This is a genomic window from Streptomyces sp. NRRL B-24484 (assembly GCF_000717715.1).
Classification (GTDB): domain Bacteria; phylum Actinomycetota; class Actinomycetes; order Streptomycetales; family Streptomycetaceae; genus Kitasatospora.
The window spans coordinates 109,499-165,848 of record NZ_JOAI01000037.1 but is presented as its reverse complement, the minus strand read 5'-3'; the positions used below and the strand labels follow the sequence as shown (position 1 = coordinate 165,848).

At 73.5% G+C, this 56,350-nt stretch carries 52 protein-coding genes and 2 pseudogenes (2 of these 54 cut by a window edge); 27 read left to right on the top strand and 27 right to left on the bottom strand.

Features of this window, described 5'->3' with window-relative positions; translation table 11 throughout:
• The 4 genes and pseudogenes from thpR to IE98_RS45185 form a co-directional block, all read left to right on the top strand.
• Window positions 1-515: the 3' portion of an RNA 2',3'-cyclic phosphodiesterase gene (thpR, locus tag IE98_RS0128945; protein WP_052391099.1), read on the top strand. 103 nt of this gene lie to the left of the window's left edge; the window shows 515 of its 618 coding nt (coding positions 104-618); its start codon lies beyond the left edge, outside the window; the stop codon is at window positions 513-515.
• Window positions 516-731: 216 nt separating this feature from the next.
• Window positions 732-1,463, top strand: coding sequence for a hypothetical protein (locus tag IE98_RS0128940; protein ID WP_030273964.1), 732 nt, complete (start codon window positions 732-734; stop codon window positions 1,461-1,463).
• A gap of 99 nt (window positions 1,464-1,562) precedes the next feature.
• Window positions 1,563-2,446, top strand: a pseudogene (locus IE98_RS46905) (IS5 family transposase).
• Between the two features lie 93 nt (window positions 2,447-2,539).
• Window positions 2,540-3,217: an IS110 family transposase gene (locus tag IE98_RS45185; protein WP_234443714.1), complete on the top strand. Its 678-nt coding sequence runs from the start codon at window positions 2,540-2,542 to the stop codon at window positions 3,215-3,217.
• A gap of 15 nt (window positions 3,218-3,232) precedes the next feature.
• Here IE98_RS45185 and IE98_RS0128925 read toward each other — a convergent pair whose 3' ends face one another.
• A complete protein-coding gene (locus IE98_RS0128925; RefSeq protein WP_052391098.1) occupies window positions 3,233-3,913 on the bottom strand; it encodes a TetR/AcrR family transcriptional regulator in 681 nt (226 codons plus the stop codon).
• Window positions 3,914-4,078: 165 nt separating this feature from the next.
• Between IE98_RS0128925 and IE98_RS0128920 the strand changes: the two genes are divergently transcribed.
• Complete coding sequence (locus tag IE98_RS0128920; RefSeq protein ID WP_052391097.1) at window positions 4,079-5,602, top strand: MFS transporter; 1,524 nt, start codon at window positions 4,079-4,081, stop codon at window positions 5,600-5,602.
• 169 nt (window positions 5,603-5,771) lie between these two features.
• Here IE98_RS0128920 and IE98_RS0128915 read toward each other — a convergent pair whose 3' ends face one another.
• On the bottom strand, window positions 5,772-6,158 hold the full coding sequence (locus tag IE98_RS0128915) for an excalibur calcium-binding domain-containing protein (RefSeq protein WP_043175394.1): 387 nt from the start codon (window positions 6,156-6,158) through the stop codon (window positions 5,772-5,774).
• Between the two features lie 269 nt (window positions 6,159-6,427).
• Between IE98_RS0128915 and IE98_RS0128910 the strand changes: the two genes are divergently transcribed.
• From IE98_RS0128910 to IE98_RS0128875, 8 genes and pseudogenes are all read left to right on the top strand, one after another.
• On the top strand, window positions 6,428-6,613 hold the full coding sequence (locus IE98_RS0128910; protein ID WP_030273956.1) for a hypothetical protein: 186 nt from the start codon (window positions 6,428-6,430) through the stop codon (window positions 6,611-6,613).
• A gap of 91 nt (window positions 6,614-6,704) precedes the next feature.
• Window positions 6,705-6,914 (top strand): hypothetical protein, encoded by a 210-nt coding sequence (locus IE98_RS0128905; RefSeq protein WP_030273954.1) that lies wholly within the window; start codon window positions 6,705-6,707, stop codon window positions 6,912-6,914.
• 236 nt (window positions 6,915-7,150) lie between these two features.
• A complete protein-coding gene (locus IE98_RS49520) occupies window positions 7,151-7,555 on the top strand; it encodes a thiol-disulfide oxidoreductase DCC family protein (protein ID WP_030273952.1) in 405 nt (134 codons plus the stop codon).
• Window positions 7,556-8,033: 478 nt separating this feature from the next.
• Window positions 8,034-8,465, top strand: a complete 432-nt coding sequence (locus IE98_RS0128895; RefSeq protein WP_030273950.1) for a gas vesicle structural protein GvpA — start codon at window positions 8,034-8,036, stop codon at window positions 8,463-8,465.
• A 112-nt stretch (window positions 8,466-8,577) separates the two neighbouring features.
• A pseudogene (locus tag IE98_RS52660) lies at window positions 8,578-8,880 on the top strand (GvpL/GvpF family gas vesicle protein); the annotation flags it as partial.
• Entirely contained in the window at window positions 8,831-9,226 is a 396-nt protein-coding gene (locus IE98_RS52330; RefSeq protein ID WP_324605810.1) for a GvpL/GvpF family gas vesicle protein, read from the top strand. The pseudogene IE98_RS52660 and the gene IE98_RS52330, both read left to right, overlap by 50 nt.
• Window positions 9,227-9,437: 211 nt before the next feature.
• On the top strand, window positions 9,438-9,596 hold the full coding sequence (locus IE98_RS49515; RefSeq protein ID WP_159401106.1) for a hypothetical protein: 159 nt from the start codon (window positions 9,438-9,440) through the stop codon (window positions 9,594-9,596).
• A 238-nt stretch (window positions 9,597-9,834) separates the two neighbouring features.
• Entirely contained in the window at window positions 9,835-10,134 is a 300-nt protein-coding gene (locus IE98_RS0128875; protein WP_030273946.1) for a DUF4193 domain-containing protein, read from the top strand.
• Between the two features lie 223 nt (window positions 10,135-10,357).
• On the opposite strand, the gene IE98_RS0128870 is transcribed toward IE98_RS0128875, so the two are convergent.
• The 3 genes from IE98_RS0128870 to IE98_RS51235 all read right to left on the bottom strand — a co-directional run bounded on the left by IE98_RS0128870 (window position 10,358) and on the right by IE98_RS51235 (window position 14,170).
• A complete protein-coding gene (locus IE98_RS0128870; RefSeq protein WP_030273945.1) occupies window positions 10,358-11,152 on the bottom strand; it encodes an SGNH/GDSL hydrolase family protein in 795 nt (264 codons plus the stop codon).
• Between the two features lie 204 nt (window positions 11,153-11,356).
• Window positions 11,357-12,709 (bottom strand): acyltransferase family protein, encoded by a 1,353-nt coding sequence (locus IE98_RS0128865; RefSeq protein WP_234443713.1) that lies wholly within the window; start codon window positions 12,707-12,709, stop codon window positions 11,357-11,359.
• Between the two features lie 417 nt (window positions 12,710-13,126).
• Window positions 13,127-14,170 carry a WGR domain-containing protein gene (locus IE98_RS51235; protein WP_324605809.1) on the bottom strand — a complete coding sequence of 348 codons (1,044 nt, stop codon included), beginning with the start codon at window positions 14,168-14,170 and terminating at the stop codon, window positions 13,127-13,129.
• 1,138 nt (window positions 14,171-15,308) lie between these two features.
• Between IE98_RS51235 and IE98_RS0128855 the strand changes: the two genes are divergently transcribed.
• Window positions 15,309-20,567, top strand: coding sequence for a DUF6531 domain-containing protein (locus IE98_RS0128855; RefSeq protein ID WP_159401105.1), 5,259 nt, complete (start codon window positions 15,309-15,311; stop codon window positions 20,565-20,567).
• 14 nt (window positions 20,568-20,581) lie between these two features.
• Entirely contained in the window at window positions 20,582-20,881 is a 300-nt protein-coding gene (locus IE98_RS0128850) for a hypothetical protein (RefSeq protein WP_030273937.1), read from the top strand.
• A gap of 367 nt (window positions 20,882-21,248) precedes the next feature.
• Here the strand turns inward: IE98_RS0128850 and IE98_RS0128845 are convergent, their stop codons facing one another.
• From IE98_RS0128845 to IE98_RS0128815, 6 genes are all read right to left on the bottom strand, one after another.
• Complete coding sequence (locus IE98_RS0128845; RefSeq protein ID WP_030273936.1) at window positions 21,249-22,388, bottom strand: alpha/beta fold hydrolase; 1,140 nt, start codon at window positions 22,386-22,388, stop codon at window positions 21,249-21,251.
• A gap of 578 nt (window positions 22,389-22,966) precedes the next feature.
• A complete protein-coding gene (locus tag IE98_RS0128840) occupies window positions 22,967-24,040 on the bottom strand; it encodes a restriction endonuclease (protein ID WP_052391093.1) in 1,074 nt (357 codons plus the stop codon).
• A 234-nt stretch (window positions 24,041-24,274) separates the two neighbouring features.
• Complete coding sequence (locus IE98_RS0128835) at window positions 24,275-24,994, bottom strand: helix-turn-helix transcriptional regulator (protein WP_030273932.1); 720 nt, start codon at window positions 24,992-24,994, stop codon at window positions 24,275-24,277.
• 16 nt (window positions 24,995-25,010) lie between these two features.
• Window positions 25,011-25,961: an alpha/beta hydrolase gene (locus IE98_RS0128830; protein ID WP_030273930.1), complete on the bottom strand. Its 951-nt coding sequence runs from the start codon at window positions 25,959-25,961 to the stop codon at window positions 25,011-25,013.
• Window positions 25,962-26,546: 585 nt separating this feature from the next.
• A complete protein-coding gene (locus tag IE98_RS0128820) occupies window positions 26,547-28,826 on the bottom strand; it encodes an ATP-dependent RecD-like DNA helicase (protein ID WP_052391092.1) in 2,280 nt (759 codons plus the stop codon).
• A 169-nt stretch (window positions 28,827-28,995) separates the two neighbouring features.
• Window positions 28,996-29,550 (bottom strand): TetR/AcrR family transcriptional regulator, encoded by a 555-nt coding sequence (locus IE98_RS0128815; RefSeq protein WP_199922982.1) that lies wholly within the window; start codon window positions 29,548-29,550, stop codon window positions 28,996-28,998.
• Window positions 29,551-29,731: 181 nt separating this feature from the next.
• Between IE98_RS0128815 and IE98_RS0128810 the strand changes: the two genes are divergently transcribed.
• Complete coding sequence (locus IE98_RS0128810; RefSeq protein ID WP_030273922.1) at window positions 29,732-30,493, top strand: SDR family NAD(P)-dependent oxidoreductase; 762 nt, start codon at window positions 29,732-29,734, stop codon at window positions 30,491-30,493.
• A gap of 69 nt (window positions 30,494-30,562) precedes the next feature.
• On the opposite strand, the gene IE98_RS0128805 is transcribed toward IE98_RS0128810, so the two are convergent.
• Complete coding sequence (locus IE98_RS0128805) at window positions 30,563-31,198, bottom strand: DUF1345 domain-containing protein (RefSeq protein WP_030273920.1); 636 nt, start codon at window positions 31,196-31,198, stop codon at window positions 30,563-30,565.
• Window positions 31,199-31,578: 380 nt separating this feature from the next.
• Here IE98_RS0128805 and IE98_RS0128800 point away from each other — a divergent pair, with 380 nt between their 5' ends.
• The gene (locus IE98_RS0128800; protein ID WP_052391091.1) at window positions 31,579-32,406 is read left to right on the top strand and encodes a DUF4232 domain-containing protein; all 828 of its coding nucleotides are present in this window, start codon (window positions 31,579-31,581) and stop codon (window positions 32,404-32,406) included.
• A gap of 83 nt (window positions 32,407-32,489) precedes the next feature.
• Here the strand turns inward: IE98_RS0128800 and IE98_RS0128795 are convergent, their stop codons facing one another.
• The gene (locus IE98_RS0128795) at window positions 32,490-33,518 is read right to left on the bottom strand and encodes a hypothetical protein (RefSeq protein WP_052391090.1); all 1,029 of its coding nucleotides are present in this window, start codon (window positions 33,516-33,518) and stop codon (window positions 32,490-32,492) included.
• A gap of 234 nt (window positions 33,519-33,752) precedes the next feature.
• Here IE98_RS0128795 and IE98_RS0128790 point away from each other — a divergent pair, with 234 nt between their 5' ends.
• A complete protein-coding gene (locus IE98_RS0128790) occupies window positions 33,753-34,280 on the top strand; it encodes a hypothetical protein (RefSeq protein WP_030273915.1) in 528 nt (175 codons plus the stop codon).
• Between the two features lie 87 nt (window positions 34,281-34,367).
• Here IE98_RS0128790 and IE98_RS0128785 read toward each other — a convergent pair whose 3' ends face one another.
• Entirely contained in the window at window positions 34,368-34,733 is a 366-nt protein-coding gene (locus tag IE98_RS0128785; RefSeq protein WP_030273913.1) for a darcynin family protein, read from the bottom strand.
• 73 nt (window positions 34,734-34,806) lie between these two features.
• Entirely contained in the window at window positions 34,807-35,700 is an 894-nt protein-coding gene (locus IE98_RS0128780) for an NAD(P)H-binding protein (protein ID WP_030273911.1), read from the bottom strand.
• Window positions 35,701-35,804: 104 nt separating this feature from the next.
• Between IE98_RS0128780 and IE98_RS0128775 the strand changes: the two genes are divergently transcribed.
• Complete coding sequence (locus IE98_RS0128775) at window positions 35,805-36,776, top strand: LysR family transcriptional regulator (RefSeq protein ID WP_030273910.1); 972 nt, start codon at window positions 35,805-35,807, stop codon at window positions 36,774-36,776.
• Between the two features lie 32 nt (window positions 36,777-36,808).
• Here IE98_RS0128775 and IE98_RS0128770 read toward each other — a convergent pair whose 3' ends face one another.
• On the bottom strand, window positions 36,809-37,816 hold the full coding sequence (locus tag IE98_RS0128770; RefSeq protein WP_030273908.1) for a terpene synthase family protein: 1,008 nt from the start codon (window positions 37,814-37,816) through the stop codon (window positions 36,809-36,811).
• A 208-nt stretch (window positions 37,817-38,024) separates the two neighbouring features.
• A complete protein-coding gene (locus tag IE98_RS0128765; RefSeq protein WP_030273906.1) occupies window positions 38,025-38,468 on the bottom strand; it encodes a DUF6234 family protein in 444 nt (147 codons plus the stop codon).
• A gap of 120 nt (window positions 38,469-38,588) precedes the next feature.
• Here IE98_RS0128765 and IE98_RS0128760 point away from each other — a divergent pair, with 120 nt between their 5' ends.
• Window positions 38,589-39,047, top strand: coding sequence for a hypothetical protein (locus IE98_RS0128760; protein WP_159401104.1), 459 nt, complete (start codon window positions 38,589-38,591; stop codon window positions 39,045-39,047).
• Window positions 39,048-39,092: 45 nt separating this feature from the next.
• Here the strand turns inward: IE98_RS0128760 and IE98_RS52325 are convergent, their stop codons facing one another.
• Together IE98_RS52325 and IE98_RS45180 are read right to left on the bottom strand one after the other, a co-directional pair.
• Window positions 39,093-39,788, bottom strand: a complete 696-nt coding sequence (locus IE98_RS52325; protein WP_052391089.1) for a transglycosylase family protein — start codon at window positions 39,786-39,788, stop codon at window positions 39,093-39,095.
• Window positions 39,789-40,276: 488 nt separating this feature from the next.
• Entirely contained in the window at window positions 40,277-41,842 is a 1,566-nt protein-coding gene (locus IE98_RS45180) for a protein kinase domain-containing protein (protein ID WP_052391088.1), read from the bottom strand.
• Between the two features lie 210 nt (window positions 41,843-42,052).
• Between IE98_RS45180 and IE98_RS0128745 the strand changes: the two genes are divergently transcribed.
• Window positions 42,053-42,304 (top strand): hypothetical protein, encoded by a 252-nt coding sequence (locus IE98_RS0128745; protein ID WP_030273901.1) that lies wholly within the window; start codon window positions 42,053-42,055, stop codon window positions 42,302-42,304.
• Window positions 42,305-42,342: 38 nt separating this feature from the next.
• Here the strand turns inward: IE98_RS0128745 and IE98_RS0128740 are convergent, their stop codons facing one another.
• A complete protein-coding gene (locus tag IE98_RS0128740; protein ID WP_030273899.1) occupies window positions 42,343-42,978 on the bottom strand; it encodes a hypothetical protein in 636 nt (211 codons plus the stop codon).
• Between the two features lie 574 nt (window positions 42,979-43,552).
• Between IE98_RS0128740 and IE98_RS0128735 the strand changes: the two genes are divergently transcribed.
• Entirely contained in the window at window positions 43,553-44,257 is a 705-nt protein-coding gene (locus IE98_RS0128735) for a YrhB domain-containing protein (protein WP_052391087.1), read from the top strand.
• On the opposite strand, the gene IE98_RS0128730 is transcribed toward IE98_RS0128735, so the two are convergent.
• Window positions 44,221-45,957, bottom strand: a complete 1,737-nt coding sequence (locus tag IE98_RS0128730) for an RICIN domain-containing protein (RefSeq protein WP_030273896.1) — start codon at window positions 45,955-45,957, stop codon at window positions 44,221-44,223. The genes IE98_RS0128735 and IE98_RS0128730 overlap by 37 nt on opposite strands.
• A gap of 358 nt (window positions 45,958-46,315) precedes the next feature.
• Here IE98_RS0128730 and IE98_RS45175 point away from each other — a divergent pair, with 358 nt between their 5' ends.
• From IE98_RS45175 to IE98_RS49510, 3 genes are all read left to right on the top strand, one after another.
• Window positions 46,316-47,878 carry an RICIN domain-containing protein gene (locus tag IE98_RS45175; protein ID WP_052391086.1) on the top strand — a complete coding sequence of 521 codons (1,563 nt, stop codon included), beginning with the start codon at window positions 46,316-46,318 and terminating at the stop codon, window positions 47,876-47,878.
• A gap of 157 nt (window positions 47,879-48,035) precedes the next feature.
• Window positions 48,036-48,164, top strand: a complete 129-nt coding sequence (locus IE98_RS52055; RefSeq protein WP_267882369.1) for a hypothetical protein — start codon at window positions 48,036-48,038, stop codon at window positions 48,162-48,164.
• A 42-nt stretch (window positions 48,165-48,206) separates the two neighbouring features.
• The gene (locus IE98_RS49510) at window positions 48,207-48,347 is read left to right on the top strand and encodes a hypothetical protein (protein ID WP_159401103.1); all 141 of its coding nucleotides are present in this window, start codon (window positions 48,207-48,209) and stop codon (window positions 48,345-48,347) included.
• Window positions 48,348-48,935: 588 nt separating this feature from the next.
• On the opposite strand, the gene IE98_RS0128705 is transcribed toward IE98_RS49510, so the two are convergent.
• The 3 genes from IE98_RS0128705 to IE98_RS0128695 form a co-directional block, all read right to left on the bottom strand.
• The gene (locus IE98_RS0128705) at window positions 48,936-50,837 is read right to left on the bottom strand and encodes a hypothetical protein (protein WP_052391085.1); all 1,902 of its coding nucleotides are present in this window, start codon (window positions 50,835-50,837) and stop codon (window positions 48,936-48,938) included.
• A 163-nt stretch (window positions 50,838-51,000) separates the two neighbouring features.
• Window positions 51,001-51,648 (bottom strand): hypothetical protein, encoded by a 648-nt coding sequence (locus tag IE98_RS0128700; protein ID WP_420706227.1) that lies wholly within the window; start codon window positions 51,646-51,648, stop codon window positions 51,001-51,003.
• A 53-nt stretch (window positions 51,649-51,701) separates the two neighbouring features.
• Window positions 51,702-52,718 (bottom strand): YihY/virulence factor BrkB family protein, encoded by a 1,017-nt coding sequence (locus IE98_RS0128695; protein ID WP_078661379.1) that lies wholly within the window; start codon window positions 52,716-52,718, stop codon window positions 51,702-51,704.
• A 143-nt stretch (window positions 52,719-52,861) separates the two neighbouring features.
• On the opposite strand from IE98_RS0128695, the gene IE98_RS0128690 reads away from it, so the two are divergent.
• Window positions 52,862-53,350, top strand: a complete 489-nt coding sequence (locus tag IE98_RS0128690) for a hypothetical protein (RefSeq protein ID WP_030273888.1) — start codon at window positions 52,862-52,864, stop codon at window positions 53,348-53,350.
• 77 nt (window positions 53,351-53,427) lie between these two features.
• On the opposite strand, the gene IE98_RS0128685 is transcribed toward IE98_RS0128690, so the two are convergent.
• Window positions 53,428-54,126 (bottom strand): SDR family oxidoreductase, encoded by a 699-nt coding sequence (locus IE98_RS0128685; protein WP_078661378.1) that lies wholly within the window; start codon window positions 54,124-54,126, stop codon window positions 53,428-53,430.
• A gap of 286 nt (window positions 54,127-54,412) precedes the next feature.
• On the opposite strand from IE98_RS0128685, the gene IE98_RS43245 reads away from it, so the two are divergent.
• Window positions 54,413-55,141, top strand: a complete 729-nt coding sequence (locus tag IE98_RS43245; protein ID WP_052391084.1) for a DUF6215 domain-containing protein — start codon at window positions 54,413-54,415, stop codon at window positions 55,139-55,141.
• An 85-nt stretch (window positions 55,142-55,226) separates the two neighbouring features.
• Here the strand turns inward: IE98_RS43245 and IE98_RS0128675 are convergent, their stop codons facing one another.
• Together IE98_RS0128675 and IE98_RS45170 are read right to left on the bottom strand one after the other, a co-directional pair.
• Window positions 55,227-55,511, bottom strand: a complete 285-nt coding sequence (locus IE98_RS0128675; RefSeq protein WP_030273881.1) for a hypothetical protein — start codon at window positions 55,509-55,511, stop codon at window positions 55,227-55,229.
• Window positions 55,508-56,350, bottom strand: partial view of an Hsp70 family protein gene (locus tag IE98_RS45170; protein WP_052391083.1) — the final stretch only. Its footprint extends 1,701 nt past the window's final position; only the last 843 of its 2,544 coding nucleotides appear in the window; its start codon lies off the right edge, out of view — the gene reads right to left on this strand; it ends in the stop codon at window positions 55,508-55,510. Before IE98_RS45170 ends, IE98_RS0128675 begins: the two co-directional genes overlap by 4 nt.

The following is a 56,350-nucleotide window of genomic DNA, read 5'->3' as shown; positions in this document are numbered from 1 at the left end:
CCGGGTACCCGCGGCTGCGGTGGAACCGGATCGAGGACTGGCACATCACCCTGGCCTTCCTCGGCGAACTGCCCACCACGGCAGTGCCGTTGCTGCAGTCGGTGCTGGCCGGGCGGGCCGTGTCGCATCCCGCCCCGGAGCTGGGCCTGCGCGGTGGCGGCCACTTCGACGAGCGACTGCTGTGGAGCGGGATCGACGGGGACCTGGACGGGCTCCACCTGCTGGCCGCCGACGTCCGGGCCCTGGTCAGGTCCTGCGGGATCGAGTTCAGGGAGCGCCCGCTGCGCCCCCATCTGACGCTGGCGCGGGCTCGTCGCGACGATCCGACGAGCGTGCCGCAGGCCGCGGCCGGGCTCGCCGGTTTCGTCGGCCGACCCTGGCGGGCCGAGCGCCTCCACCTGGTCGGCAGCAACATCGGCCGCGGCCCCGGGCCGATCCGCTACCGGGACATCGAGGCGTGGCCGTTCGGTGCCGCGGTCGGGGCCGGGGGCGCGGGCACACCCGCCGAGCCGTAGCCGACGGCCGTCCGGCCGCATCCGGCCGCGGAGCCCCCGCAGAACCCGTTTGCGGACCGCGGCGGCCGCTGCTACTTTTCCCGAGGCCGTGCGAGAGAACGAGGAGGTGGTACCCGTGAACGCAGTGACGACATGGGTGCTCCCCTCCGGGGTCACGGTCGGGCGATAGGTGTCGTCCGGGAGCGCCGTTCACGAGCTCTCCCGAAAGGCACGACCGTGCGATTCACCTCCGAACAGCGCTTCGACGACGGCGTCCTCGAACGCGAATTCACCCTCGGCGAGATCCCCGGCATCCTGTGGACGCCCGGATCCGCACCGGCCCCGCTGATCCTGATCGGCCACCCCCCGCTCGGACTGCGCCGGATGTACCCCCGGCTGGCGGGGCGGGCCCGGTACTACGCGGCGCAGTACGGCTTCGCCGCAGCCACCATCGAACTCCCCGGGAGCGGCGACCGGCCCCGCTGGGCCGCCGCCGAACAGGCCCGCGCCGACCTCCGCCGGGCCGTCGAGGCCGGCGGACCGGTCGGCGGCGACATCGTCGACGCCCTCGTCCTCCCGCTGGTCGAGAAGGCGGTCCCGGAGTGGCGGACCGCCCTGGACGCCCTCCAGTCGCTGCCCGAGATCGGCGGCCCGGTCGGGTACGAGGGCGGAGTGATCTCCATCGGCATCCGGCTCGCGGTCGTCGAGCCGCGCATCGTGGCCGCCGGCCTCTTCGCGGGCAGCCTCGTGCCCGCCGCCATGGTCGAGGAGGCCCGCCGGGTCACGATCCCCCTGCACGTCCTGCTGCAGTGGGACGACGAGGGGAACGACCGGCAGGCGGCCCTGAACCTGTTCGACGCCTTCGGCTCCAAGGAGAAGACCCTGCACGCGAACATGGGCGGGCACACCGGCGTCCCGCAGTTCGAACTCGAACCCGGCGCCAGGTTCTTCGAACGGCACCTGAGGTGAGCCCGGGCCACCGGCCCGGCGCCGAGCACTAGGCCGTTTCCTTCGGATCATCCGATCGTTGGTTCATGTGTGTCGTTGACCGACGCGCAGTGGGCGCGGATGGAGCCGTTGCTCCCGAACCGGGCGCCGAAGCGGTGTGGAAGGTGGCGTGACCATCGACAGGTGATCGATGCGATCGCGTTCAGGTACCGCACCGGAACGCCGTGGACGGACCTGCCCGAGCACTTCGGATCGTGGAAGGGCGCCCACGACCGGCTGCGGATGCGGGCGGCCGACGGCACCTGGGAGATGGTCTTCACCGCGCTGCTGGCCCAGGCCGACGCGGACGGCGACCTCGACCGGGTGGTCGCGGTCGACTCCACGATCGTCCGGGCGCATCAGCACGCCGCCGGGGCCCGTCAAAAGGGGCCCCGGTCGGCGAGCCGCCCGACCACGCCCTCGGACGGTCCCGCGGCGGACTGACCGCCAAGATCCATCTGGCCGCCGACGGGTGCTGCAGACCGCTCGCGTTCGTCCTCACACCCGGCCAGGCCGGTGACGCGCCCGCGTTCGAGCGGGTCATGGCGCGGATCCGGGTGCCCCGGTCGATCGGCCGACCGCGGACGACGCCGGACGTCGTCCTTGCGGACAAGGCCTACTCCTCCCGCGCCATCCGCTCCCACCTGCGACGTCGGCAGATCCGTGCGGTGATCCCGCAACCCGCCGACCAGGCCGCCAACCGCAAACGGCCCGGCAGCCGGGGCGGCCGCCCACCAGGGTTCGACCGCGACGCCTACAAGCACCGCAACACCGTCGAACGCTGCATCGACAAGCTCAAGCAGTGGCGCGGCCTCGCCACCCGCTACGACTGTGAGGATGTTGGTGTCGCTTCGGGCGGTGATCTGACCCGCGATACGACTGGCCATGGTGCCTTGGTCTTGATCTGTCGGCCACCGTTCGGAGCGGCATCCGTTGCCGTCGGACCGGCGGGCGTGTCCCGATAGGGGCCTTCGCGACAGGCACCGTCACAGTCCTGACCGCCCTGGCCGATCCGGCAGCGGCCACTCCAGTCCCATCGCTGCAGGAGATAGGTGACCATGACCAGGATGGCCCAGCCCGTTGCACTTCACCAGGACGCGCTCGAGATCGTGCTGGGCGTCGACACCCACAAGGACGCCCACGTCGCTGCCGTGGTGACGGCCGCAGGAGCGTTCGTCGACAGCCGGAGCTTCCCCGCCACGGCGGACGGCTACAGATCTCTGCTGGACTGGGCGCGCACGTCGGGTCGCCTCGACCGGGCAGGAGTGGAGTGCACCGGCTCCTATGGTGCCGCCCTCAGCAGACACCTCCGCGCGCAGGGCGTCACCGTCGTCGAGGTCAACCAGCCCGACAAGGCCACACGGCGGCGCAGGGGCAAGAACGACACCATCGATGCCGAGGCCGCGGCCCGCGCGGTGATCACCGGCCGGGCGACCGCAGACGCGAAGGCCGGCGACGGCCAACTCCGCTCTCTACACCATCGTGCTGGCCCGCCTCCGATGGGACGCCCGCACCCGCGCCTACATCGACCGGCGCATCTCCGAAGGCAAGACCCGACGCGAAGCACTCCGCTGCCTCAAACGCTACGTCGCACGAGAGATCCACCAACTCATCACCCGCTTCAACGGAGGCCCCCACCACCGGACAGCTTGAAAATCCATAGGGGCATCAAGACCGCCACCATCTACCTCGCCGGGCTCCACATCGCCGCCATCTTCATGTGGTCAGCGCGATGATCCGAAGGGAACGGCCTAGGCGGGGGAGCCGGTGTCCGGGTCGGGGTGGTGGTCGGTGAGGTGGCGGAGGCCGGTCAGGGTGAGGTCGAGGGCGGCGAGGAACTGCTGCTTGTCGTCGTGGCCGTCGAACTCGTCGACGATGTCGTGGAGGAACGGGTACTCCGCGGCGTCGAGCGTTCGCCAGGTGTCGGCGAACCGGCCGAGGAACTCGTCCCGCTCGACCATGCCGTCGAGCACGGCCTCGGGGGGCTCACCCTGGCCGAGGCCGACGGCGCTGCTGACGAGGACCCCGGCGATGGCTGTGACGGCGTGGAAGCGCTGCAGCGGGGTGAGCGGGAGCCGCAGGAGCTGCTGCCCGAGCACCTCGTAGATCCGCAGCGAGTTGCCCGGGGTGTCGATGTTGCGCATGAAGCGCGAGCCCAGCCAGGGGCGGTCCGCGACCGCGTCGAACAGGGTGACGGCCATCGTGCGCAGGTTGTCGACCGGGTCGCCGTCGCCGGTGCGCCGCTCGATCTCGGTCAGCACCCCGCCGAGCACGTGGTCGACGGCGCGGTCGAGCAGGTCGTCCCGGCTCGACACGTACCAGTAGATGCTGCCGACGCCGGTGCCGAGCCGGCTCGCGAGGGCCCGCAGGGTGAGGGCCGGTTCGCCCGACTCGTCCAGCAGGGCCACGGCGGCGGTGAGGACGGTCTCCATGGAGTGCGAGGCGCGCAGGCGTTCCCGGGACGGACGGTCTGCGGGGCGCGAACGCGGACGTGTCATGGCCAACATCCAATCACATTTGCAGAATTATCGAACCTGGTTCTAGTGTAGAACGCAGTTCGATAATCCGCTGTGCTCCCGTCCCGAGAGGAGGCCGCCATGACCGGAACCGTCACCGCGACCGCCGCCGCACCCGCGGCACCGCGCACCTACCCGTCGCTCCGCGCGGCATGGATCCCGCTGGCCGCGCTCTGCCTGGCCTTCTTCGTCGAGATGGTCGACAACACGCTGCTGTCGATCGCGCTCCCCACCATCGGCCGGGACCTCGGCAGCGGCACGACCGCCCTGCAGTGGGTCACCGGCGCGTACTCGCTGACCTTCGGCGGCCTGCTGCTGACCGCAGGCTCGATCGCCGACCGCTTCGGCCGCCGACGCGTGCTGCTGGTCGGCCTCGCCGTGTTCGGCCTGCTCAGCCTGTGCGTCGTCGCGGTCACCGGCGCGGGGCAGCTCATCGCCCTGCGGGCCGGCCTCGGCATCGCCGCCGCGGCGATGGCGCCGATCACCAACTCGCTGGTCTTCCGGCTCTTCGACGACCAGGCGCTGCGGATGCGGGCGATGACCGTGATGATCGTCGTCGGCATGTCCGGCTTCGTCCTCGGCCCGCTGCTCGGCGGCACCGCCCTGGCCCACGTGAGCTGGCAGTGGCTGCTGCTGGTCAACGCCCCGGTCGCGCTGATCGCGGCGATCGGGGTACGCCTCGGCGTGTCCGCCGACCGGCCCGAGGACCTCACCCGCGACCGGCTCGACCTGCCGGGCGCCGTGCTGAGCGTCGCTGCCATCGGCCTCGCCTGCTACTCGCTCACCAGCGGCGTGGACCACGGCTGGCTCTCCGTCCCCACGGTCGCCTCGGTGCTCGGCGCCGTCGCCGCGGGCACCGTCTTCGTGTGGCACGAGCGGCGCACCGCCTCGCCCATGCTGGACCTGAAGTTCTTCACCAACGGCACCGTCCGGGGCGCCGTGATCGCGCAGATCGGCACGGCCATCGCGATGGCCGCCGTGATGTTCGGGCTGATCCTGCACTTCCAGTACGCCTACGGCTGGAGCCCGGTCCGGGCGGGCCTGGCGAACCTCCCGATCATCGTGACCATGCTCGCCGCGACGCCGCTGTCCGAGTGGCTCGCGAAGCGGTTCGGCCACCGGGCGGCCTGCCTGGTCGGCGCGGCCTTCCTGTCCGGCGCGCTGGCCGGCCTCGCCTGGGGCGTCTCCCACGGGTACGTCGCGATCGCGCTCTGCATGGTCGTGATGACCATCGGCCTGCGCACCGTGATGACGATCTGCGCGATCGCCCTGGTCGAGGCGATGCCGAGCAACCGCACCTCGATCGGCACCGCCCTGAACGACACCGCGCAGGAGGTCGGCAGCAGCGTCGGCACCGCCGTGGTCGGCACCCTGATCGCCGCCCTGGTCACCACCCAGCTGCCCGCCGGCACCTGGGACGGCGGCCTGGTGACCTCGTTCTTCCAGGGCGAGCGGATCACCTACGCCGTGCTCGCGGTGATCGTCGGACTGGTCACGGCCGGCGGCGCGCTCACCCTGACCGACTCCCGCAGCACCGACGAGCACCCGCAGGAGCCGTCGGAGGAGCCGTCCGAGCACTCCGAGCCGGCCGGGCAGACGGCCTAGGCGGCGCACCTCGACGACGGTGGCCGACCGGTCCACCGACCGCCCCGGCCGCAGCGTCACCGCTGCGGTCGGGGCGGCACTCGACAGTCCGGCCGCGGGACACGGCCGTTTCGGCGACGGACGACGGGGCCCGGAGGCCGGAATCCGGCCGACCCGCTGCGGCGGGCGGTCAGCCCGTCTCGCAAGCCACCCCGTCACCGTCGCGGTCCAGATGGGGTGCATAGCCCGGATCGCCCCGGTGGAGGGGGGCGACACCTGCTGCGCGGGCCTCGGAGCAGTTCTTGTAGTACACCGCGGGGCCGTTCGACTCCGGCACGGGCGTGCTCGCCTGCGCCCCGCCATCGGAGGGCTCGGATTGTCCGGCCGCGGCTGGAGCACCGGTGACGGTCACGGTCGCCGTGACGGTCGCGACGGCCGTCGCGGGTAAGGCGGAGGGCGTGGTCGTCACGGTGGCGGTCACCGGGGACGAGGAGGGAACGGCAGGACTCGCCGACCCGCTCTCCTTGCCCGCGAGGCCGATGGCCGTGCCGATCAGCAGGACGGCAGTGCCACCCACGACCTCGGCCACCGCCCGGCGCCGGTTCCTGCCCCCACCGGGTCGCGGACCGGCCGGTGACTGCCACACCGGCCTCGGGTTCCGAGCCATGACGCCTCCCGGGAGACACGTACCACCCACGGGCTGGGACTTCCGTCCAGGATGCTTCTCCCGGTGCCGCCCCGCTCGGCCCGCGCCGGGACGGCCGGGCGTACGGCCCGGGTGGCGCACTCCCGCCGGGGTCGGTCCGCCCGCTCGCGGTGGCGGCGGGCCGGGCGTAGACCGGGGGTATGGACGAGGAGAAGACGTCGTGGCACCCCGGTGAGATCGTCCCTGCGAGCGGGATCTACGCGTGCGACTGCGGCGCGGGGCACCACTGGAGCACGGACGTGAAGGGGCACCGGTTCCCGCCGCTTCCGGCCGGCTGCGGGGGCGGCTCCTGGTCGCTGAAGACCGAGGCGCACCCGGACGCCTGACCCCGCACGTCCGAGCCCGGCGGCCGGCGGCCGGGGCGTGGCCGGTCGCCGTGCGGTGGTGGCCGACCGGCCGGGGCCGGAGGCTGGTGACATGGGAAGCCGGAAGAAGAAGTGGGCCTCGGCGGTGGTGCACTGCCGCCCGGGGGCGGTGGCGGGGATCGAGACCGCGGCGGCGCACGTGGGCGGCCGGGTGCGGGTGACGGGGCGGTGGGTCCGGGTGCGGCCCCACGACGGGGGAGAGATGTGGATCTCGGCGGGAGCCGTCCAGCGGATCGTCTGGGGCACACCGCCCGACGGATGACGTCCGTGCCGGCGGCCCCCGGCCTCTGCGTGCGGACAGCTGGCCAGGCGTCAGGCGGTGGTGCCCGGCCGCTGCGCGGCGCGACGGTGGCCGAGCGGCGGAGAGCAGCTCGTCGAGGTCGGACGGCGGACCGGGGATCGGGCCCCGGGCCCCGGCCGATCGCCAGGCGGTGGCCGTGTCGGACGGGCCGTCGAGGACGCGGGTCCGTCGTGCCGGTTCGGAGGAGAATCGGAGGTATGGCGGAGATTCTCCGGGTTCCCGTGCTGCTCTTCGACGGGGACTGCGCGATGTGCACCGGCTGGGTGGCGTGGGCGGAACGGTACCCGGGGGCGGTCCGGTCGTCCGGCGAGTGGGAGGCGGTCGCCTACCAGTTCGTCGATCTGGCCGCGCTGGACGCCTGTGCGGGCGGGCAGGGGCTGGTGACGGCGGAGCGCGTCCAGCACGGGCCGCTGTGGCTCACCCCCTCGGGCAGGCTCCACGTCGGCCCGGAGGCCGCGGCCCGCGTGCTGATGCGCTCGGGCGGTGCCTGGCCCTACGTCGGCGGCCTGCTGGCCCTGCCGCCGGTCCGCATGCTGGCACGGATCCTCTGCCTGCCCGCGATGAGGCGGTGGCACCCCACCCGCACCGGCGGATCACCCTGACCCGTCGCCCCTTCGGCATCCCGCACCACCTGCACGGCCGACCCGTGCTGCCCGGTCGCGCCCGACGGCCCCGAGGAGGCGGCGCGGACCCGGTACGGCCGCGTCCTGGGTACGGCGTGCCGGCCGCCGCTGTTTGACCGGACCGGCCCGGGTATACGCCGACAGAACGGGAGCCGGCGCCGCAGGCATCGGCGCGCGGGCCGACCGGTGACGGACGGAGCCGAAGCCACGTCTCCGGCCCGTCGGCCGGGCGGCGAGTGTGCCCGTCCTGCGGGTGCCGTCCGGAGATGCGCCGGACGCGGTCACCCGGCGCGGTGCCCCGCGGACCGGAGCGCCGACGGCGGCCCGCACGGCCCGCACGGTCGGTGCGGAAGCCGACCGCCTGTGCGGCGCCGCCCGACCGCGGGCGGGCCGGTGAACGACGAGAGGACACCCCCGGTGTGACAGCCCGGGCGGGGACGTCCGGTGAGGAGACGCCATGACCGTGGTACCGCAGAGCAGCGGGGGCGTTCCCGCAGCCGGAGGCGCGAGCACCGGCACGCTGTACGACGTCGTCGAGCTGATCCTGGACCGGGGCCTGGTCATCGACGTCTTCGTGCGGGTGTCCCTGGTGGGGATCGAGATCCTCAAGATCGACGTGCGGATCGTGGTGGCCAGCGTGGACACGTACCTCCGGTTCGCCGAGGCGTGCAACCGGCTCGACCTGGAATCGGGGCGCAAGGCCCCGTCCCGGCTGACCGACCTGCCCGGCGAGATGGGCCGCAGCGGCGCCCACGGGAAGACCAAGGGCGCGCTCACCGGCGCCGTCGAGGCCGTCACCGACACGATCCGCCAGTACACGCAGGACCGCGACGAAGAACCCGCCGCCAAGCCGCGTCCGGCACGCCGGACCAGGCCACGGGAGGAGTGAGCATGGCCCTCTACGTCTACGCGATCACGTCACGGAGCCATCCCGCACGGGTGGACGGGGTGACGGGGTCGGCGATCCGCCCGAGGAACTCTCCACCGTCAGCACCGCGGACCTGACCGCCGTCGTCAGCGCCGCCCCCGACGGGCTGCGCGCCCGCCGCCGCGACGTCTCGGCCCACCAGGACGTGCTGCGCCACCTGATGGCGGACGGCACCGTCCTGCCGCTCCGCTTCGGCGCCACCGCCACCGGCGAACAGCAGGTGCGGGACGCCCTGGAGGAGGACGCCGACTCCTACCGGGAGCGCCTGCAGGCCCTCGCGGGCTGCGCGGAGTACCTGCTCAAGGGGGCAGTACGAGGAGGAGTCCCTGCTCCGGCAGATCCCGGAGAGCTCCCCCGAGGCCCGGAACCTGAACGAGGAGACCAGGCGCAGCGGCGACGCCAACGTCAAGCTGCGGCTCGGCGAACTCGTTCTCCGCGAGGTCCGGACGCGCAAGGCCGGTGCCGCGGAGGACGCCGTCGAGGCGCTGCGTCCGCTCGCGCGGGCGGTCCACGAGAACGAGGCCCGCGGCGAGGACTTCGTCAGCGCCTCCTTCCTGGTGCAGGACGACCGCAGGGACGCGTTCACCGCCGCCGAGCGGCGCCTCGCCGAGCAGTGGGGCGAGGAGCGCCGGCTCCGGCTGCACGGTCCGCTGCCGCCCTGCACCTTCGTCCAGGCGCCCCGGGAGGCCCACGGCGCTGCGACGGACACCGTCGCTCGATAAGGTCGAAGACGCAGGCGGTGTATCCGTCGCATCCGGCCGGCCCGGCCGCCGTCCCCCGTGGACCGCGGCCGGGCCCGCTGCGTCCCCCGGGCGGCCCGGGGCGGCCCCGGGAGCGGCCCGGCGGCGTCCGGATGAGGCATTCGGGTGACATGGACCCGCACCGGCGGGGCAGGCGAGGGCCACGAACGTCGACCCGAGCCCGGAGGTGTTCATGAGCACGGCCATGGTGCTGCTGTTGATCCCGCTCGCGCTGGCGGCGGTCCTGACCGCGACCGCCCCCTCTCCCGCCCGCCGCCACCGCGGCCCGCGCGCCGCCGCCGTTCGTACGGACAGGGCGCCCGGGCCCCGCCACGCCCGGTCCTCGCGTTGACGCCCCCGCTCCGCGGACCGGGTCGCCGCGGGCCGGCCCCTGCGTTCGCGCGGCCCCGCCGGGCGGCCGTCCGTCCTGCGGCGTGTGATCCTGCGGCGGGCGGCCCGCGGGTGGGATGGTGGTGCGCCGTGGGAGGGAGTGATCGCAGACCCGCGGCCGCCCGGTACTCCGCCGGCCCGTGGGCGACACCGCTCACCCACCCACGCGAAACGATCCCTGACGACGAGAAGGCAACGCCTTGGCAACCGACTACGACGCCCCCCGCGACACCGGCGACGGCGACAGCGACGCCAGCATCGAGGCACTGAAGAGCCAGCGCGACGACAAACAGAGTTCGGCGGTCGACGTCGACCCGGAGGCCGTCGAAGGGCTGGAACTGCCCGGAGCCGACCTGTCGGGCGAGGAACTCGCCGTCCAGGTCGTGCCCCTCCAGGAGGACGAGTTCACCTGCATGACGTGCTTCCTGGTCCACCACCGCACCCAACTCGCCGGCCAGGACAAGAACGGCAATCCCATCTGCCGCGACTGCGCTCCCTGATCCCCGCCGGGGCGACGGCGCGGCCGCCCTCGGTGCGGGCGCGCCCGGCAGCCGGTGCGCAGGGTTCCCGCGGTGCCGAGAGCGCGGGCGGAATTCCCCGGGGCCGGGGCACCGCATTGTCGGCGGTGTGCAGCCAGCGGCCGGCGCGTCGTTTCCGGGATGAAAACACGTGATGGGGGGACCGTGCCCCGCGGTCCTGTGCGGGCGGGGCACGGGCGGTGCGTCAGGCCCTGGCGCTGAACGTGGGCAGGTAGCCGTTGGCGTGGCCGGTCGCGTTCGGGTGGTAGCTCTCGTGGACGACGATGCGGGTGCTGTTGAGCCACCAGTCGGACGAACAGATCTCGTGGTTGGTGAAGACCTGGCGTACGTCGCCGAAGGCGAACCCGGCCGCGCCGGCTCTGCCCGAGATGACGGAGTCGATGGTGTCGGCGGCGCCGTTGATCGCGTTGCGGCTGGTGTCGCTGATGCCGAAGGTGCAGCTTCCGCCGATCTTGTAGAGGTGCGGGTAGCCGAGGACGACGACGCGGGCCGAGGGCGCGCGATTGCGGATGCCCGCGTAGACCTGGTCGAGCAGGGCCGGGAGCTTGCTGGTGGCGAAGCTCTTGGCGTTGTTGACGGCGGTCAGGCAGGCATCGGTGCCGCTGAGCACGCAGGTCTGCATGGCACTGGCGAAACCGGCGTCGTTGCCGCCGACGCTGATGCTGACCAGCGTGGTGCCACTGTTGACGGCGGACAGCTGCTTGTCGATCACATCGGCGGTGGTGGCACCGGAGCAGGCGACGAAGGCGAACGAGGAGGGGGAGTGGGCGGAGGCCCAGAGCGCCGGGTAGGCGTGCAGGCTCCGGTTGCACGATCCCGCGGAGCCGATGTAGTCGCCGGTCCCCTCGCCGGAGGAGTAGGAGTCGCCGAGGGCGACGTAGTTCCCCCCTGCTGCCGCGGCCGGCGGTGCGGCCAGGAAGAGGCTCGACAGGAGCATGAGGGCGGTGCCGGACAAGGACAGGGCGAAGCGCGGCCGCATGGGACCTCCACCGGTCTACCCGCGTCACCTTGACGCGGCGGTAACTTTTTAGCGGCGCCGCGCCCGGGCTGAAAGATTCGTCACAGGGGCAATTCGGTGAAGCGGATTCACCTGCTCCTCACCGCACGACAGTTGTCAGAACCGTCCGGCCTGCCGTATTCGCGGGCGCGGTGTTGGAGGCGTACTCGGCAATCTGATGAATCATCAGATGAGAGGTGGGGGATCGGGCGTCCGAGAATGCCCACCGGTCAAGAGGAGATCTCGATACCCGGGTGGGGGGAAGTCGCCGTGCGGCCCGGCGGAAGCAGCACCAGGGCCGTTCCCGCGGCGAAGCCCGCCACCGTCCAGGCTGCCGGAGTGCCCGCCCGCGGCCAGCCCCTCGCCGGCCCGGACCGTCAGGGTCCCGATCGCGCACACCAGGCCGGCCAGTCCGGCCAGGACGGCGAGCGGCCCGCGCACCTCCGCCTGCGGGCGCACCGCGCGGCCCACCCGCAGCAGGCCGCGTTCCACCGGCCGCAGCGCCAGGAGGAGGCCGAGCAGGAAGAGCGTCAGCACGGCGATCCACACCGGTCGCCACGCCCACCAGACGCCGGAACCGACCGGCGGCTCCGGCGCGACGTCCGTCAGGTAGAAGGCGGCCGCGGCCGCCAGCACCGGCACCATGTGCCACAGGTACAGCGTCATCGACACCCGGCCGAGCGGACGGACCAGCCGCCACAGCCACTCCGCCCGCAGCGCCCGTTCCATCGCGGGCGCGGCGAGCAGGCACAGCGCGCACTGCGCGAGCACCCAGGCGAGCATCGCCACCGACGGCGGGTCGGTGTTGCCGACCTCCTCGGTGCTCACCCGGATCAGGGCGACCGGGAACGGCCCGTACGCCACCAGCCCCGCGAACGCCGCCGCCCCGCACCCGGCCACCGTCCACAACAGCGGTCGCCGCCCCGGCAACCGGCCGTCCTCCCAACCGAATCCCAGCTGGTAGGCCACCGCCCACACCAGCACGTGGTTCGCCGCACCGACCGGACTCCCGTGCCCCGCCAGGTCGACCACGTCCACGACCACGGCGAGCGCGGCCAGCGCGGCCGTCGACGCGAGCCCCCACCGCCGTGACGCCGCGTACAGCCACGGCGTCAGCGCACTGACGACCAGGTAGACCGGCAGGAACCAGAACTGCATCGCCAGCGCCCAGCCGACCGTCCCCAGTAGTCCGGGATCCGCCCCGGCCGCCCGCGCGGCCGCCAGACACGCCACCGCGATCCCCACGTACGCGGTCGTCGGCAGCAGCAGCCGCACCGCCCGCCCGCGCACCCACCCGGCCGCCCCGCCACCGCCCTCCCGGTGCCGCCGCCAGGACCCGGCGGCCGCGTGACCGCCCGCGAGGAAGAACACCGGCATGATCTGGAAGACCAGCGTCAGCCACTGCGCCCACTCGACGGTGGCGAGCAGCTCGGGCGCCGAGATCGTGCCGTCCGGATGCCGCACCAGCGCGGTGATCACCCAGTGCCCGAGCACCACCACCACGATCGCCGCTCCCCGCAGGAAATCGACGTACCTCACCCGGTCCACGCCGCCCACCGCCCCCGTCCCGAACCGACCGGTCCGCTGTGGTCGTACCGCAACGGCCCGGTCCAGCACCCGCACGGTTGCGATTCGATCACCCCTCCCGGGCGGCGAAATCCACCGGGGCACCGCCGCCGCGGCCGCGGCCGTACTGACCGTCATGTGCTCCCGCGGCGGCACCCCGGATCGGCACCATGGGTGCCTGCCGTGCTGCGCCTACGTCATCGGCCGCTCATCTTTCGGCGTTGCCCGGCGCGACGTCCCCACCGAGGCCGTGGACTGATCCTGCATCACTGCCCGGCGCCGGCTGCGGGACCGGACCGGCGCGGGTGCCGGCCGCCGCTGCCCTCCGCCCTGCCGGCCGAACCGCGCCGGGCGAACTCGCCGGAGCCGAAGGACCGCGCTCGTCGGTGTTCACCCGGCCGTCACCTCCTCCAGGTCGGCGAGCAGCCCGGACGCGGCCACCGCGTCCAAGGCCCCGAAGCGCAGCGGGTACCGGCGACCATGGCCGCCTCCAGCCCGTCGGACCTGGTCGGAGCCGATGGTGCGCACGTCCTTCTTCAGGGCCGTGAAACGCTTCCGCTCGGCAGGGGCGAGCTCGGGGTCGTCCTGGACGCCGGGAGCGGGAAGGTCCCTGCGGCGCTGGCCCTCGGAGTCCAGGACGAAGGGGCGCAGCTGCTCGTCGAAGCCCACGGTGAAGTGGCGCGGGCCGTAGCGGACCACCGTCGTGCCGTCCGCGTCGAGGCCGAGGTCCGGGACGAGGCGGTCGGACAGTTGCTCGCCCGTGAGACCCAGGCCCTTCGCCACCTCGGCGCGAGCGGCGAACACGAGCCCGTGCTCCGCCACCCACGCGTCGACGACGAGCGACTCCTCCCACCCGACCGCCTCCCACCCGTCCGGCAGCATGCTCGCCACCGCGGCTGCGCCGAGCGGGCCGGGCTCTCCGGCCAGATAGGCACGGGCAGCGAGTGCCAGCGAGGAGCCACTGTCCGGGGAGGCCAACACCTCCTCGATCCAGGCGCGCCTGCCCGCGATCCGCTCCTCGCACCTGCCCGCCGCGTCCGGCCGGACCTCCGCCACCGCCCGCACCGCACCCCCGCGGTGCGGCAGGACCAGCGCCCGCCATGCCTCGGGCAGGAAGAAGGCGTCCTCCTCCGGCAGCCCGACCGGCCCGGCCGACGCCTCCTCCTGCTGTGCGGCGTCCCCGGCCGCGATCTCGACGTAGCCCTCGCGCTCCTTCTCCGCCACCATGCCCACGACGTCGGCTCGTGCTGCGTCGGCGAAAGCCGGCTCCTTCACCGGGACGAGACCCTCGGAACCGATCCGGCCACGGCGCAGTCGTGCTGACGCACCCTCGACCGAGACCTCCCAGAACGTCGCAGAACCGCCACCGACGAGCTCCCAGGGCCGCACAGCCGTCTCCTCATGCCCGTGGTCGGTCACCGGCGCAGCTGCCATCCGGTGATCAGTGGCGAAACCCTGGCGACCACATCCGACACCGCACGGACCGGGACCGGCTCCCACCAGGCACGACGTATCGGAGCCGGCTCGGCAACCTCCTCCACAGGGGCAAGCGGGGTGACCGACGCGCCGGGTAGCCGTTTGCCTCCGGCTGCGCCATCGACGGCAGTCGGTGCTGTCGTCGCGTCACTTGCGGAAGTAGTGCTTCACCGATGGTCGCTGACCGAGGGGTGCTCGGCCTTCAATCCGGTGGTCACTCGCTCGATCGATCAGCTCCGCGCTTGCCGGGCAAGTCGCCCTTGCATGGCCCGCGTTCGCTCACCCGGCCACCAAACTACGGACAGGCGCGTCGACCGCCCAGAACCTCGCACAGTCACACGACCGAGCGAAACCGAAACGGACGTCAGCTCACGTACCAACCTGCCGGCTGACTGGGTCCGTTCCGTCGTTCTGTCACGGTTTGCAGACAGAGTAAGACATCGAAGGTTGGTTTTCGGACTCCTCGAGACGTTCAGGCCTCTCAAAATCCCTCCCTGGACGAACATCACTCGGGTCCACCCCTGGACGATCACAGAATATTTGGTTACGGATCGAGGTTGATGGCGGGATGAGGATTCATAGTCGCCGATTAGTGGTGTCTGTCCTGATGGCAGCACTCTTGGCAGGTGGAGGGACACCAGTCGCTTCGGCCCTGCCGGTACTGGCGTCGGCCGGCCCACAGGCAAGCGGCGGGAAGCCTCCGAGTGCGGCGCCTATGCCGAAGGTGTTGTCCATGGCACAGAAGCAGCGCCAAGCCGAGAAGTTGGGCGATTCGCCCAGGACCGGTCGGCGTAGCAGCCCCGCGGCCGCTCGGGTTGCCGGTCCCGGAACCCCGGGGTATCGGCAGATGACAGAGGCCGAGGTCCTGTCCCGCCGCAAGGCCACACCTCAGAAGGCGGCGGGCCAGCCATCACCCCCGGCAGTGGCGGCGACCACCGGGGCATGGGCCCCCGGCCACCCATACATCGCGAATCTGCGTTCCTATGCGGACACTCTGCAGAGCGGCAATACGGGACTCTCGTGGTGCGCCACTTGGGACTTCAACCCCGACACGCCATCCGGAATTCTCGGTGCCGGTCGCGGTGCCGTGTCGGTGGTGTTCTACCGCACCTCGGACAACGCGCAGATCGATGCCGCACAGTGGTCGGTGTACGAGGCGACCGGCTGGTGTTCACTTGCGGCGCAGATTCAGCGGGGTGTCGGGTACTACGCCGTGGTGACGTACGCCTACCGCGACGGGACCTCTGATCAGCTCGTGTCGCCGTCGGCTCCGCCGGTTCCTATCTATGGGGTTCCGGCGAACGTGTCGCTGGCGTGCCCGGGCTCGCCGTCGAGCACCGGCATCGTGCTGGAGCTGGTGAAGTACTGCGGCGACCCGGTGAACACCTCCACCGGGGCGTTCGGCGAGGTCTTCACCGACGCGCAGGTGCCCGGGCCCGGTCAGACGATCCAGCTGACCAGGAGCTATTCGTCCGCGCTGACCTCCACAGGTGTGTTCGGCAAGGGCTGGGCGTTCCCGTACTCGGCGTCGCTGATCGTCGGCCAGTCGGTGGTCACCTTCCGGTCGGAGGACGGCTCGCAGACCGACTACGCCGTGCAGACGGACGGCTCACTCGTCCCGACCCGGCCGTACGTCCACTCGAAACTGACGAAGACCGCCGGCGGGTACCAGCTGACGACACCCGACCAGCACCAGGTGCTCTTCGACGCCACCGGGCGGCTGACAGCGATGCGTGATCCCGCCGGGGTCGGGCTGACCCTCGGCTACACCGGCAGCCAGCTGACCTCCGTCACGGACGCCGGCGGACACATCGTCACCTTCGCCTACACCGGCTCGCTGCTCACCACCGCGACCCTCCCGGGCGCCCGAACGATCACCTACGTGTATACGGGAGATCGGCTGACGAGCGTGAAGGACCTGCGCGGGAAGACCACCACCTTCGGCTACGACGCCGGCAGCGGACTGCTGACCACCGTCACCGACCCGCTCGGCAAGGCGCGGATCACCAACGTCTACGACGGCAGCGGCCGAGTGACGAGCCAGACCGACGCCCTGGGTGCGAAGACCACGTTCACGTACGACGCCGCGAACCCCGGCACCACCTACGTGACCCACCCCGACGGCGGGATCTGGACCCAGAAGTACACCGATGGGGTCATCAGCTGGCAGTCCGACCCGTACGGGAAGACCACCACCTACGGCTACGACAGCTCCCTCAACCGGACCTCTCTGACCGACGCCAACGGCAAGAAGGCCACGTTCACCTACGACGCGGCCGGCAACGTCCTGACCAGCACCTCCCCCGCACCGGCGACCGCCGTGAACACCTGGACCTACGACGCGACCAACCACGTCACCTCGCACAAGGACGCCCGCGGCAACACCACCACCTACACCTACAACACCGGAAACCAGCTCACCTCAACCACCGATCCGGCAGGCGGGAAAACCACCTACACCTACGGCTCGCTCGGCCTGCTCGCCACGCTCACCAGCCCGCGCGGCGGCACCACGACCTACGGCTACGACGCCGCGGGCAACCGCACCTCGGTGACCACTCCGCTCGGCGAGAAGACCACCTTCGCCTATGACTCCGGAGGGCGGGTCACCGGGAAGACCGACCCGCGCGGAAACCTCAGCGACGCGACCCCCGCCGCCTACACCACGACCTACACCTACGAGCCCGGCGGCCAACTCGCCACGGCGAAGGACCCGCTCGGCAACACCACCATCTACACCTACGACGCCGACGGCCAACTCGCCACGGCGAAGGACCCGCTCGGCAACACCACCACGTACGGCTACGACGCGGCCGGCAACCGCACCAGCGTGAAGGACACCGCGGGCAACACCACCACCAGCACCTTCGACTGGACCGGCAGCCCGACCTCCGTCACCGACCCGCTCGGCAACAAGACCACCTCCACGTACGACAAGAACGGCCGGCCAGCCACGCTCGTCACCGCGCGCGGCAACGCGTCCGGGGCCACCGCGGCCACGTACACGACCACCTTCGGCTACGACGCCGCGGGCAACCGCACCTCGGTCACCGACCCCACCGGAGCGGTCACCGCCACCACCTACGACGAGATCAACCGGCCCGTCACCGTCACCGACCCGCTCGGCAACACCACCACCACGACCTACAGCCCCACCGGCCAGGTCCTCACCGTCACCGACCCGACCTCGGCCAAGACCACCTACACCTACGACGCCCTCGGCCGGCCGACAACCGTCACCAACCCGCTCGGCAAGATCACGAGCTACGGCTACGACACCGGCAGCAACCGGACCTCGGCGACCACCTCCCTGGGCAACAAGACCACCTGGTCCTTCGACACCGACGAACGCCTCACGAACGTCGTCGACCCGCGCGGCAACGTCTCCGGAGCCACCCCCGCCACCTACACCACCACCTTCGGCTACGACGCCGCAGGCAACCGCACCACCGTCAAGGACCCGCTCGGCAACACCACCACCACGGCCTACGACGCCCTCAACCGCCCGACCTCCGTCACCGACCCGCTGGGCCGCAAGACCAGCACCGGCTACGACGCCGCCGGGCGCGTGACCACCGTGACCGACCCGACCGGAGCGGTCACCACCAACGCGTGGAACACCGTCAACGACCGTACCTCCCGCACCGACGCCAACAACCACGTCACCACCTACACCTACGACGCGCTCCACCGGCCGACCTCCGTCACCGACCCGCTCGGCAACAAGGTCACCTACGGCTACGACCCCGAAGGGCACGCCACCACCTTCACCAACGCCCGCGGCCTCACCACGACCAACAGCTACGACCCGCGCGGCCTCCCCACTGGCACCACCTACTCCGACACCACCCCGGCGATCAGCCGCACCTACGACAACGCCGGCCGGACCAAGACCATCACCGACGCCACCGGCACCCGCACCCTCACCTACGACAACGCGAACCGGCTGCTGACCACCACCGCACCCGGTGGCGGCACCGGTTTCACCTACACCTACGACAACCGCGGCAGCATCCTCAGCCGCCAGTACCCCGACGGCGAAAAGCTCACCTACACCTACGACAACGACGGCCGCCAGGCCCAGCTCACCGCCGACGGCGCCAGCACCACCTACGGATACGATCCGGCAGGAAACCTCACCACCACGACCCTGCCCGGCACCAACGGCTACACCGAGACCCGCAGCTACGACGCCGCAGAACGCCTGGCTGGCATCGGCAGCACCAAGGGCACCACCACGCTGGCCTCCTGGCGGCTCACCCGCGACGCCGCCGGCCAGCCCACCAAGGTCGACATCAACCGCCTCGGCCTGGGCACCGGAGTCCAGAACTACACCTACGACCAGGCCGGCCGCCTGACCTCCGGCTGCCCCGTCTCCCCGACCACCGTCGGCTGCGCCGCCGGCGCGCTGACCTACACCTACGACAAGGTCGGCAACCGCCTCACCCAGACCGACGGCTACGAGACCACCACCTACACCTACGACTCGGCCGACCAGCTCACCAAGAGCACGATCGGCACGGCTGCCACCACCTACGCCTACGACCCGGACGGCAACACCACCAGCGTCACCGCCCCCAACCGCGACCAGAACATCGCCAGCGGCGCGACCCTCGCACCCGGCACGGTCATCTCCTCCGACAACGCCCGGCTGATCATGCAGGCCGACGGCAACCTCGTCCTCTACCAGAGCGACACCGGCCTCGCCGCCTGGTCCTCCGGCACCGCCGGCCACCCCGGCGCCCACGCCACCATGCAGACCGACGGCAACTTCGTCGTCGCCGACGCCGCAGGCACCACCCTGTGGAGCACCAACACCGCCGGACACCCCGGTACCTTCGGCGCCGTCCGCGACGCCGGCAACTTCTTCCTCTGGGACGCCGCCACCAGCACGGTCACCTTCGACTCCAAGGGCTGGCGCGCACCCCTCAGCGTCCGCACCACCACCTACACCTACGACGCCGCCGGACACCCGACCACCGTCGTCGGCAAGGACACCTCCGCCTTCACCTACGACGCCGACGGCAACCGCGTCACCACCAAGACCAACGGCGCGCTCTCACGCACCCTCACCTGGGACATCAACAACTCCCTGCCACAGATCGCCACCGAGACCAACGCCACCGGCGCGCTCATCGGCGACTACACCTACAACTCCCTCGGCCAGCCGCAGAGCCAGCACAACCCCGGCGGCACCTACTACCACCACCACGACTGGCTCGGCTCCATCACCGACGTCACCAACTCCACCGGCACCCAGCAGACCCGCACCACCTACGACCCCTACGGACGCTCAGGCACCGTCACCACCGCCACCGGCGCCCCCACCACACCCTTCGGCTACACAGGCCAGTACAACGACCCCACCACCCCCTGGAAGCAGAACCTCCGCGCCCGCACCTACGACACCGCCACCGGACGCTTCACCAGCCGCGACCCCATCCCGTCGCCGGCCACCGCCCCGTACGGCTCCGCCTACTCGTACGCGTCCGACGCGCCGACCATCTACACCGATCCCAGCGGTATGACCCCGCAGGACGCCGACCCCTCGCACATGGGCGTGGGCGAGGCCATCGGCAGCGGACTCGCAACCGGCGCCAAGCTGCCGTTCGAGTTCGTCGGCGACCTCTACAACGCCTTCACCGGCAACAACGGCGGAGCCGGTGCCTTCGCCGACAAGTACTTCCCCGTCCGCCCCGCCTACGCCTACTACGTCGCCGCCGCCAAACTCCGCGAGTTCGGCTGCAACAACGTCGCGGACCAGGTCGAGAAGCACGCCGACGAACTCGCCCAACAAGTCGCCGTCGCCACCCTGGGCGGACTCGACGCCTGGGCCCAACGCCGGTTTGCCCCGCGCGGCCCCAACGTCACTACCGCATTCGGCATGCCCGGACTCGGAAGCGAGCTCACCCAGGACATCGCCCAGCACGGCGCAGTCACCGGAATCCCCGAACTCAACCTCTGGGGCCTGAAGGTCCGAGACCGGGGACTCGTGTTTGAAGAGAAGATGGGCATGAGCAACCTGCCCGACGGCTTCGCCGCGTTCGATCACTTCGACGCTGAGACCCACACCGCCATCAGCCTCAAGTCTCTGGACACTGCCGCTCCGAGCTACCAGACCGCTGCCGCCGTGTTCAACCGGTTGAAGACGGGAATCGACAACGCTGCCAACTACACCGGGGACTACCGGCACCCGGGTGTGCTTCCTCCCGGTGACATCAAGAACCGAGTGGTCTACGTGGTCGTCAACGGAAAGGATCCGCTGACTTCAGCCCAGCTCGGTGGCATGAAGCGTGCGGAAGACTACGCACACAACAACGGTGTCGTGCTGCTCTTCGGCAGCTCGACAGGCTGACAAGGAGGCGAGACATGAGCTACGACTTCCACATCACCCGAGCACAGGACTGGACACAAAGCTTCGAAAATCCCATCAGTATCCCAGAGTGGGAGGACACAGCGGCCCAGTGCCCGCTGATCGAGGAAGGCGCCCCCTGGGAGTGGAAGGACATCGGGCTCCAGAAGACCTATTCGGTCCCCGGGGAGACGGCGGTCTTCTCGTGGCGACACGGAAAGATCGATATCAAGGGGTACTACAGCGACAAAACGGAGGAGGCTGCCGAGGTACTTGCCAAGGCCCTCGGCGCGCGTGTGCTCGGCGATGACGATTAGCACCTGACACTCCTTGGAGAGCCCCTGCCTTCATGCAGGGGCTCTCCGCGTATCCACCCTCTGTCTCCGCGGCAAGGAGATCGGATACTGCCTCTGCGCAGCCGACCACTGACCCCGATCACTCAGGTGGGCGCACCGGCCTGACGGGTCCGGCTGGTATGTCCAGGTCCTGAACTGTTCGCTCGGTCGATTTCGGAGCGCGCTGACGGAGTTGACGCTACTACCGTAGGCGCCACATGCTCAGCGCCGTCCCTGCGCATGGTTACCGCTACGGCACCCGAAGGCGCCAATTGCTCACGCGACCAGACAGGGCGAGTGCCCAGCCAGTGTGGAATCGTGCGGTCCCGCAGGATCCAGTACTCATGGGTTACGGGGCCGGGCTGATGGTGCCGTTCTCGTCCATCTCGAAGGCACCCTCGGTCTTGCCGTCGACCGCGTGGTGCTTGAGCCAGTGCTTCGACATGTTGTGCAGGTTCTTGTGCTGCATCTCCCAGGGCATCGAGTGCCCGGCGCACTTCACCGTGACGAGGATCTTGTGGGCGCCCGTGATGGCGTCGTAGAGCGCGGGGACGTGGAAGTCGAGTGCCGGCTTGGTGGGATTCGGCGGTGTCGTGTTGGCCGTCCGGTCGTGCTCACCGTGCACGATCATGACGGGAACGCTTCCGCCGAGGACGCTGCCCTGTGCGGCGGTCGTCTTGTTCCAGCCCCAGGACACGAAGTTCCGGTACCGGCTGGCGCCCAGCGGCTCGCCGTTCGGGCCGAGCGGGCCCCAGGTGCGCCCGATCGGGTCGTTGTCCATCAGGGCGTCCCAGACGACGTCGAGCATGCCGGGCTCGCTCTGGCCCGCGCACTTCAGCTCCGCCGCCCAGGCGTTCTTGAGACCCTCCTTGGTCATGACGTGGGTGGGGAAACCGGGCGCGGGCAGGGCCGGCGGGTTCGGGGGTCCGGCCGGCGGGAAGATCGGCGCGAGGAGGAAGAGGCTGTCCACCTTCGACGGGTTCTTGACCGTGTAGGGGCCCATGGCGAAGGCGGCGGCCGACCAGCCGATGAAGGCGACCTTCGCGACGCCGCGAAGGGTGCGGATGTACTCGACGACGGTGCTGAGCTCGTCCTGGTCGCTCTGGGAGTTGGTCAGGAGGTACGGGTAGCTCGCCGGGCGCGGCCCCATCAGCGGGGGAGTGACCGCCGCCTGCTGGGCGGGATTGACGTTGCAGGGGTCCTCCATCCGGGGACGCGGTGAACGTCCCGAGCCCTGCAGGTCCATCATGAAGACGTCGTAGCCCGCCTGGGCCACGGCCTCGGCCCACCCGTACGAGGTGTGCTGGAGGTCGTAGCCGGCGAGCACCGGGACGCTCCTGCCGTGCAGCATGAGGACGACCTTGCGGTTCGCCGCGGGGCCGGAGGGCGTGCCGTCGTGCTCGCGTACGAAGAGCTTGACCTTCTGGCCCGCGTTCGCCGGGACGGTCGAGACGTGGGGGACTGCGTGATCGGTCGTGGTGACGGCCATGGAAGGGCCCTTTCGTCGGTCGGACGGGGAGGTGGCCCGGGTGCGTGCGGCGAGGTGCAGACGCGCTGCGGCGCCGGATCGGCGACGCGTGCCCGAGGGCCGTGCAGCTCCTGGTGGAAGGCATCGACCAGGGGCCGGGACGGTGGACCGACAGGCTCCTCGGCGCGGTCGGGTGAGCACACCTCGGCGACCGGTCGTGTGCGGCCGGTTCGCCGGTCTCATCGTGCGGCCGGGCCTCCCGCGACGCTCGCCCGGCTGCGCCGCGCGAGGTGCGGCCGCCCCGGGACCCGGGGGAACCCCGCTCCGAGGGCCCCGAGCTGCGGGCGGATCGGTCCGTGCGGGTTCGCTGCTGGGCCCTATTCCGGACGTGCGACTCCGTGCCGCACGGATCGACGGTCGTTCCGGCAGGGGGAGCGGGGGACGGTGGCGGAGGCGCGCTCCCGTGGCCGGAGCGGCGCGAGAACGGACGCCCTCCCCGTGTCGTCCCGGGGAGGGCGTCCAGGTCGTGCCCACGGGAACGTCGGTGGGCGCGCAGTGCGAGCGGAGTGCCGCCGGGATCCGTTCGGCCGGGCGTGCGGTCAGGCGTCGTCGACCTCCAGGCCGTAGGCGATGACGGCCTGGTGCAGTCCGCCCGGGTAGCCGGCGAGGGCCGGAGTGAAGTCCCAGTCACCAGCGGCGTCCCGGTCGAAGCGGCCGAGACGCATGGCGGTGTTCGTGGGGGCGCCGTCGGCCAGGTGGACCACGGCCGGGTCCTCGTCGGCGCCCGGTTCGAGGATCAGCGCGGGACCGGCGAACCCGCCCATGGTCGCGGTGGGGTGGTTGTGGGTGTCCGCCGCGGCGACGACGACCAGCCGGTCGGCCTCGGCCGGCAGGGCGTCGAAGTCCACCATCAGGCAGGCGTTGGCGTCGCCGTAGCCGGTGAGGAGCCGCACCGAACCGTCCGGCGTCGAGCCGTTGTTGTAGAACACCAGGTGCTCGTCCGAGAGTGCCCGGTTCCCGCGGCAGACCAGGGCGGCGATGTCGTACTCCTCGTCCCCGACCCAGTGCAGCAGGAGCCGGGCGGGCTCGGACGGCACGTCCACCGGCGGCAGCTCCTCGCCGTCCGGTCCGCCGTCCGCGCCGAAGCGGGCCGCCGCGAAGACCTCGTGGAAGCCGTGGTGCTTGAGCAGGCCGACCAGCTCGGCGCCGTTGATCAGGGTGATCGGCTTGCCCGTGACGAACTGGTGCGAACTCGGCCCGAACCTGCTGGTCGTCACCAGGACGGCCTTCGTCGCCGCGGGATCGTGCTGCAGCGTGCCGTACAGGTCCCGCACCGCCGAGGGCGTCACGGTGTCCCGGTGGCGCTTGACCTGCACGATCACGTGCCCGCCGCGGAACGGGTCGGTGTCGATCCCGCGGACGTCCACGCCGCCGTCGCGGGAACGGGCGGTGAGCTCGACCTTCATGCCCATGGCTTCCATCAGCCGGGCTATCAGCTGTTCGAACTCGACCGGGTCCATCGCCAGCAGCAGCTGGAGCTCGCGGACGCGTTTGGCCATGCGGCCGCGGTTCGCGTTGGTGTCGTCGCGGAGATGGCGGAACAGCATGCGCTGGGCGCGGTGCTCGGCCGCATCGGGGTTGCTGAGACGGTGGAGCTTGCGGCTCCGGGACATAGCGGTGCCCCCTCGAAGAGCTGACTGGCTGGTGGCACCCGTCACGGTATGCGATCACCTGATGACCTGTCAGTCATGTTTCCCAAATGGATGTTTGGGCGAGACAACGGGACGTTCGCCGGTCCTCGGGCGGCCGGGGCCGAGGACTTCGGGCAGGGCCGGGCAGGGCTCCGCGTAACGGTCGATCGAGCCGGAGCGGTCCGCGCGGAGTCTTCGGTCTGCGGTGTCGCGGGTTCAGTGCGGCGGGGCGAGGGGGTCCAGGGCCGCGGGCCGGGTCGCGCCGGCGGCGGCGGAGCCGGTCAGGAGGTCGGCCAGGTCGTGGTGCGGTGCGGGTTCGGCGGTCGGGACGGCTGCGGTGATGCGGTCCAGCCGGAAGCCCCGGCCGGCGCGCCGGGTGCGGCACCAGGCGATCAGGTACCACTGGCCGCCGGCGGTGAGCAGGCCGGCCGGCTCCACCACGCGGTCGCTCACGCGTCCTCCCGCGTCGGCGTAGGACAGCTCCAGCACCGTGCCGCCGGAGACGGCCCGCTCCACGGCCGTGCGGACCGGCTCCGGAGCCCGGCCCGGCAGCGCGACGACCCGGGCGGCGAGGCCCCGGGCCGCCTCGGCGGCCGGGCCCGTCATGGTGGCGGCGATCTTCCGGGCCGCGGAGCGGGCCGCACCGGCGTACGGCGCCGAGGCGTCGGCCGCGGCGAGCGCGGCGACCAGCGCCGCGGCTTCGTCGGCGGTGAAGCCGATCGGGGGCAGCGTCGTCGCCGGGTCGATCGACCAGCCCCCGCCCCGACCGGTCACCGCCCGCACCGGGACACCGGCCGCCATCAGCGCCTGGAGGTCGCGCTGCACCGTGCGCCTGCCGACCTCGAACCGCGCGGCCAGCACGCCGACCGTCACCGGCCGCGGTGCAGCCGCCCGCAACTCCTCCACCAGGGCGTAGAGCCGGTCCGTGCGGTTCACGGGACCGAGGCTACCGTCACGCGCCGGCGAGGAAGTCGCGCTGCCGCCCCGACTCCCGTTCGGTGACGGTCAGCGGGAACAGGGTGAACCCGTGCATCGCACCGGCGACGACGCCGAGGTCCACACGCGCTCCGGCCGCCTCCCAGCGGGCGGCGAGGAACAGCGAGTCGTCCAGCAGCGGGTCCTCGGTGCCGACGACGATCCGGGCGGGCGGCAGACCGCCGAGGTCGGCGAACAGCGGCGAGACCTCGGGACGGCGGCGCTGCTCCGGATCCCTGCCCGGGGTGAAGAGGTCGTAACTGCCCTGCAGGGTGTCGGTGTTGCTCAGCAGCGGCCTGGAGCCGAACAGCCGCTGGCTCGGCGTCATCGACAGGTCGTACGGGCCGAAGAGCAGGTGCGCCGCGTCGAACGCCCCGACGACGCCGTGCCGGTCGCGCAGGCGCAGCAGGGTCAGGACGCTCAGGTGGGCGCCCGCCGACTCGCCGCCGATCAGCAGCCGCTGTGTCCCGAACTCGGCACGGGCGTTCGCCACCAGCCACCTGGCGGCGGCCTCGCAGTCGTCGGGCCCGGCGGGGAAGGGATGCTCCGGCGCCAGGCGGTAGTCGACGCTGACGACGGCCAGCCGCGCCTCCTGGGCGAGTCGCCAGAGCCGCTCGTCCTGTCCGTCCGCGGAGCCGAAGACCCAGCCGCCGCCGTGGAGGTGCAGGTACACGCCCTCGACGTGCGGCGGGACGAACGTGCGGACCTTCACCCCGCCGCCGAGGACACGGTCCCGGCCCTGCGGCAGGCGCACCGGCGGGGTGTCGCCGGCGAGCCGGTTGCGCCGCAGGAGCGCCAGCAGGGCGGCGTCCGGTATGCGCGAACGCGTGGGGCGAAGGGCGGCGGCAGCCTCGAACTGCTCGTTGAAGGCCAGGGTTTCGGCGAGGCAGTCCTCGTCGGTCGGCGTGCTGCGGTGAACGGTCGTCATGTGCCCACGCTCGCAGGCGTCCGCGACAGCAGCCCGTCACCCTTTCCGGGTGATCCGGGTCACATGTCAGTCGTCGGGGCGGTCGGCGCCGTCGAGCAGGGGGCACTGCCCTCACGCGCTCCCCCCGACCACTCCGACTGGTCCGGGCCGTCCTCGGGGAGCCGGCGGACTCCGCTGCCGAAGGCCAGGAAGCGGGGCTGGAAAGCGGATTCGCCGGCCCAGGAGGTCAGGCCCCGCGCCCGGAACGGCGTCGCAGCCGCGTTCGGCGGCCAGCCCTTGGAGGCTGCGCCAGGCCTGCTCGGTGGTGGTCCGGGGTTCTCCGGTGAGGAGGTCCACCTGGCGGAAGGGGCGCGGGGCCGTGGGCAGGGTGGAGAGGTGGACCGGGGCTGCGGGGCCCTCGCGTTCGTCGTCGGCGCGCTCCTGCTCGATGATGTGCCGTAGTTCCTTCTTCCCCGACACCGGAACCTCCCCGTGGCAGCGCCGAGCCGTGTCGGGCCAGCCGTAGCGCCGAGGAGGCGGGGGCACGCGGTTGTTCCGGCCCCGCGGCGGCGCGGGTGGGCCGACGGTGCCGGCGGGGCCGGCGGTTCAGCACAGGGTTGCGCCGGTGCGGTGGGCGCGGGCCGGTTCGGGGAGGACGGTCGTGCCGGTGAGGGCCTCGTGGAGGCGGACGGCGAGGGAGGAGTTGCGGGCGGCGGCGGGTTGCTTGATCGCCGTCTCCAGGGCTTCGGGGTCGCCGACCAGGACCAGCATCCGCCGGGCGCGGGTGACGGCGGTGTAGAGGAGGTTGCGGCGCAGCAGCAGGTAGGAGGGGCCCGTCCTGGTGAGCGGGACGACGACGTACGGGTACTCGCTGCCCTGGGCGCGGTGGACGGTGACGGCGTAGGCGTGGAGGAGTTCGTCGAGCTCCTCGAAGGCGTAGAGGACCTTGCTGCCGTCGTCGTCGAGGGTGACGTGGAGATGGCGCTCCTTGTCGTCGATGGCGGTGACGCGGCCCGTGGAGCCGTTGAGGACGCCCTTGCGCAGGTCGTTGCGGACGGCGATGACCCGGTCGTTCAGGCGGAACGGCCGGCCGTCGCCCCAGTGCTGGGCGTCGCCGTCGTGGTGCGGATTCACCTCGGCCTGGATCGCCGCGGCGAGGTCCCGGGTGCCGGCCGGGCCCTTGGTGCTCGGGGCGAGCACCTGCACGTCGTCCGCGGTGACGCCGTACGCGGTGGGCAGGCGGCGGGTGACGAGGTCCACGACCGTTTCGGGGATCCGCGCGTCGGGGACGGGGAGGAACCAGAAGTCGCCGCCGCTGCGCACGGGCCGGCCGTGCCGGATCTCGGCGGCGTTGCGGGTGATGGCGCTGTCCGCGCTCTGGCGGAATACCTCGTCGAGTTCGGTGCGGGGGATCGCGCCGACGACGAGGAGGTCGCGCAGGACCTGGCCGGGGCCGACGCTGGGGAGCTGGTGGACATCGCCGACCAGCAGCAGGTGCACGCCCGGGGTGAGCCTGGCGAGGAGGCGGTCGAGCAGCGGCAGGTCGAGCATGGACGCCTCGTCGACGACGATCAGGTCCGCGTCCAGCGGGTCCCAGGCGTCGAACAGGTTCAGCGGGCCGGCGTCGTCGCGGGCCTTGCCGATCATGCGGTGGACGGTGGTGGCCGTCCGGCCGGTCAGTTCCTGAAGACGTTTGGCCGCGCGGCCGGTCGGCGCCGCGAGCCCCACCCGGCCGCCGGCCGTCTCGACGAGGTCGACGATCGACCGGACGGTGAACGACTTGCCGCAGCCCGGCCCGCCGGTCAGCACCGACACCGGTTCGGTGAGGGCCATCCGGGCGGCCGCCTCCTGGGCGGGGGCGAGCTCCACGGCGCTGTCGAACACGGGCAGCGGACCGCCGTCGCGCCACGGCCCCATCGACGCCAGACGGGTCGTGGCGGTGCGCAGGCGGGCGATCCGGGCGGCGACGGAGGTCTCGGCGGCGTGCATGCGCGGGGTGAACACCGCGGCCTGGAGCCGTCCCTCCCGGGGGACGTCCTGCACCACGACGCCGCCGGAGGCGACCAGTGCCCCGAGTTCGTCGGGCAGGAGTTCGGCGAGCGTCTCGTCGCGGAGGTTCTGCAGGGTGCGGTGGAGCAGTTGGCGTTCGAACAGGAAGCACTGGCCGTCGCGGACCGCCGCCGTCTCCAGTGCGTGCAGCAGGGCCGCCCGCAGCCGCTCGGGGCTGCGCTCCGGCAGGCCCAGCCACAGTGCGAGCCTGTCTGCGGTGGTGAAGCCGATCCCGTAGACCTCGGTGAGCCGGTAGGGGTGCTCCTGGACGATCTCCAGGACGTCCGCGACGTCGTGGGCCTCCCGGCGGACGGTGCGGAAGTGGTGGGCGATCCGCGGGGCGTGGGTGGGGGAGATGCCGGCGCCCTGCAGCAGCACCATCAGCTGCCGGATCTCCTGGTGGACCTGCCACGCGGCGACGATCTCCGCGTACCGCGCCGGGCCGATCAGGTGCACCTCCTGCAGCCGCTCCGGCGTGGTGTCGATGACCTGCAGGGTGTCCAGCCGGAAGGTGTCCACGATCGCGTCGGCCAGCTTGGGCCCGATGCCCCGCACCAGCCCGGAGGCGAGGTAGCGGCGGATCGCCTGCAGGGTGGCCGGTTCGACGTAGCGGCACTCGGCGGCGTGGAACTCCTCGCCGTACACCTGGTGCCTGCCCCGGCGGCCGGCCAGTTGCAGCGTCTCCCCGGGCTGCACGCCCAGCAGGGCCTCGCCCTTCGCTGTCAGCGTCCCGCCGTCCTCCAGGCCGAGGCGCAGGGCGGTGAAGCCGCCGCTGCCGACGTACAGGATCCGCTCGACGATGCCGTCCACCGTCTCCAGCTGCTGTTCCTCCGCCATCTCCCCACCTCCTCGCGGCCCCGCCGGCCCGGCGGGAGGATTCCCCGCGGGTCACCGCCGGACACGGGTCACCGGACACGGGCCGGCGATCTCCTCGGGTCCGGACGGTACTCCGGCGCACTGACGGGCGCTCGCCTCGGCGTTCGCCCCCTTCTCCGCGCGGTCGGCGTCAGCCGGCCGTGCCGTACCGGAGGCCGTCCATGGTCAGGTCGAGGAGGCGCTCGGCCTGTTCGCGCTGCTCGGGCTTGCCGGAGGCGAGGGCGACGCCGGTGAGGGCGGCGAACAGGTCCGCCGGGCTGACGTCCGGTCGGACCGTCCCGGCGGCGACCGCGGCGTCCAGGAGCGAGGTGAGGGCGGTCGTCATCAGTTCGCGACTGTGGGCGTAGGGGTTGACGCCGGAGTCGACGACGGCGCGAAGGGCCTCGGCCATCCCCAGCTTCGCGGTCGCGTAGTCGATGAATCGACCCATCCACGCGCGCAGCGCCTCGCGCGGCGGCAGGGCCGCCAGGAGGTCGGGGGCGGCGTCGCACAGCCGGCTCAGCTCGTTGCGGTAGGCGGCCTCGATCAGCGCCTCCCGGGTGGGGAAGTTCCGGTAGAGGGTGCCGGAGCCGACGCCCGCCTCCTTGGCGATCCGTTCGAGGTGCGCCTCCAGTCCGTCCTCGGCGAAGACGCGCACGGCCGCAGCGAGGATCTTCTCCCGGTTGCGCCGCGCGTCGGCCCGCATCGGGCGCCCGGTCTCTGTGGTCACGGGGTGGTTCCTCCGTCGTCGGTGCGGGGCGGCATTGCTAAGTGGAGGCGCCCCCGCTTATATTTCGAAGAACCGGCGGCGCCTCCACTTCCGAGTGTAGAGGCAGCGACCGCCGCCGTCCGCATGCGCGGACCCACCCACCTCAGAGGAGAGAACGATGTACCTCCCGCTCGAAGGCAAGGTCGCCGTCGTCACCGGCGGAGCGTCCGGCGTCGGCCTGGGCATCGCCGGGGAATTCGTGGACCAGGGCGCCCGGGTCGTCATCACCGACCTGCAGCAGGGGCAGCTGGACGAGGCGGTCGCCGCGATCGGCCCGAACTGCTCGGGCATCGTGGCCGACGTTACCTGCCTCGCCGACATGGAGGCGGCGTACCGCGAGGTGGTCGCCCGGCACGGGCGCCTGGACGCGGTCGTGGCCAACGCCGGCATCGGGGCGCACGCCCCGCTCGGCGCGATCACCGAGGAGCAGTTCGACCGCACCTTCGACGTCAACGCGAAGGGCGTCCTGTTCACCGTCCAGCCGGCCGTCGCGCTGCTGCCGCCCGGCGGCACGGTCGTCGTCATCGGGTCGACCGCGTCGATCCGGCCCCCGGCCGGCATGGGGCTGTACGGCGGGTCCAAGGCGGCCGTGCGGGCCTTCGTCCGGTCCTGGATCCAGGACATCAAGGGCTCCGGCATCCGCATCAACGTCCTCAGCCCCGGCGCGGTGGACACCGAGTCGCTGCGGCGCGCCCTCGGCGCGGCGCAGGGAGCCGACGCCGTCCCCGACGCCGTCCGCGCGATGGGCGAGGGCAACCCCACCGGCCGGCTCGCCGACCCCCGGGAGATGGGCAGGGCCGCGGCCTTCCTCTCCAGCGACGCCGCCGGCTTCATCACCGGTGTCGAACTCTTCGCCGACGGCGGCATGGCCCAGGTCTGACGCCCCGCCCGCGGGCCGGTCGCGGTCGGTGGGACCGGCTGCGGCCGGCGAGGTCGGAGAGGGGCGTGCCTAGCCGGTGACGATCCCGGTGACCAGGTTGATCGTGGTGGCCAGGATGCTCGTGCCGAACACGTACGAGAGCAGGCAGTGGCGCAGCACGACGGCACGGATCGCGGAGGTGGTAACGCTGGTGTCGGAGACCTGGTACGTCATGCCGAGGTTGTAGCTGAAGTAGAGGAAGTCCTTGTAGGACGGCGGCTCGTCGGAGTTGAAGTCGATCCCGCCGGTCGGGGGCTTGAGGTAGAGCTCGGCGTAGCGGGCGGCGTACATCAGGTGCAGCGACGCCCAACCCAGGAAGACACCGGCCAGCGCGGTCGCCGCGGCGGCGTGGCTGTCGGCGGACCTGCCGAGCAGGAGCAGCAGCACGATGCCGGTGAGGCCGCCGAGCGCCGCCCCGACGACGACGAGCTCCTCCAGGACGGGCCGGAAGTCCTCGCGCCGGGCGTTGTGGCGGGTCGCGGCGGCGTCCATCGGCCACAGCGCGATCCACCCGGCTGCGACGAAGAAGGCCTGGGTCGCGGTGATGCCCGCGAGGACGCCCATCGACAGGTCGCGCAGCAGCCCGACCAGGACGCCCACCGCCGCCCCCGCGACCAGCGCCCCGTTCAGTCGGGGCAGGGCGGACCGCAGTGACCACAGGCTCATGGGGCCCCACAGTAGCCACCCCTGACGCGCCCGAAGCCCACCCGCGCCGGGTGGCCGCCGCTCCGCCTGTCTCGGTCCTTCGTGGTCGGCGGGACTGTGACAGGGCTGTTGCCGGAAGTGTGACAGGCGTCACGGCAGCTGACGCCCTGTCATGATCAGCTCGGCGGATGCATCGTTCCCGTACCGCTTCCGCAGTCCTCCTGGCCGCCGGGCTCCTGGTGCTCACCGCGTGCGGCTCCCGGACCGCCACCGGTTCGCAGGCCGGCGCCGCCCCGACGGGCGCCCTGTCCGCCTGCGGTGTGCCGGTCAGGCCGTCCGCATCGGCATCGTCCTCGGCGTCGGTGCCTGCCGGAGGTCCGGCGGGGCGGGAGGTGCGCGGGGTGAGGATCACGGGCTCGGGCCCGCTCTGCACCGAGTTCGAGGTCACCAACCGGGGGAGCGAAGCCTTCACCTACACGGTCACGTTCACGCACCTGTCGCCGTCCGGCCAGGCGATGCGGGTCAGCAAGCAGACGGTGCCGGACGTCGCGCCCGGGCGGACGGTGACGGGCACCGTCGCGGCGAGCACCCCCACGCCGTCGCCCGCCCTGACCGAGCAGCACCTGCCCGGCGCCACTCCCACCGGCGCGGGGGCGTCCGGCTCCGCAGGCGGCGGCTCGGTGCGGATCACCCGGGTGCGCAGCGTCCCGAGCAAGGAGGCGGCCGCCGAGACCGGGCCCTGCCCGCCGTCCGGGACGCGGGTGTACGCCGACGAGGGCGATGCCGCGATGGGCCTGCGCGCCGTCGGTCTCCACCTGGAGAACTGCGGAGCGGGCACCGTCCGGCTGAACGGCTATCCGGAGCTCCAGGTCATCGACGAGGAGCACCGGCCCGTCGGCGCGGTGCAGGTCCTGCACGGCGGCAGCGCCATCTCGACCGGCACCGGCACCGACGAGCCGCCGCGGCCGATCACCCTCGGCCCCGGCGAGCGGGCCTACGCCGGGCTGGTCTGGCGCAACACCGTGGACAACCTGACGGTCGACCCGGTGAACGCCCCGTACCTGAGGGTCCGCGCGACGGCGGATGCCGCCCCGGTGACGGTGATCCCGGAACTCGACCTGGGCACCACGGGCCGGCTCGCCGTCGGCGCCTGGAAGAAGGACCAGACCGAGGACCGGCCGCGGAACACCGTCCCCTCGGGCGTCCCGACGATCGGGCTGACGGGCTGACGGGCTGACGGGCTGACGGGCTGACGGGCCGACGGGCCGGAGGGTCGGCGGGGCGGCCGGCGGAGGGCGCGGGTGCGGCCGGATCAGCGGCCGCAGGCGCGGCACGGCGGACGGGTCCGGCGCCGGTAGGACAGCGCGGCCATGCCCAGGCCGAGCCCCCAGAGCCAGTAGGCCGGCATCGCCACCCAGAGGAAGGACAGCGGCAGCGCGCCGTCATGGGCCACCGGGTGGACGGTCTCGCCCACCAACTGGCCGATGCCGACCCCGAAGTACACCAGCAGGCCGACCGAGATCGCACAGGCCGGCACGAGCAGCACCGGAGGCGGCACGCGCCGCCCGCCCAGCAGCGGCAGCCGGCGGGGGAGGACCCGTCCCCACCGGTGCACCAGCGACAGCGGCAGCACGGTGCCGGCCAGGACGAAGCCCACCTCGAACACCGCCAGGGACGCGGCCTGCGGTGCGCTGAGCCGCCCCGGTCCGGCGAACCCGAGGGCGTACTGGGCGAGGATCCGCAGCCAGCAGGAGGCGACCGCGCCGTACGCGGCCCACCACGCCCAGCGCTCCGGCCCGGCCGGCGGACCGGGCCGGAGCAGCGGGCCGGTGCGGCTGCACCGCGGGCAGTCGCCCCACCACCGGCGCCGGTGGCCGAGCGCGGTGGCCGCCAGCAGCAGCGCGACGCCCAGGCAGCCGGCCCGGCTGAGGAAGCCGGTGAGCGAGAACGGGATGTGCAGGCCCGGCAGCAGCCCGCCGACCACGTCCAGCAGCAGGAACGGGCAGCTGAGCAGCAGCGCGCCGGCCGTCGCGGCGGCCGCTCCGAGCAGCAGCGGCCTGCGCCCGCGCGCCGTGTGCAGGGCCCGGGAGAGCACCGCCGCGGCCGCGCACAGCACCACGGCGGCCCAGCCCGGGAAGACCAGCAGGTCGGTGCCGAAGCGACCGAAGGACGGGGCGTGGCCGAGCGCCCACCACGCCTGCAGGAGGCCGTAGCAGGCGGCCGCGGCGAGCGCGGCCGGTGCCGCGCGGACCGTTCGGCCCGGGGTGTTCTCCGCGGTGGGACCGCCCGCCGGGGGCGGCCCCGACGCGGTCGGAGCGGCTCGCTGTGCCTGATCTGCCATGCCGTCCACGCTAGGTCGGCCCGTCGGGACCGGTCATCGGCCGACGGGAGGACGGGGGGCTCCTCCGTGCGGGCGAACCCGGTTGCTGCGCAAGGAGGATGACGAACCGTCCTGTCCTGCCCCGGGTGGAGCGCCGATCCGGCGCTGCCGGTCCGGAGGCCTGATCGCCACCCTCAACGGCCTTCCGTGCCTTCGGTCTTCCGGTTGTCGTACCCGTGGCGGAGGATCTACGCCATGACGCAGCAACAGGCGAACGGACCATCGCCGGCCGACGCGGCCGGCGCGTACCTGCAGGAGCTCGGCGAGCGGCTCAGGGCCGACGGCTGCCAGGTGACGGCGACCACCTGGGGCGACCACGCGGTGGTGGTCGGGAACCGGGGGGACCGCAAGCTGCGGTGGTTCGGCACCAAGACCGAACTGTTCGTCCTCGCCGCCGCCGTTCCCGAGGTCGACACGGTCGCACTGACCGAGTTCACGGCCTGGGCGATGGAGCGTTCCAAGCACCTCCGCAGCGGCCTGCCCGGTGCCCGCAACGCGGCGACGGTGCTGCCCGCCCTGATCGGCGACACCGTCCAGCCGTCCGCGGCGCAGTGGGCCGCGGCGGACGCCCGGCTCCTGGGCACCACCCTGCTCGGCCGGCCGATCGCCGTGCAGACCGCGCCGTCCGGGAGGGCCCGGGTCACCATGTACCGGGGCGGCACCGCCTGGGGCGGGCTGTTCACCAGGCACGTCCTGGAGAAGGCGGCAATGTACTTCCCGTGACCTCACCGACGTCCGGGCCCGTGTCCTTCCCCGGCCGCAACCGGCGGCGGGGGGGGGGGCGGGCCCGTCGCGCGAGCGGGCGGCGGGTCAGGTGCTGACGGTGGCGACGGGTTCGAGGCCGTAGGTGCGCGCGTAGCCGTTCTCGGTGCCGACCAGGAGGTCGACCACCTCGAAGTAGCGGTCCCAGAAAGGGGTTTCGCGCAGGGCGTCGACGAGCAGCCGGTGTGCGTGGTGGTCGTCGGCCTCCCACACCCAGACGTCGGTGACGCGGGCCGAGTAGAACTCCGTGTCGTAGAAGCGCGAACGGACACCGGTGGTCCTGGCCCGGACGGCCGGCAGGACCTGGGTGGTGAAGGCGTCCACGCGTTCCTGGACGGTCAGGGCGAGCCACTCGGGCGTGGTCCTGACCAGGATGAAGGCCGTGACCGGCGGTTCGGTTCGTTCAGCGGGCATCGGGGTGCCTTCCGTGCGGCAGGTGGGTCCAGGTGCACCGGGCACTGCGCGTGCCGGTGCCGGGAGTCGGGGTTCAGGCGAGGACGGCGGGCTTGAGGGTCTGCGCGCACCACTGCTCGAAGCCGGTGGGCGACGCGGTCTCCGGGGTGCGGGCGACGCCCGCGTCGAGGCCCTCGTCCTTGGCCCGCTTCATGTCGACGATCCCCTGCACGAACGCCTCGTCGAGGCCGTAGCCGACCAGGGTGGTGCGGAGCTCGTCGAGCGGCCGGCGTTCGTAGCGGACGGGGCGGCCGAGCTGCTCGGTCATGATGCGGGCCAGGTCGTTGGGCGAGAGGTCCTGCGGCCCCAGGACCGGGACGCTGCCGGTGCCGGTCCAGGAGCGGTCCAGCAGCAGGCGGGCGGCGGCCGCCGCGATGTCGGCGACGGCGACGAGCGGGGCCTTGCGGTCGGCGTCCACCACGTCGGTGAAGACGCCCCGCTCGCGGATCGAGTCGACCTCCTCCAGCAGGTTCTCGAAGAAGGACGGGTTGGCCAGCGCGCGGTAGGCGACGCCGGTGCCGGCGATGAGGTCGTCCATGGCGAGGGAGGCCGTGACGAGGCCGGCCCGGTCCGCGAGCGGGGTTCCGCGGCCGAGCGCCGAGACGCCGACGACGTGGCCGACACCGTGGTGTGCGAGCGCCGCGGCGGCGGGACGGGTGAAGCCGCTCCAGGTGTCGTACGGGGTCAGTGAGGCGTCCGGGGGCACGAGCCAGAAGACGGCGTCCGCGCCCTCGAAGGCCCGGTCGACGACCGCGGCGTCCGCGTGCGAGCCGGTGACCACCTCGACGCGGCCGTGCACGGCGTCGGGGAGCCGGGCGGGATCGCGCACGATCACGCGCAGTTCCTCGCCCGCGGCGGGAGCGGACTCCAGGAGCAGGGCGAGCAGGCGGCGGCCGATGTTCCCGGTGGGAGCAGTGATGACGATCATGAAAACCTCGCAGGTCGTGCCGGTTCGGTACGTCCTTCATCCTGCTGAGGGCCCACGCCGTGCCACAATGGGAACTTCGGCACGGAATCATTGCTCGGAATGGAATGATGCTGGTGAACAGCCCGGATCCGGTGATCGACGCCAATCTCGCCCTCGCACTGGACGCGCTGCTGGCCGAGCACAGCGTGACCCGCGCCGCCGCACGCCTGCACACCTCGCCCGCCGCCATGAGCCGCACCCTCGCCCGGCTGCGCCGCATCCTCCAGGACCCGCTCCTCGTCCGGGCCGGGCAGGCCATGGTCCCGACCCCCCGCGCCGAGGCCCTGCGCGAGGAGGCCGCCGCGGTCGTGCGCAGCCTCGGGGCGCTGCTCGGCCCCGGCACGAGCGTCGACCCCGCCGGTCTGGGCAACACCTTCACCCTCCAGACCGCCGACCTGGTCGGTGCGGCGCTGGCCCCCGGGCTGCTGGAGCTGGCCGGGCGGGAGGCGCCGGGGGTCTCGTTCCGGATCCGCGCCGAGGAACTGGAGGCCGGACCGGCACTGCGGGACGGCCGGATCGACCTGGAGATCGGCTCGATCGACCACGTCGACCCCGAGACACGGGTCGAAGAACTGGTCCGCCTCCGCATGGTGGCGGCCGTCCGTCCGGGTCATCCGCTCACCGAGGGGCAGCTGACCCCGGCCCGGCTGGCCGCGGCCCAGCACGTCGCGGTCAGCCGCCGCGGCCGGTTCACCGGCCCGCTCGACACCGCACTGGCCGCGCTGGACCTCCGCCGGCGGGTCGGCGTCGTCCTCCCCGGCCACCTGGCCGCGATGACCCTCGCCGCCCGCAGCGACGTCGTCTGCCTGGTGCCCGCCGCACTGCCCGGCGCCGCCCCCTCGCCGCTCACCCACGACGCCGGCGCCCTCGGACTGCACCTCCTCGACATCCCCCTGGACCTGCCGCCCCTGACCATCGGCATGGCCTGGCACCCCCGCCACACCGCCGACGGCGCCCACCGCTGGCTCCGCGCGGCCGTCCGCCGCACCCTCTGCCCACCCGCCGCGGCACCCGGGACCACCGCCGCGGAGGCCTGATCCGGTCTGCCGCGAGGGAGCCGGCGGACGGGTCAGGGCCCGAAGAGGTCGTCGAAGTGGCCGGGCCCGGAGCGGGGCAGGACGTCCAGGGCGGTGCGGTACCTGGTGGTCTCGGTCTGCCAGGCGCGGTAGCCGCCGATCCAGGCGCTCATGACCCGGACGTACGTGTCGACGGAGGCGCGCTGCGGGCCGTCGAGGCCGAGCCGGCAGCACATCCCCGGCACCTCGCCCGCGAGGTGCCGGAAGTCCTCGACCCGCCGTGCCACCGCGCTGTTGGCGGCGGCGAGGGCGCCGTCCCGGGAGAGGCCGCGCTCGTGCTCGAGAACGAGGACGAGGTTGTCGATGTCGCCGCGGGCCTCCTCCTTCTCCAGGGAGCAGACGTCGTTGCACATGATGGGGACGTCCACGGCGATGTCGCGCATGCGGCGCAGCTGCGGGGCATGGAACGCGACCGCGGGGACGCGGATGCCGGCCGCGCGTTCCCCGAGGGACACGGGCAGCGCGGTCGCGGCGACGCCCCGGCGCACCTGCAGGAAGCTCTCCATGCCGCTCGGGGTGCCGCGGAGCCGGTCGAGGGCCTCGTGCGGATGCGCGGCGAAGTAGTACTCCCACTCGTGGGCGACCCGTGCCGTCCACCCGGGCGGTGCGCCGTGGACGCTGCGCCGCCACAGGTCGGCGAAGGCCGTCGTGCACGGGTCCGCACCGGTCCGGGGCGCGACCCCGTGGACGACGTCGATCAGCCTCCGGCACACCGCGGCGACCCGGTCGGGGAGACTTCCGAGTGGCCCGTCGAACTGGTCGTCGAAGACGAAGAAGAACGCCATCGCGTCGGCGCACAGGTCCAGTGCCGGCCCCTGCGCGTAGGGGAACCCGTAGGCGGCGAGCCGCGGTACGTCCCAGGAGGCGTACCAGTCGAGGGCGCGCCCCTCGCCGACGAGGCGGTGCCTGCGCACCCAGGAGAGGTTGCGCCGCCGCGCGGCCGTCAGGTCCGGGCTGACCGCCGGAGGGAAGGGAAGGTGGAACTCCGTGTCCTGGGGCACTCGTCCTCCGCGCCGTCGGGCCGACGAACCGCCGGCATGCTCCGCTCGCTGGCGATTGCGACCCTAGACGAGACATTGCAGCTGACGGTCCGTCATGAACCGTTCCGCCTCCGGTGGGTGCTGCTTCCGGCCAGGTGCGGGCGGCGTCGACCGGTGCGGTGCGGGTGGGTGCTGCGGGGCGGGCGGGTCCTGTGGTGCGGGGCGCGGTTCAGCCGCCGGAGTACTTGCACTCGTCGTTGGTGCCGCCGCTGCGGCACGGGCCGTAGCCGTACGGCCGGACCTGTTCGGTCGTGGTGGGGGAGGGCGTCGGCGCGGGGTGCCCGCCGGGAGTGGCGGGGGAGAGCAGGAGCGCCGTGAGCAGGCCCGCGACCAGCGCGACGAGACCCTGGGTGACGGCCGTGATCGGGGCCTGCCGGCGCAGGGCGTGGGCGACCACCCCGGCGACGACGGCGGTCACCCCGATGACCGCGGTCTCGCCGCCGGTGCTCGGGGACATGCCGTCGTACTGCGCGGCCCAGCCCGCCGTGCCCACGGCCAGCAGCGCGTACCCGAGGACCACGGCGGCCGGCAGCAGCCCGGCGAGGGCCGCGAGGAGGTCGCCCGCCCGGGAGAGCCGCTGCGGCGCCGTCCGCGCCGGATGGATCGTCGTCATGACGGCAGCACACACCATCCGCCGCCACGAGCAGCTGAGTACCCGTACTCAGCTGCGCCCTGACGTGCGCTCACCCGGTCCGGGGCGTGTGTTCGGCGGGCCCCGCTCGTTGGACCGGGCGTGACGGGTGCTGCGGGCGAAGGGCCGGTGCTGTGGGCGCTGGTGGTGCGGGAGACGGACGACGGCACGCTGGTGGCCGAGATCGTCGTCGAGGTCGACGAGGGCCACTGGGGCGGACTGGCGACGGACGCCTGGGAGAGCGGCTTCGTGGCCGTCGGCCGGCCGCCCGCCACGACGGGGACGGTGCAGGTCCGCGGCGGGCGGTTCGTGCGGCTGGTGCTGATCGGCGGGCGCGAGGCGTGGGAGCCCGACCCCGTGATGGACGCTCCGGCGGCGTGGCTGGAGGCCGCGGCCGAGGCCGGCGGGGTGCTGGTGACCGTGGTGCCGCCCGGCACCTGGCCGACCGGTCTCGCCGACGTCGCACCGGGCCGCCGGGCGCAGGAGTTCGCGGACCGGCTGGACGAGGCACGGGCCGGCGGGGCGGCGCTGCAGGGCGTCGCCGATGTCGACCTGGAGTGATGTCGGCGTGGGCTTCTATCGACCCGGTGGAGCCGGTGTTCGGGCTCAGGGGAGGCGGAGGGTCTGACCGGCCAGGATGAGGTCGGGGTCGTCGCCGACGGGGTCGCGGTTGGCCTCGTAGAGGGCGGGCCAGCCGCCGGACACCTGCTGGGCCACGGCGATCGCGTCGAGGGTGTCGCCGTCCTGGACCACGACGGTGGCGGTGTCCGCCGGGCCGGGGTCGGCGGCCGCTGCCGCATCGGACTCGGTGGCCGCTGCCGCCTCGGGCTCGGTGACGGCGGGCTGCCGGGCGGCGTGCTGCTGTGCGGCGTGCTGCTGCGCCGGGCGCGGCGCGGGCACCGTGTGGTGGGTGCCGGCGCGGGCGCCGCAGACGGGCCAGGGGGCCAGGCCCCGGTGGGCGGCGAGGTGTTCGGCGACGGCGATCTGCTGGTCGCGGGTGGCGAGGTCGGGACGGGCCGCGTACGCGGTGCCGCCGTTGGCACGCCAGGTGGACTGGTCGAACTGCAGGCCGCCGTAGTAGCCGTTGCCGGTGTTGGCGTGCCAGCGGCCGCCGCTCTCGCAGGCCGCGACCGCGTCCCAGTCGATCCCCGGCCCGGCGGTTCCCTGCCCGGCGGTCGGCGCGGCCGCGGTGGTGACGGTGTGGGCCGATGCGGCGAGGGCTGAGGCGGTGGCGGTGGTCCACAGGCCGGCGGCGCAGGCGAGGGCGAGGAGTAACGGCAGGATCCGGCGGACGACGGACATGGCGGAACACACTCCCCGAGAGGGTCGGCGATCGGACGGCCGGCGCCCCGGGGCACCGCCCTTCCAGCGATCGCACACACCGCGGCCGGGTCCCGGCCGACACCCCGGGAACATCACCCGCCCGGCCCCTCGGCGCCACCCGTGCGCCGCACCGCACCGCACCGCACCGCACGGCCGGCCGCCGGTGTGCCGACGTGTCGCGCGGCCTCGCGCACTCCCGTGTGCCGCCGGGAATCCGGCTGCGGAGAACACGGGCGCGCCTCGCGCGTCCCGGCCGCGGTCGGCCGTATGGTCGTTCCGACGAGGCGGTTCCCGCCCCGTCCCCCGTACCCGGCCCGGCCGCCCTCCCCCCTGGTGGCCGGGCCGTGTCGTGTCCACCGGGCCCGGCCGATCGTGCGCCGGCGATTCCCGGGCGTCGACCGCCGTGATGCCCCTCGTCGACGCCGCGGCCGGCGTGGACCGCGGCACCGCCGCGCGAGCGGCTCGCCTCAGCCGGGACCGGCCGTACGCCCGAGAGCCTCCTCGGCGTGCTCGACCATCCACCGGTTCGGGATGCGGGCGCCTACCTCCAGAACGCCCGCGTAGTGCTCGCGTGCCGCCGGGAGGTCCCCCGCGCGCTCCTCGCACCTGGCCAGGTTGTACAGACTCCACCCGGCCAGTTCCTCCTCGCGGGTGCCCCGTGCGACGTGCACGGCCGCGGCGTAGTGCTCCTTCTCCCGGAGGGGATCCCCGTCCTCGGCCGCCAGCTCGGCCAGCTGGTGGTGCGTCCAGCCCGCGGGCGCCGTGCAGCGCTCGTCCTCCGCCACCGCCAGGGCCTGCTCGAAGTAGCCCCGGGCCGCCTCAGGCTCGCCCTTCTTACGGCGGTGGGTGCCGAAGTTGTGCAGACTCCAGGCCCGCATCAGCGGGTCGCGGGTCTCCTCGGCGATGCACGCTGCGCGCTGGTAGAACCGCAGGGCCATGTCCGGGTCGTCGGCGCGCCAGCGGCAGGACCCGAGTCCGTCCCAGGCCCAGCCCTCCTGCAGCCGGGCGTGCAGCCGGATCGCCAGGTCGAGCGCCGACCAGTAGGTGTCCTCGGCCCGCGGCACATCGCCGCGGTCGCGCTCGCGGGTCGCCCGGCGGAGCAGTTCGTCGATGTCGTCCGGACCCGGTCCGGTCGCCTCCGCAGCCGCTACCGCCCCCACGGCCTGCGAGACCTCCACGGCCTGCGAGACGTCAGTGGCCTGCGAGACGTCAGCGGCCTGCGCGACCTCGCGCAAGGAGGCCGCCGCGACGGCGGCGGCAGGACGCTCCTCCGGTGCAGTCCGCAGGAGTTGACCGATCAGCTGTGCCAGAGCGCCGGCCCTGGTCATCGGCTCCGGGACGCCGCGGCCGACCGCCAGGAGCACCTGCAGGACGGATTCCCCGGGGAACGGGAACCGCCCCTCCACCGCGCAGTACAGCGTCACCCCGAGCGACCACATGTCGGACGCCGGGGACGACGCCCCGTTCCCGACCTGCTCCGGGGCCATGAACTGCGGTGTCCCGGGCGGCATGTGCGTCGCCGTGATCGTGACCTCGTCCGGCACCGAGGCGATCCCGAAGTCCGCGACCACCGCCCGGTCGCCGGCCAGCAGGATGTTGGCCGGCTTGACGTCCCGGTGGACCACGCCCGCCGCGTGCGCGGCGGCCAGGGCGGACGCGACCTGCGCCCCGATCCGGGCCGCCTCGACGACCGCGAGCGGTCCCGACGCGACGGCGTCCCGGAGGGAACGCCCCTCCACGTACTCCATCACCATCCACGGCACGCCCCGGTGGTCCGCGAACTGGTCGAACACCGTGACGATGCCGGGATGGCGGAGGTTCCCGGCCGCCCGTGCCTCCCGTTCCGCCCGCGCCAGCTGCACCGCGCCCGCCTCGGCCGACGGTCCCGCGGTGACCACGAGCCGTTTGAGTACCACGCGGCGGCGCAGGCGCTCGTCGTACGCCAGCCAGGCCTCCCCCTGGCCACCTGCGCCCAGCTTCCGTTCCAGCCGAAACCGGCTCCCGACTTCCTCGACCGTGTCCGGGTGCGTCATGGAGCCACGTAAGCACGCCGCGGGCCGCCGGCGCAGCCGTCTGCCACGGAACCCGGTCGCGGAACCGGCGGGTTGACCTTGACCCCGGGTCAGGCCCCGGGCTGGAGCACATGGCGAACTCGACCGCGAACGCGGCGTCCCACCGGAAGTCCCACCCGCGCGGCTCGCCGGTGGTCGCGGGTCGGGTATGAGAACCGAGGGCACTCGCGCATGTCGCTGGTCTCCCGCAGCGCCGGGAACCGTGCGGCCGGCGACCCCCGCACCGAGGGACTCACCGGGGGGCAGCACTTCCTCGCCGACCCCTCCCTCCTGCCCGTCCTCCAGGGCCGCCGGCAGCGCTCCGGCGGTGACGTCCGCTACGAACTGCTCTCCCGTCACGGAGAGGACGACCGCCCGGGCTTGACCCGCCTGACTGCCCTGATCGAGGCGAAGGTCCGCGCGGGCGGCGTCGACAGCCCGTGAGCCGCGGCCGGGCGGACCGGCCGCGGCGGCGGGGCGGCTCAGTGCAGGGGGCCGCAGAGCGCGGGGGCGGTGGCTTCCTGGGGCAGGGCGGGGTTGAGCTCACTGGCGCCCAGGACGTCGTCGTACCGGCCGTTCTTGTTGTAGTCGATGCCGTGGACGACCACCACGGCGTTGTCGCGGCGGACCTGTTGGGCGACGTCGGCGGTGACGTGGATCGTGCGCGAGTAGGTGAAGGTGCCGGTGGAGGGGAACCGGTCGACGGCCAGCGCACTGGCGGGGCTCGTGTCGCCGCTGGTGGTCAGCGACGTGCCGATCGGACCGTAGGCGGGCAGGCCGTCGGCGGTCGAGGTCGCGAGGCGGCCGTTGTGCAGGGTGGAGTCCGCGGCGGTCGGGCACTCGCCCGAGCCCTTGACGTGGATGTGCATGGCGTGCGGGGCGTGGTTCAGCAGGCCGCGGACGTGGACGGTGATCCTGGCTTCGGTGCCGTGCAGGTTCACGGTGGCGTTGCCGATGCCGTGCACCCGGTTGTTGGCCACCGGCAGCAGCAGCGCCATGGTGAACGTGTTCCGCCGGTCGGCGCCGTGGTGTCCGGTGCCGCTGTCGGCGGTGGCGACCGCCGCGCCGAGCGGCACGATCAGCGCGGCGATCGCGGTGGGGATCAGGACCTTCCTCATCGGGTACCTCCCCGGGAGGTTGAGGAGAGTGCGCGTGACGGGCCCCGGCCCCGGCGTGCTCGCGAAGCGGGTCCGGAGTGCCGGAGGCACGGTGTCCGATGCCCGTCACACGCTCGTACCCCTGGTTCGGCGGCCGGGTCCCCCCGGATGGGTCGGATCGCCGGTGCGATTCCCCCGGGGGCGTCCTCGGCCGCGAGGGGCGGACTCCGCCGTTCCGGATCCCCGATGGTAAAGAATGGGCAAACCCGCGGGTCGATCGGCCCGTTTCGCCCTCTCTCCCAGCAACAGCCCAACGAGGGACGGGACGGTCCGGCGGCGACCCTGGTCGGCGCCGCCGGATCCCCCGGCCCCCGTGGCTGCCGCGCCGGCCGGGTGCCCCCAGCAGCCCGGCCGGCGCCTGCCGCCCCACCACCGAGCCTGCCCCACCACCGCACCCGCCCCGGGGCCGCGCGGCGTGACCGGGGCATCGTCGATCTGCACCTCCCACTTCCACGTGGGACCGAGCACCGAGCTCCCCGCCGCACGAGGGCCGGGATGCCGGAAACCCGGTTGTGCCCTGGTGAATGATGGTGCGGTGATCACCCAGGAGAGGGCCGCCGAGCTGGTGGAGGACCTCCTCGCACAGAACTGGCGGGGAGAAGCGGAGGTCGCCGTCGACAGCGTGCGCGACCATGCCCTGGGGTGGCTGGTCGGCTGGAACGCGGTGGAGTACATCCGGACGCGCGATCCGCACGCGATGCTCGTCGGAGGCGGCCCGTACCTGGTGGACAAGGAGGACGGGAGCATCTATCACATTCCGGTCCTCACAGCCGCGGACGGCTGGGAGAAGCACTTCCTCTGGCGGTTCAAGGGCGTCCGGCCCGCGGACCTGCCCGACCCGGTGGCTCCGGCCGTCCGCGCCGTCCTGCGAACCGACGGTCCCATGGCAGCCGTTCGCCACCTGCGCAAGCATGCTCCCGCCCTCGGCATCGGCCGGGCGAAGGCGTACGTCCGGGCGATGGCCGACGGAGGAGACCCTCCCCAGGACCTGGTCGACCTGATCTGGCACCCCGAGCCGCGGGGCCCCTTGCCCATCGACCGGCTGAGCGGGCCGGCGCAGTGGTCGCCCCAGGTGTCACCTGCCCAGGCCGGCGGCGCTGTACCACCTCTCGGTCGGCACAGGTCCGGGAGGTGCCCGGAGCTGAGCACCTCCCTGCCGCGCGCCGAGGGCGACGGCCGGAACGCGGACCGGGCCGGCGCAGGTCAGACGGTGGTGAAGAGGAAGTCGTCCTTGTCGTAGTAGTTGGGCTGGTGGACGACCGGTGAACCGGCCCTGGCCGGGCCGGGCCAGATGCCACCGGGACCGAGCAGGTGGTCGGTGTAGTCGCTCTTGGTGACGCACGGGACGAAGTGCAGGCGGAAGGCGGCGGGTCGGCTGCTCGCGACGGCCTTCCACAGCTGCTCCCGGCGGTCGGCACGGCACTCCTGCAGGACGACGGCGACCACGTTGCCGCCCGCCGTGGTGCCGTCCAGGCACTGGCCGCCGGCCGCGTTGCGGACCTGCAGCAGCCCGCTGCTGTTCTGCAGGAACTGCCAGCGCTGCGCCGCACTGCCGTCGCAGGTGCCGAGGTGCACGCCGCCGCCGTCCCGGCCACCGGGGTCGTCGGGCAGGACGCACAGTCCGCTGCGCACGTTGACGAGGCGGAAGGCGGGGATCCGGGAGGTGGGCGAGGGCGACGGGGTGTCAGCTGCCGTCGGTGGGACGGGCGCGGGGGAGCCCCCGTCCGGCGCGGGGGAGACGGGTGTCCACGGCGCGGGGGCGGTCGGGGAGGACTTCGGCGGGACGGCGGCCCGGGAGGCGGCGCGGGACGGGGAGGCCGGCGGGGCGGCCGCGGTGGGTGCGGCGCGGTCGGGGGCGATGGTGGCGGCGGCCACGGTCAGGATGCCGAGGCCGAGCGCCAGGAGGGCGAAGACGACCGTCCGGTCGGAGTGGCGCTGCGGCCCGGCACCGGCCGCGTCCGGGTCGGACGGCCCGGTGGACGACGGGAGCGCCACCGCGCTCGCGACCGGCACCGGGACCGGGACGGGGGTCGCGACTGGGACGGGGACCGGGGCGGGGGGCGGCGTTCCCTCCTGCGGAAGCGAGGCGAACAGGCCTGCGGGAAGGGCCGGCAGGACCACGGTGTCCGCCGCCTCCGGCGCTTCCTCGCCCGTGCGCCGGTCACCCGTCCGCTCCTCGCCCGTCCACAGCAGGAGTCCTGCGCGGAGCGCGGGGCGCTGCCAGGTGTGGACGGCGGCGAGGTCCGCGCGGGCGCGGGTGCAGTCGCCGCACCGGGCGAGGTGGCGGTCGAGGGCCTCGTCGGTGTCGCCGCGGCGGACGGTGTCGCCGAGCCTGGCGACCAGCTGACGGCAGCTCCGGCGGGGCGCGTGCACCACGTAGTACTGCAGGTAGGCGCCGTAGAACCGCGCCACGACCTCCGGGTCGGGCAGTCCCGCAGCAGAGGCATCGGCATTGGCGTCCGCGGCGTCGTCGGTGGCAGGGGACGGGGGAGCCGGCTCGGGCGCGTCGTCGAGGGCCTGCCACACGGCGGCCCGCAGGGCGTCGGGCAGCTTCCGGAAGACCTGGAGGAGGGCCGAGTCCTCCTCGGCCGCGACGACGGCGGCCTGCGCGCACTGGGCCGAGGCGTTCGGGCGGGGAAGGGTGCGGAGCCAGGCGGCGAACGCGGGTGACAGCAGGTCGGCACGCCCGCTGTCCGCCCACGTGGCGGCGGTGCGCCGGGCGGCGGCCAGCAGGGCCGGCTGCCGGGCGTGCTCCGGGTCCGTCCCGCGGAGGTCCGCGGCGAACACCTCCTCAGTGAGTTCCCGGGCGGCCCGTGCGTCACGGCACAGCCGACGCGCGTAGGCGATCAGCGCCTCGCTCTCGCGGGTGGTCAGTGGGCGTACGGCGGGCCGGCGGGTGCGTTCGGCGTCCGACGGCGGATCGGCGGCTGGGTCAGACAACGGCATTCCTTGCTTCCGTTCGGTTCCTGCAGGGGAAGACCGGCCTGGCGGCCGGACGTCCTGCTTTTTTGCCAACTCGTTATGCGGCGGCCGACCGGTGTCGCGGTGCACCAACGGATGACCGCGAACGATCCAAGGGAGCACGCGCGGACGCCCGCCGCCGCCGGTGCGCGGTACGGCGCCGGGGGATCCGGTGGACCCGGTGCCCGCCCGGCCCGTGGCTCCCGACCTGCGACGACGGTCTGCGCGGGGCCATGACACACTGGCCCGCAATCCGGCCGGAAGTCGACGATCCCGGGGCCCGAACCAGCCGGGCCGTTCGCCGCCCGGCCACCCCCCGCACGAACAGGAGCGAAGGTTGAGCGCATCCGCGACGGTCCGTCAGACGACACTCGATCACCTCGGCGACGCCGAACTGGCCGCACTGCTGCGCGACGGCGGCCCGCTCGCCGGCCCGGCCGTCCAGGACGTGATGGGCGAGGTCTTCGCCCGCCACCACACCGCCGTCCTCGGCTACGCCCGCACCTGCTGCCGCGACACGGCGACCGCGCACGACCTGGCCGCCGAGGCCTTCGCCCGGACCTACCGCGCCGTCACCGCCGGCGCCGGCCCCCAACACGCCTGGCGCCCCTACCTGCTGACGTGCGTGCGGCACGTGGCCGTGGAATGGTCCCGGGACCGCGCCCGCACGCTGCTGTCCGACGACTTCGAGGCCTGGGCCGAGTCCCTGCCCTGCGGCCAGGACGTCGACGACGCGCTCCTCGCCGCCGAAGAGGGCTCACTCGTCCTGCAGGCCTACCGGTCGCTCCCCGAACGCTGGCAGGCCGTCCTCTGGCACGCGGTCGTCGAACGCGAACCCGCCGCAGCCACCGCCAAACGCCTGGGCCTCACCGTCAGCGGCACCGGCTCCCTCGTCGCCCGCGCCTGCGAGGGCCTGCGCGAGGCCTACCTGCGGGCCCACCTCACGACCACCGCCGACGACGAATGCCGCCACTACGGCAGCATGCTCGCCGCGTCCATCCGCCGGCCCGACAAGCGCACCACCCGCCACCTCGACCGCCACCTGCAGAACTGCCCAGGCTGCGCCCGCGCCGAACGCGACCTGCGCGACCTCAACGGCCGCCTCGGCGCCGTCCTGCCCGCCGGCATCCTGCTCTGGGACCCGGCCGGCCTCTGGTCGTCCGCCGCAGGGCACGGCCTGCACCTGGCCGCCGCCAAGCTGGCGGCCGTCTCCCGGTCCGCGGCGGCCAAGTGGACGGCGACCGCCACCGCGTTCGCCGGTGCCGCCGCGGCCGTCGTCGTCCTGCTGCCCGGTGCCGGCGGTGCACCGGCCGGCGGCGCGCCGGCCACCCCCGATGCCGCAGCCGTGCGTCAGGAACCGACGCTTCCGGCGGCGCCGGTCGCAGCCGTCGGGGTCGCCGAGTCCTTCCGGCCCGAACCGGCCGTCGCCAGCGCCACGCCCAGCCGGAAGGCCACGCCGTCGGTCTTCGCGCCGCCGCCCGGCTCCCGTGCCTTCGTGAACCGGACGACCGGCCTGTGCGCCCAGGCCGACCCCGGTGGTGCCCTCACGCAGCGGCCCTGCCGCCGGACCGCCGGCCAGACCTGGATCGTGATCCCCGGCGACGCGGGAGTGCAGATCAAGAACGCCGGTACCGGTCGCTGCCTGGCCACCGGCGGCCGCACGACCGACGGCGCCCCGCTCGTGCAGCAGGACTGCGCGGGCGAACACGAGGGCACCGTCTGGCGGTTCTGCGGCGACCAGGTCGTCAACGCGGCGAGCGGCCTCGTCCTCGGCCTGGAAGGCCGCTCCGGGGACGGCGGTCCGGGCGCCGGCGGTCCGGGCGCGGGCGGCCGACTGGTGCAGCGCCCGTACGACGACGGCCCGGCGGTCCGCTGGCAGCAGCGCCCGGTCGGCGCGTAGGCGCCGCGCGCCTCCGGACCCGGACGTACGGGACCGGCGGAGGCAGCCCCGCAACGGACACCCATCGGGCCCGTTCCCCGCATGTGCGGCGAGGAACGGGCCCGGCGTGCCGGCCGTCGGGCACCGGGCTGAACTGACGGTTGACCAGGGGAAATAGGTGCGCATGCAGCTGGGGCTCGGCGAGGCGGACGCAGGGCTGCCGCTCGGCGTCTGCGTTGCGGCGGACTCGCCGCAGGGGTTCGGGGTGACGCCGGGCCCGGTGAAGGACATCTGCCGCACGTCGTAGGACCCCTGTCCGTACCAGCCGTGGAAGTACACCGTCAGCTCGGTGGTGTCCGCGCCCGTGGTGACCTGCAACGACAGGCCGTTCCAGTCGCTCTGGGAGGACCAGGTGGCGACCGGTTCGGTGCCGGAGCCCGAGACGCCGACGAACACGTACGGGCCGCGCACCGAGGCGGACAGCCTGTAGCTGGAGTTCGGCTGGACCCGGACCCGCTGGGTGCAGCCGGCGTAGCTGTCGGCGGTCGGCCGGCCGGTGACGTAGTGCTCGTGCGGGAGGTGGCTCCGGGAGGTGGTCGGCTCGCAGTCCCAGATCCACGGGACGGAGTCGAAGCTCCCGTTGACGATCAGTTGGACGTCGGGCAGGGCGGCCGTCGCCGAAGGTGCCAGTCCGAGGCCGGCGCCGGCCAGGACGAGTGCGACGACGGCGAAGCCGACGGGCAGCCGGGGGCGATCGCGACGGCCGGCCGGACGGGTGGGTGCACGCATGCCTTCTCCGAGCGGGAGTTCCGAATGGGCTGCGGTGCGAGGGAGTCGACGACACCTTGGTGGATGCGGCCTTCGCCGTCAAGGGGGACCGGGGGCGGCGCGGACACCGGTGCGGCCCTTCACGGTTGCGCCCCTCACGGTTGCTTCCGGCGGAGGTCGAGCAGCATCACGTCGTGGAGGTCCGCGCCCGTCCCCCGGGACCGCCCCTCGCCGATCCTGCGGTACCCCCACGCCCGGTGGGCCGCCGACGCCGCCCGAACACCCGGATCCTGTGGGGCTCCTGGCGGCCTCAGCGGCCGCGGCCGAAGAGCCCCCGCAGCCCGCGGGGGCGGCTCGGGGTGGGCGCTGCCGGCGGGAGCTGCGGGGCCGGCGGGGCGGCGTCTTCGGCGGCGTACGCCTCGACGTTGCTGCGGCGCCGGTCGATCAGGTCCTGGGCCAGGGCGCGGGACTGTTCGTCGAGCCAGGGACAGGCGAGCACCAGGGTGCAGACCGAGGTGAGCACGGTGACGTCGCGCTGCTCGTAGGCGGAGGCCACCGCGTTCAGGCGGGTGCGCAGCCGCTGCCCGATGTCCTGGCGGGTGGCCGGGTGCGTCCAGCCCACGGCGACCAGGGCGAATCCGGCCGCCTCCACCACCCAGTCCTCGGACCCGAGGAGCAGGTCGAGCAGGACGCGCCGACGGTCGGACCGCGACCAGGGCTGGTCGGTGCGGTGGTGGGCGATGCCGAGGCAGGCGAACACCTGGACGGCGCGGACCCACAGTTCGGGCTGGTGCGCCAGCAGTGCCCGGCCGAGCTCGTCCTCGCGCGGGGCCGGCGGGTGCGCGAGCACGCCGAGCAGGTCGTCGAGCGGCACGCCCGCCAGCCGGACCGCCCGGTCGTACGCCGCGGGCGGGTGGGCCCAGTGGATGTCGGCGGTCCGGCGGACGAGTTCGGCGCTCTCCGGCGAGGGTGCGGCGACGGCCGGCAGCGGATCGAGACCGTCGTACCGCCAGATGCGGACACCGACCGGCCGTACCGTCAGGCGCGGGTCGGGCTCGCGCAGTTCGCGGTAGCTCGCCGAGCCGCGGGGGAAGGCGAGCCGCAGGGCGAGCAGCGCGCTGGGCGGTTCCGGCTCCGACATCTTGATGGTGAAGCCCTCGGCCAGCGCGTCGTTCGGCTCCGCCAGCAGCTGGTGCAGGACGTCGATCGAGGCCTCCACCACCTGGGGCACGATGCCGAGCCAGGGCGTGCGGTGGCAGGCGCGGGCGAGCAGTTCGTCCGCCAGGGCGTGGTCCGGGTGGGTGCGGAGGTGGTCGGCCAGGGCGAGCAGGTGGTCCGTGCCGCCGTCGATCCGGTGACGCAGGCCGTGCAGCAGCGGCGCGGTCGTCGGGTGGTCCGGCTCGTGGCGCAGCGCCGCCTCCACCCGGCGGAGTCCCCCCTCGGGACGGCCGGTGGCCGCGTACAGTTCGGCCACCTCGCCGGCGAGACGGCCGTCGAAGGGCCCGTCGTCGAGGGTCGCCTCCCAGACCGCGAGTGCCTCGTCCGCCTCGCCGGCGGCGCGCAGGGCCCGGCCGAGCATGAGGGCCTGCACGCGGCCGGGTTCGATCCGGTGCGCCCGCCGGGCCCGCTCGACGGCGCGGTCGGTGGCGCCGAGCAGGCGCGGCAGGGCCGAGGCGACGGCCAGCAGGTGCGCGTGGTCGGGGTGCCGGTCCAGGACGGCGGTCACGAACCGGTCGAAGGGCAGCAGGGCGGTCCGGACGGCCTCCGGCAGCGGCTCCCCGAGCGTGGTCGTGGCGCGGGCGGCCGCACGGGCGACCGCGTCCGGGGAGATCAGGTCCGGCAGGTCCTCGCGGAGCAGCCAGGCCGCCTCCGCCCAGGGCAGGGAGGGCTCGGCCGCCATCACGGCGGCCAGTGTCTCCACCGCGGTGTCCCGGTCGCCGGCGGCGGCCCGCAGGTGGGCGTGGCAGGCGGTGACGCCGGGGGAGGTCTCGCCCGCGACGGGGAAGTGCTCCAGGGCCCGGGCCGGGCCCCCGGCGCGGGCGGAGAACCCGGCCAGGGCCTCGTGGACTTCGGGCAGCGCCGGGTCCGTCGCCGTCGCGGCGGCCAGGTGTGCCGCCGCGTGCGGGAGGTCGCCCGCGTCCGTGGCGAGCCGGGCCACGGCGACCTCGCCCTCCGCCGTCCGCTCGTCGCCGCACTCGTCGTGCCGTGCCATCTCGTCCCCCCCGTGATCCGCGTCCGTACCGACGCGTCAGCGGCCGGGGGACGTCCTTCCGACGGACCGTTCTACCGGAACGCCGTTCGGCGGTCGCACCTGGCCCCGACGTGTACGGAGTCCCGGAGGGGGTCGGCCCGCGGCGGACCGGAGCGGGGCCGGTTCAGTCGAGGGTGTCGGGTGCGGGGCGGGTCCAGAGGGTCAGGTCGCTGCTGGTGGCGACCGCGAGGGTGCGTCCGGACGGGGAGAAGCCGGCGGCCCGCAGCTCCGACCGGGTGGAGTCGAAGACGTGCCACCAGCACTCGCCGTGCGGCCCGTTGTGCGGCGCGCCGCCGTCGGTGGACAGCAGGACGCGGTCGTGCGGCCACTCGGGGCTGACGACCTCCAGCGTCCACCCGTCCCAGGTGGTGGTGTGCAGGCCGCCGCCGAACAGTCCGGCGATGCGGACCCTGGTCCCGGCGAGCGGGCCGGGGCCGGGGCAGGAGAGGTCCGGCCGGGCGTCCGGGGTGAGGTCGTCGGGGTCGGGATCACGGTCCCGGGCGATCCGCTCGCCGGTGACGGCGTCGAACAGCCCGTGACCCGCGACCGAGACCGCCATGACCAGGTCGCGGCCGTCGTCCGGGGCGGGGGCGAAGCCGATGCCGAGCAGCCCGCCGACGGGGATGGACCGCTCCGCGACGGGACGCCACGGCGCGGGCGGCGGGACGACGGGGACGGACAGCAGCCGCTCGCGCAGGCGCCGCTGGTGGTCGGAGATCACGAACTTCCACGCCTTCCGCCGGGTCGCACCCCTGGAACGATGACGGGACATCCTGTCACGGTCCGCCCCCGCAGCCCCCGGTGGCTGCTCGGGCAGGGGCGCCGTCAGGGCTCGCACGGCTCCGGGCCGTCCTCCTCGTCGGGCCAGGTGCGGGTGTCGCGGGGTGCGACGTACGGTTCGTCGGCGCAGGGCCGGCCCGAGCGGAGCGCCTGTTCGCGGGCGAGTTCGGCATCGAGTTCGAGGCCGAGGAGGATCGCCAGGTTGCTGAGCCACAGCCAGACCAGGAAGACGACGACGCCGGCGAGGGTGCCGTAGGTCTTGTTGTACGAGCCGAAGTTGGCGACGTAGGCGGCGAAGCCGGTGGAGAGGGCGAGCCAGAGCAGGACGGCGAGCAGGCTGCCGGGGGAGGTCCAGCGCAGGCCGCGGCTGCGGACGTTCGGAGCCGCCCAGTACAGCAGGGCGATCATGAGCGACACGAGGACCACGAGGACGGGCCACTTCGCGATCGACCAGACGGTCACGGCGGTTCTGCCCAGGCCCAGCAGGTCCCCGGCGCGTTCGGCGAGCCGGCCGGTGAACACGACGATCGCGGCGCTCGCCACGAGCAGGACCATCGTCAGCAGCGTCAGGCCGATCCGCAGCGGCGTGGTCTTCCAGAGCGGCCGGCCCTCGCGGACGTCGTAGACGGCGTTGGCGGCGCGGATGAACGCGCCGATGTACCCGGACGCGGACCACAGGGCGCCGGCGATGCCGACGACGGCGAGGAGGCCCCCGGTGCCCCGGCCGTTCTGCAACTGGCCGATCGCGTCGTGCAGGACGTCGCGGGCCGAGCCGGGGGCGAGCGACTGCAGGTCGGCCAGCACGGTCTCGGTCGCGGAGGTGCCCGCCAGGGCGAGGACGGACACCAGGACCAGGAGCGCGGGGAAGATCGCCAGGATGCCGTAGTAGGTGAGCGCGGCCGCCCGGTCGGGGAGCTCGTCGGAGAGGAATTCGCGCACGGTGCGCTTCAGCACCCGCCACCAGCCGCGCGCCGGAATCTCCGAGGGGCCGTCCACGTCGGACCGGCCGTCGGGTGCCGGCGCCGCGGAGCTGCGACCGCGCGCACGGGAGTCATCTGCCATGCGCCGTCGTCTTCCCCCGGCCCTCGCCGCCAACCGGGCGAGCACGCACGCCACCGGACCGGGAGTGTCCGAACCGGGGACTAGCCTGCGGCGCGAAGATCACGGCGGGGCGACCGCCGCACCGCGCACGAGGAGGACCCACGATGGGCTACGACCTGCACGTCCAGGCCGTTTCCGCCGACGAGTTGACGAAGGGCGCGGAGCATCTCTCCGCGTTCATGGCCGAGCGGTGGCACGCGTACGAGGACCACGCGTCGGACATCAGGTTCACCATCTCGAAGAGCTTCGTCCGGCTCGACGAGCTGTACCGGAGCGCAGCGCACCTGCCGGGCGGTGACGCCGCCGCTCTGCCCATGGGCGGCGGCGAGCCGGTGCTGCCGTACGGCGACCCGGTGATGGCCCTGATGGGGCCGGCCGAGGTGCGGCGGGCGGCGGAGTTCCTCGCCGCACACACCTTCGACGACCTGTGGGAGATCGGCGGTGCCGCGGCGGCCGCCGGCTCCGGGAACGGAAGTCGGGTGGCCCTGGCGTACTTCCGCCAGGACCTCGCGGAGGGGGACGCGGACGCCCGCGCCTTCTACGCACGGGCGGCAGCGGCGGGTCTGGGAGCCGTCAGCGCGGCGTGGTTCTAGGGGCGCCCCCGGCCCGCGCAGCACCGTGCTCGGCGGCGCCGGGGGCGCATCCCCGTACGACCCTCGGGAGCTCTGCCTCAGCCGGCCTGCCCCGTCGGCCGCACCGTGATGTGGTTGATGTCCACGCCCGTAGGCTGGTTGACGGCGAACACGATGGTGTCCGCGAGCTGCTCGGCGGTCATCGTGGCGGCTGCCTCGGGGGTGCCGCCGCGGGCGTGCCAGAAGGGGGTGTCCACGATGCCGGGGGCGACGACGGTGACGCCGACTCCGTCCTGGCCGACCAGGAGACGGGTGTTCTCGGCGAGGGCGTGGGCGGCCCACTTGGTGACGGAGTAGAGGTTGCCGGGGGTGTGGCGGACACCGGCGACCGAGCCGATGATCACGATTCGGCCCTTGGAGGTCCTCAGGTGGGGCAGGGTCTCCTGGATCAGCAGGGCGGGGCCCAGGACGTTGGTGAGGATCATGGCGCGCATGTCCTCCGGGGCGTGGGTCTCCAGGTTGCCGGGCAGGGAGAAACCGGCGTTGGCGATGACGTTGTCCAGCCGGCCCCAGGTGTCCAGCACGTGGCCGACGGCGGCGGCGACGTCATCCGCTTCGCCGGCGTCGCCGGTGATCGTCAGCAGCCGCTCGCCCGCCGCCGCGGTGGTGGCGAAGGCGGCCAGCTTGCCCGCGTCGCGTCCGGTGACGGCCACGCGGTGACCCTGCTTGAGCAGGGCGCGGGCGGTGGCGGCACCGATTCCGGTCGAGCCACCGGTGATCAGCGTGACGGGTTCCATCGAACGGCCTCCTCGGCGACGGGTCATCGGGGCAGAGCGCCTGCACTATACCCAGCGATCTTCGGCGCCCGCTCCTGACTTTCCCCGACGGCTCCCGCTCCTGACAGCTGATCAGGAGTCGGCCAGTTCCCGGCCGATCGGCCGGGAGGGCGGCGTGTATGTGGCGGGGCATCAGGGATGCGGGACCGGTCGGATATTCGCGGCGCCTGCGGCGGCGGAACGAGTAGGGTGACGCAGCCCGTCCGGTGATCATGGGATCGGGAGGGGTTCGCAGGAGGGGGAGCGCATGGAGTCCGAGACGGCAGCACGTCCGGAGGTGGCCGGGCCCGACACGGCCGGGCCGGAGGTGGCGGGCGGGCGGGGCCGGCCGGGTGCCGATGTCCAGGCCGCCGCGGCGGTCGTGCTCGTCGGGACCGTCATCGCCGGGATGTGGGGCGCCGGCATGTTCTCCGGCTCCCGTGCCGACGCCGGCAGGCCCGCGGTGTGCGAGGCGGCCAAGGACACCGACTCGCCGGAGTACCCGGCACTGTGCGCGGCGCTCAACCGCCCCGACCTGCCCGCCCTGCTCGGCACGCCGGACCGGCACGTCTCGATCGCGCAGTCCGGCGGCGGGCCGATCGTCCACGGCGACGGGACGAAGGAGTTCGACGCCTCCGCCCAGGTGCAGATCGGGCCGGTCAACGTCCGCATCACCCACAACCAGGGCCTGTCGGTGCGGGACATCACCGGGCTCCGGAGCCTGCTCGCCCAGCCGCGCACGGTGCTCGGCCACCCGGCAGCGGTCTACCGCAGCACCACCCTCGCCCTCGTCCTCCAGGGCGGGAGGACCACCACCGGGGCCGGCGGCACCGCCCACCACCTCGCGGTCGCCATCGGCCCCGACGAGGACGCCGAGACCGTCGAGTTCTCCATCTGGCGCCAGGACGACGAAGCCCCGGACCAGGACGCCCTGCGCCGGATCGCCGAACAGGTCCTCCCCACCGTCCACGGCTGGCTGCCCGCCACCCAGGGCTGAGCCGGGGCTCCGGATCACCGCCGGCCGGCGGAGGGCCCCGCGCCGGTGGTCGGTGCGGGGCCCTCGGTGGCCGGGCGGGGCGGGCTCAGGTGCCGGAGGTGCCGGTGCGGGCGGACACCTCGGCGAGGAGGTCCTGGGCCGGGCGCAGCCCGGGCTCCTGGGCCACCGCGCGGCGCAGCAGCACCAGGGCGGCCGCGTCCTCCCCGGCGCCGACGTGCGCCAGTGCCTCGTTGTAGTCGATCCGCCCGGCGTACCGCAGCCGGACGAGCGCCGCGAGATCCTCCCGGCAGGACGGACAGCGCAGGCTCTCAGGGTCCGCGGGCACCGCGCACTGCGGGCACGGCACCTCGATCGGCGGTACGGCCGTCATCGGGGATCGACCTCCTCCGGGCGGACCGGCCCGACCTGCTCCGGCATGCTGTCCTTGCCCATCTCGCGCTGCGCCTGCGCGTACAGGCCCAGCAGCGCCGAGTTGTGACGGTTCGCCGCCTCCATGTTGGCCGACTCCACCGCGGAGTCCAGACCGCGCAGTTCCGCCAGGATCCGCTGGCCGAGCGCGGGCGACACCATGTTCTGGCTGACGTAGATGTTGCACATCGTCAGCATCCGGAAGGTGTGGCCGAGCGAGTCGCACAGCTCGTCCGCGGCGGCGGCCGCCGCCATCGCACCCTCCCAGTCCGCCGCCTCGCGGCGCTGCCGGAGCTCGGCCGCGACCATCCGCAGCCGGCCCAGGTCGCCCGCGTCCAGGTGCTTCTCGCAGTACAGGATGAACAGGCTCAGGTACGCCTCGGTGCTGCGCACCCAGCGCTGCGCGTTCAGCAGGAACTGCGCCCGCTCCAGCGCCGCGTCCACCGACTCGCCGCCCGTCCGGCCGCCGGCCATGTCGTCGAGGGTGTCCATCAGCCGCTGCGTCTCGCGGAGTTCGGCCTCGGTCAGCTCGTTCGCCCAGCGGTCGGTGAAGCTCTCGATCTGCCGCTGCTGCTCCTCGACCTGCACCTTGAGCTCCGGGTCGAGCGAGGCCCGGCCGAGCTTGACCGTCCGCTGCTCACCGCCCTGGATCCGCACCGACAGGGTGATCGTGCGGTCCTGGTCGAGACCGAACGACACCTCGACCGGGATCCGTCCGCCGAGCCCGGCGGGCAGCCGCAGGGTGAGGTGGCCCATCAGCTCGTTCTGCTGGGCGATCGGCTGCTCGCCCTCGTACACGGC

Coding starts and splice junctions, on each gene's coding strand:
- IE98_RS45185 (WP_234443714.1), top strand. CDS start 2,540: ATGACCAGGATGGCCCAGCCCGTTGCACTTCACCAGGACGCGCTCGAG.
- IE98_RS0128925 (WP_052391098.1), bottom strand. CDS start 3,913: ATGGAGACCGTCCTCACCGCCGCCGTGGCCCTGCTGGACGAGTCGGGC.
- IE98_RS0128920 (WP_052391097.1), top strand. CDS start 4,079: ATGACCGGAACCGTCACCGCGACCGCCGCCGCACCCGCGGCACCGCGC.
- IE98_RS0128910 (WP_030273956.1), top strand. CDS start 6,428: ATGGACGAGGAGAAGACGTCGTGGCACCCCGGTGAGATCGTCCCTGCG.
- IE98_RS0128905 (WP_030273954.1), top strand. CDS start 6,705: ATGGGAAGCCGGAAGAAGAAGTGGGCCTCGGCGGTGGTGCACTGCCGC.
- IE98_RS49520 (WP_030273952.1), top strand. CDS start 7,151: ATGGCGGAGATTCTCCGGGTTCCCGTGCTGCTCTTCGACGGGGACTGC.
- IE98_RS0128895 (WP_030273950.1), top strand. CDS start 8,034: ATGACCGTGGTACCGCAGAGCAGCGGGGGCGTTCCCGCAGCCGGAGGC.
- IE98_RS49515 (WP_159401106.1), top strand. CDS start 9,438: ATGAGCACGGCCATGGTGCTGCTGTTGATCCCGCTCGCGCTGGCGGCG.
- IE98_RS0128870 (WP_030273945.1), bottom strand. CDS start 11,152: ATGCGGCCGCGCTTCGCCCTGTCCTTGTCCGGCACCGCCCTCATGCTC.
- IE98_RS51235 (WP_324605809.1), bottom strand. CDS start 14,170: ATGGCAGCTGCGCCGGTGACCGACCACGGGCATGAGGAGACGGCTGTG.
- IE98_RS0128850 (WP_030273937.1), top strand. CDS start 20,582: ATGAGCTACGACTTCCACATCACCCGAGCACAGGACTGGACACAAAGC.
- IE98_RS0128845 (WP_030273936.1), bottom strand. CDS start 22,388: ATGGCCGTCACCACGACCGATCACGCAGTCCCCCACGTCTCGACCGTC.
- IE98_RS0128840 (WP_052391093.1), bottom strand. CDS start 24,040: ATGTCCCGGAGCCGCAAGCTCCACCGTCTCAGCAACCCCGATGCGGCC.
- IE98_RS0128830 (WP_030273930.1), bottom strand. CDS start 25,961: ATGACGACCGTTCACCGCAGCACGCCGACCGACGAGGACTGCCTCGCC.
- IE98_RS0128820 (WP_052391092.1), bottom strand. CDS start 28,826: ATGGCGGAGGAACAGCAGCTGGAGACGGTGGACGGCATCGTCGAGCGG.
- IE98_RS0128815 (WP_199922982.1), bottom strand. CDS start 29,550: ATGCGGGCCGACGCGCGGCGCAACCGGGAGAAGATCCTCGCTGCGGCC.
- IE98_RS0128810 (WP_030273922.1), top strand. CDS start 29,732: ATGTACCTCCCGCTCGAAGGCAAGGTCGCCGTCGTCACCGGCGGAGCG.
- IE98_RS0128805 (WP_030273920.1), bottom strand. CDS start 31,198: ATGAGCCTGTGGTCACTGCGGTCCGCCCTGCCCCGACTGAACGGGGCG.
- IE98_RS0128795 (WP_052391090.1), bottom strand. CDS start 33,518: ATGGCAGATCAGGCACAGCGAGCCGCTCCGACCGCGTCGGGGCCGCCC.
- IE98_RS0128790 (WP_030273915.1), top strand. CDS start 33,753: ATGACGCAGCAACAGGCGAACGGACCATCGCCGGCCGACGCGGCCGGC.
- IE98_RS0128785 (WP_030273913.1), bottom strand. CDS start 34,733: ATGCCCGCTGAACGAACCGAACCGCCGGTCACGGCCTTCATCCTGGTC.
- IE98_RS0128780 (WP_030273911.1), bottom strand. CDS start 35,700: ATGATCGTCATCACTGCTCCCACCGGGAACATCGGCCGCCGCCTGCTC.
- IE98_RS0128775 (WP_030273910.1), top strand. CDS start 35,805: ATGATGCTGGTGAACAGCCCGGATCCGGTGATCGACGCCAATCTCGCC.
- IE98_RS0128765 (WP_030273906.1), bottom strand. CDS start 38,468: ATGACGACGATCCATCCGGCGCGGACGGCGCCGCAGCGGCTCTCCCGG.
- IE98_RS52325 (WP_052391089.1), bottom strand. CDS start 39,788: ATGTCCGTCGTCCGCCGGATCCTGCCGTTACTCCTCGCCCTCGCCTGC.
- IE98_RS45180 (WP_052391088.1), bottom strand. CDS start 41,842: ATGACGCACCCGGACACGGTCGAGGAAGTCGGGAGCCGGTTTCGGCTG.
- IE98_RS0128745 (WP_030273901.1), top strand. CDS start 42,053: ATGTCGCTGGTCTCCCGCAGCGCCGGGAACCGTGCGGCCGGCGACCCC.
- IE98_RS0128740 (WP_030273899.1), bottom strand. CDS start 42,978: ATGAGGAAGGTCCTGATCCCCACCGCGATCGCCGCGCTGATCGTGCCG.
- IE98_RS0128705 (WP_052391085.1), bottom strand. CDS start 50,837: ATGGCACGGCACGACGAGTGCGGCGACGAGCGGACGGCGGAGGGCGAG.
- IE98_RS0128700 (WP_420706227.1), bottom strand. CDS start 51,648: ATGTCCCGTCATCGTTCCAGGGGTGCGACCCGGCGGAAGGCGTGGAAG.
- IE98_RS0128695 (WP_078661379.1), bottom strand. CDS start 52,718: ATGGCAGATGACTCCCGTGCGCGCGGTCGCAGCTCCGCGGCGCCGGCA.
- IE98_RS0128690 (WP_030273888.1), top strand. CDS start 52,862: ATGGGCTACGACCTGCACGTCCAGGCCGTTTCCGCCGACGAGTTGACG.
- IE98_RS0128685 (WP_078661378.1), bottom strand. CDS start 54,126: ATGGAACCCGTCACGCTGATCACCGGTGGCTCGACCGGAATCGGTGCC.
- IE98_RS43245 (WP_052391084.1), top strand. CDS start 54,413: ATGGAGTCCGAGACGGCAGCACGTCCGGAGGTGGCCGGGCCCGACACG.
- IE98_RS0128675 (WP_030273881.1), bottom strand. CDS start 55,511: ATGACGGCCGTACCGCCGATCGAGGTGCCGTGCCCGCAGTGCGCGGTG.